The sequence below is a fragment of the Nocardia exalbida NBRC 100660 genome, assembly GCF_000308575.1.
Classification (GTDB): Bacteria; Actinomycetota; Actinomycetes; order Mycobacteriales; family Mycobacteriaceae; genus Nocardia; species Nocardia exalbida.
The window spans coordinates 1-57,671 of the sequence record NZ_BAFZ01000083.1 but is presented as its reverse complement, the minus strand read 5'-3'; the positions used below and the strand labels follow the sequence as shown (position 1 = coordinate 57,671).

The 57,671-nt window shown below is 69.8% G+C and carries 50 protein-coding genes, 1 pseudogene and 1 riboswitch (1 of these 52 running past the window's edge); of the genes and pseudogenes, 30 read left to right on the top strand and 21 right to left on the bottom strand.

The genetic code is table 11. From position 1 onward, the window contains the following. From ON29_RS20145 to cofC, 3 genes are all read right to left on the bottom strand, one after another. On the bottom strand, positions 1 to 145 hold the 5' end (the start) of the coding sequence (locus ON29_RS20145) for an NUDIX hydrolase (RefSeq protein WP_245549033.1). 764 nt of this gene lie to the left of the window's left edge; only the first 145 of its 909 coding nucleotides appear in the window; the start codon lies at positions 143 to 145; the stop codon falls past the left edge of the window. A gap of 50 nt (positions 146 to 195) precedes the next feature. Next, positions 196 to 2,367 (bottom strand): RNA degradosome polyphosphate kinase, encoded by a 2,172-nt coding sequence (locus ON29_RS20140; protein ID WP_040868410.1) that lies wholly within the window; start codon positions 2,365 to 2,367, stop codon positions 196 to 198. A gap of 71 nt (positions 2,368 to 2,438) precedes the next feature. Then, a complete protein-coding gene (gene cofC / locus ON29_RS20135; RefSeq protein ID WP_040868409.1) occupies positions 2,439 to 3,122 on the bottom strand; it encodes a 2-phospho-L-lactate guanylyltransferase in 684 nt (227 codons plus the stop codon). Between the two features lie 31 nt (positions 3,123 to 3,153). Between cofC and ON29_RS20130 the strand changes: the two genes are divergently transcribed. Beyond that, on the top strand, positions 3,154 to 4,149 hold the full coding sequence (locus tag ON29_RS20130; protein WP_040868407.1) for an NAD(P)H-dependent glycerol-3-phosphate dehydrogenase: 996 nt from the start codon (positions 3,154 to 3,156) through the stop codon (positions 4,147 to 4,149). A gap of 88 nt (positions 4,150 to 4,237) precedes the next feature. Then, positions 4,238 to 5,341 carry a D-alanine--D-alanine ligase family protein gene (locus tag ON29_RS20125; protein ID WP_040868404.1) on the top strand — a complete coding sequence of 368 codons (1,104 nt, stop codon included), beginning with the start codon at positions 4,238 to 4,240 and terminating at the stop codon, positions 5,339 to 5,341. A gap of 129 nt (positions 5,342 to 5,470) precedes the next feature. Here ON29_RS20125 and ON29_RS20120 read toward each other — a convergent pair whose 3' ends face one another. After that, a complete protein-coding gene (locus tag ON29_RS20120; RefSeq protein WP_373283894.1) occupies positions 5,471 to 6,148 on the bottom strand; it encodes a DUF3515 domain-containing protein in 678 nt (225 codons plus the stop codon). Positions 6,149 to 6,408: 260 nt separating this feature from the next. Between ON29_RS20120 and thiL the strand changes: the two genes are divergently transcribed. Genes thiL through ON29_RS20100 form a run of 4 tightly spaced genes read left to right on the top strand, consistent with a single transcriptional unit; the run spans position 6,409 to position 9,484 of the window. Then, the gene (gene thiL / locus ON29_RS20115; protein ID WP_040868402.1) at positions 6,409 to 7,575 is read left to right on the top strand and encodes a thiamine-phosphate kinase; all 1,167 of its coding nucleotides are present in this window, start codon (positions 6,409 to 6,411) and stop codon (positions 7,573 to 7,575) included. Between the two features lie 11 nt (positions 7,576 to 7,586). Then, positions 7,587 to 8,270, top strand: coding sequence for a uracil-DNA glycosylase (locus tag ON29_RS20110; protein ID WP_040868400.1), 684 nt, complete (start codon positions 7,587 to 7,589; stop codon positions 8,268 to 8,270). A gap of 52 nt (positions 8,271 to 8,322) precedes the next feature. After that, entirely contained in the window at positions 8,323 to 8,562 is a 240-nt protein-coding gene (locus ON29_RS20105) for a hypothetical protein (protein WP_040868399.1), read from the top strand. 58 nt (positions 8,563 to 8,620) lie between these two features. After that, the gene (locus tag ON29_RS20100; protein WP_040868398.1) at positions 8,621 to 9,484 is read left to right on the top strand and encodes an alpha/beta fold hydrolase; all 864 of its coding nucleotides are present in this window, start codon (positions 8,621 to 8,623) and stop codon (positions 9,482 to 9,484) included. Between the two features lie 7 nt (positions 9,485 to 9,491). Here ON29_RS20100 and ON29_RS20095 read toward each other — a convergent pair whose 3' ends face one another. From ON29_RS20095 to rpmB, 3 genes are all read right to left on the bottom strand, one after another. Next, positions 9,492 to 10,280: an enoyl-CoA hydratase/isomerase family protein gene (locus ON29_RS20095; RefSeq protein WP_040868461.1), complete on the bottom strand. Its 789-nt coding sequence runs from the start codon at positions 10,278 to 10,280 to the stop codon at positions 9,492 to 9,494. A gap of 10 nt (positions 10,281 to 10,290) precedes the next feature. Continuing rightward, positions 10,291 to 10,827: a GNAT family N-acetyltransferase gene (locus ON29_RS20090; RefSeq protein WP_051175405.1), complete on the bottom strand. Its 537-nt coding sequence runs from the start codon at positions 10,825 to 10,827 to the stop codon at positions 10,291 to 10,293. 103 nt (positions 10,828 to 10,930) lie between these two features. After that, positions 10,931 to 11,122, bottom strand: coding sequence for a 50S ribosomal protein L28 (rpmB, locus tag ON29_RS20085; protein ID WP_011210730.1), 192 nt, complete (start codon positions 11,120 to 11,122; stop codon positions 10,931 to 10,933). 287 nt (positions 11,123 to 11,409) lie between these two features. On the opposite strand from rpmB, the gene fakA reads away from it, so the two are divergent. Both fakA and recG read left to right on the top strand, forming a co-directional pair. Beyond that, positions 11,410 to 13,197: a DAK2 domain-containing protein gene (gene fakA, locus ON29_RS20080; RefSeq protein WP_245549032.1), complete on the top strand. Its 1,788-nt coding sequence runs from the start codon at positions 11,410 to 11,412 to the stop codon at positions 13,195 to 13,197. Between the two features lie 3 nt (positions 13,198 to 13,200). Next, a complete protein-coding gene (gene recG, locus ON29_RS20075; RefSeq protein WP_040868397.1) occupies positions 13,201 to 15,483 on the top strand; it encodes an ATP-dependent DNA helicase RecG in 2,283 nt (760 codons plus the stop codon). Positions 15,484 to 15,502: 19 nt separating this feature from the next. On the opposite strand, the gene ON29_RS20070 is transcribed toward recG, so the two are convergent. Continuing rightward, positions 15,503 to 16,924 (bottom strand): short-chain fatty acyl-CoA regulator family protein, encoded by a 1,422-nt coding sequence (locus ON29_RS20070; protein ID WP_040868396.1) that lies wholly within the window; start codon positions 16,922 to 16,924, stop codon positions 15,503 to 15,505. Between the two features lie 246 nt (positions 16,925 to 17,170). Here ON29_RS20070 and ON29_RS20065 point away from each other — a divergent pair, with 246 nt between their 5' ends. After that, entirely contained in the window at positions 17,171 to 17,542 is a 372-nt protein-coding gene (locus ON29_RS20065) for a nuclear transport factor 2 family protein (protein WP_040868395.1), read from the top strand. Positions 17,543 to 17,923: 381 nt separating this feature from the next. Here the strand turns inward: ON29_RS20065 and metE are convergent, their stop codons facing one another. Continuing rightward, positions 17,924 to 20,194, bottom strand: a complete 2,271-nt coding sequence (gene metE, locus ON29_RS20060; protein WP_040868456.1) for a 5-methyltetrahydropteroyltriglutamate--homocysteine S-methyltransferase — start codon at positions 20,192 to 20,194, stop codon at positions 17,924 to 17,926. Between the two features lie 146 nt (positions 20,195 to 20,340). Beyond that, a riboswitch (cobalamin riboswitch) is annotated at positions 20,341 to 20,559 on the bottom strand. A 669-nt stretch (positions 20,560 to 21,228) separates the two neighbouring features. Between metE and ON29_RS20055 the strand changes: the two genes are divergently transcribed. Genes ON29_RS20055 through coaD form a run of 3 tightly spaced genes read left to right on the top strand, consistent with a single transcriptional unit; the run spans position 21,229 to position 25,732 of the window. Next, positions 21,229 to 24,633 (top strand): pyruvate carboxylase, encoded by a 3,405-nt coding sequence (locus ON29_RS20055; protein ID WP_040868393.1) that lies wholly within the window; start codon positions 21,229 to 21,231, stop codon positions 24,631 to 24,633. Next, positions 24,630 to 25,193, top strand: coding sequence for a 16S rRNA (guanine(966)-N(2))-methyltransferase RsmD (rsmD, locus tag ON29_RS20050; RefSeq protein WP_040868391.1), 564 nt, complete (start codon positions 24,630 to 24,632; stop codon positions 25,191 to 25,193). Before ON29_RS20055 ends, rsmD begins: the two co-directional genes overlap by 4 nt. Before the next feature lie 53 nt (positions 25,194 to 25,246). After that, the gene (gene coaD, locus ON29_RS20045) at positions 25,247 to 25,732 is read left to right on the top strand and encodes a pantetheine-phosphate adenylyltransferase (RefSeq protein WP_040868389.1); all 486 of its coding nucleotides are present in this window, start codon (positions 25,247 to 25,249) and stop codon (positions 25,730 to 25,732) included. 77 nt (positions 25,733 to 25,809) lie between these two features. Here coaD and ON29_RS20040 read toward each other — a convergent pair whose 3' ends face one another. After that, positions 25,810 to 26,328 carry a GtrA family protein gene (locus tag ON29_RS20040; protein ID WP_040868382.1) on the bottom strand — a complete coding sequence of 173 codons (519 nt, stop codon included), beginning with the start codon at positions 26,326 to 26,328 and terminating at the stop codon, positions 25,810 to 25,812. Between the two features lie 384 nt (positions 26,329 to 26,712). Between ON29_RS20040 and ON29_RS20035 the strand changes: the two are divergent. From ON29_RS20035 to ON29_RS19980, 12 genes and pseudogenes are all read left to right on the top strand, one after another. Next, positions 26,713 to 27,458, top strand: a pseudogene (locus tag ON29_RS20035) (DivIVA domain-containing protein). A 96-nt stretch (positions 27,459 to 27,554) separates the two neighbouring features. After that, a complete protein-coding gene (locus ON29_RS20030) occupies positions 27,555 to 28,184 on the top strand; it encodes a YceD family protein (protein WP_083863860.1) in 630 nt (209 codons plus the stop codon). A 52-nt stretch (positions 28,185 to 28,236) separates the two neighbouring features. Next, on the top strand, positions 28,237 to 28,419 hold the full coding sequence (gene rpmF / locus ON29_RS20025; RefSeq protein ID WP_014987105.1) for a 50S ribosomal protein L32: 183 nt from the start codon (positions 28,237 to 28,239) through the stop codon (positions 28,417 to 28,419). A 22-nt stretch (positions 28,420 to 28,441) separates the two neighbouring features. Continuing rightward, on the top strand, positions 28,442 to 29,155 hold the full coding sequence (rnc, locus tag ON29_RS20020) for a ribonuclease III (protein ID WP_040868381.1): 714 nt from the start codon (positions 28,442 to 28,444) through the stop codon (positions 29,153 to 29,155). Between the two features lies 1 nt (position 29,156). Then, positions 29,157 to 30,017 (top strand): bifunctional DNA-formamidopyrimidine glycosylase/DNA-(apurinic or apyrimidinic site) lyase, encoded by an 861-nt coding sequence (mutM, locus tag ON29_RS20015; protein WP_040868379.1) that lies wholly within the window; start codon positions 29,157 to 29,159, stop codon positions 30,015 to 30,017. 64 nt (positions 30,018 to 30,081) lie between these two features. Then, the gene (locus tag ON29_RS20010; protein ID WP_040868378.1) at positions 30,082 to 30,663 is read left to right on the top strand and encodes a dihydrofolate reductase family protein; all 582 of its coding nucleotides are present in this window, start codon (positions 30,082 to 30,084) and stop codon (positions 30,661 to 30,663) included. Between the two features lie 28 nt (positions 30,664 to 30,691). Then, positions 30,692 to 31,729 (top strand): PHP domain-containing protein, encoded by a 1,038-nt coding sequence (locus tag ON29_RS20005; RefSeq protein ID WP_051175404.1) that lies wholly within the window; start codon positions 30,692 to 30,694, stop codon positions 31,727 to 31,729. A gap of 100 nt (positions 31,730 to 31,829) precedes the next feature. Next, complete coding sequence (locus tag ON29_RS20000; protein ID WP_040868377.1) at positions 31,830 to 33,356, top strand: PstS family phosphate ABC transporter substrate-binding protein; 1,527 nt, start codon at positions 31,830 to 31,832, stop codon at positions 33,354 to 33,356. A 90-nt stretch (positions 33,357 to 33,446) separates the two neighbouring features. Further along, positions 33,447 to 34,556 carry a winged helix DNA-binding domain-containing protein gene (locus ON29_RS19995; RefSeq protein WP_040868376.1) on the top strand — a complete coding sequence of 370 codons (1,110 nt, stop codon included), beginning with the start codon at positions 33,447 to 33,449 and terminating at the stop codon, positions 34,554 to 34,556. Between the two features lie 350 nt (positions 34,557 to 34,906). Next, positions 34,907 to 36,103, top strand: coding sequence for a glycosyltransferase family 4 protein (locus ON29_RS19990; RefSeq protein ID WP_083863869.1), 1,197 nt, complete (start codon positions 34,907 to 34,909; stop codon positions 36,101 to 36,103). Between the two features lie 8 nt (positions 36,104 to 36,111). Beyond that, the gene (locus ON29_RS19985; protein ID WP_040868448.1) at positions 36,112 to 38,229 is read left to right on the top strand and encodes an amylo-alpha-1,6-glucosidase; all 2,118 of its coding nucleotides are present in this window, start codon (positions 36,112 to 36,114) and stop codon (positions 38,227 to 38,229) included. A gap of 95 nt (positions 38,230 to 38,324) precedes the next feature. Next, positions 38,325 to 38,510: a hypothetical protein gene (locus ON29_RS19980; protein ID WP_040868375.1), complete on the top strand. Its 186-nt coding sequence runs from the start codon at positions 38,325 to 38,327 to the stop codon at positions 38,508 to 38,510. Between the two features lie 72 nt (positions 38,511 to 38,582). Here ON29_RS19980 and ON29_RS19975 read toward each other — a convergent pair whose 3' ends face one another. The 8 genes from ON29_RS19975 to ON29_RS35975 form a co-directional block, all read right to left on the bottom strand. Continuing rightward, positions 38,583 to 39,038 (bottom strand): DUF350 domain-containing protein, encoded by a 456-nt coding sequence (locus ON29_RS19975; RefSeq protein ID WP_040868373.1) that lies wholly within the window; start codon positions 39,036 to 39,038, stop codon positions 38,583 to 38,585. 64 nt (positions 39,039 to 39,102) lie between these two features. After that, positions 39,103 to 40,266, bottom strand: coding sequence for a glutathionylspermidine synthase family protein (locus tag ON29_RS19970; RefSeq protein WP_040868371.1), 1,164 nt, complete (start codon positions 40,264 to 40,266; stop codon positions 39,103 to 39,105). After that, positions 40,267 to 41,079: a hypothetical protein gene (locus ON29_RS36700; RefSeq protein WP_051175400.1), complete on the bottom strand. Its 813-nt coding sequence runs from the start codon at positions 41,077 to 41,079 to the stop codon at positions 40,267 to 40,269. A gap of 31 nt (positions 41,080 to 41,110) precedes the next feature. Then, a complete protein-coding gene (locus tag ON29_RS19960; protein WP_040868369.1) occupies positions 41,111 to 41,389 on the bottom strand; it encodes an acylphosphatase in 279 nt (92 codons plus the stop codon). After that, the gene (locus ON29_RS19955; RefSeq protein ID WP_040868367.1) at positions 41,389 to 41,856 is read right to left on the bottom strand and encodes an OsmC family protein; all 468 of its coding nucleotides are present in this window, start codon (positions 41,854 to 41,856) and stop codon (positions 41,389 to 41,391) included. Before ON29_RS19955 ends, ON29_RS19960 begins: the two co-directional genes overlap by 1 nt. Positions 41,857 to 41,954: 98 nt before the next feature. Continuing rightward, positions 41,955 to 42,638, bottom strand: coding sequence for a response regulator (locus ON29_RS19950; protein WP_040868444.1), 684 nt, complete (start codon positions 42,636 to 42,638; stop codon positions 41,955 to 41,957). Positions 42,639 to 42,692: 54 nt separating this feature from the next. Continuing rightward, entirely contained in the window at positions 42,693 to 45,239 is a 2,547-nt protein-coding gene (locus ON29_RS19945) for an ATP-binding protein (RefSeq protein ID WP_051175403.1), read from the bottom strand. A gap of 102 nt (positions 45,240 to 45,341) precedes the next feature. After that, a complete protein-coding gene (locus tag ON29_RS35975; RefSeq protein WP_157172838.1) occupies positions 45,342 to 45,596 on the bottom strand; it encodes a hypothetical protein in 255 nt (84 codons plus the stop codon). Positions 45,597 to 45,726: 130 nt separating this feature from the next. On the opposite strand from ON29_RS35975, the gene kdpF reads away from it, so the two are divergent. The 4 genes from kdpF to ON29_RS19925 are packed head-to-tail and all read left to right on the top strand — an operon-like array spanning position 45,727 to position 50,630. Further along, positions 45,727 to 45,933, top strand: coding sequence for a K(+)-transporting ATPase subunit F (gene kdpF / locus ON29_RS37800; RefSeq protein ID WP_083863857.1), 207 nt, complete (start codon positions 45,727 to 45,729; stop codon positions 45,931 to 45,933). After that, complete coding sequence (gene kdpA, locus ON29_RS19935; RefSeq protein ID WP_040868366.1) at positions 45,934 to 47,604, top strand: potassium-transporting ATPase subunit KdpA; 1,671 nt, start codon at positions 45,934 to 45,936, stop codon at positions 47,602 to 47,604. A gap of 16 nt (positions 47,605 to 47,620) precedes the next feature. After that, positions 47,621 to 49,759, top strand: coding sequence for a potassium-transporting ATPase subunit KdpB (gene kdpB, locus ON29_RS19930; protein WP_373283893.1), 2,139 nt, complete (start codon positions 47,621 to 47,623; stop codon positions 49,757 to 49,759). Position 49,760: 1 nt separating this feature from the next. Further along, complete coding sequence (locus ON29_RS19925; protein WP_040868363.1) at positions 49,761 to 50,630, top strand: potassium-transporting ATPase subunit C; 870 nt, start codon at positions 49,761 to 49,763, stop codon at positions 50,628 to 50,630. Positions 50,631 to 50,678: 48 nt separating this feature from the next. Here the strand turns inward: ON29_RS19925 and ON29_RS19920 are convergent, their stop codons facing one another. Both ON29_RS19920 and ON29_RS19915 read right to left on the bottom strand, forming a co-directional pair. Then, positions 50,679 to 51,308, bottom strand: coding sequence for an MBL fold metallo-hydrolase (locus tag ON29_RS19920; protein ID WP_217999230.1), 630 nt, complete (start codon positions 51,306 to 51,308; stop codon positions 50,679 to 50,681). Continuing rightward, on the bottom strand, positions 51,302 to 52,387 hold the full coding sequence (locus ON29_RS19915; protein WP_040868440.1) for an S-(hydroxymethyl)mycothiol dehydrogenase: 1,086 nt from the start codon (positions 52,385 to 52,387) through the stop codon (positions 51,302 to 51,304). Before ON29_RS19915 ends, ON29_RS19920 begins: the two co-directional genes overlap by 7 nt. A gap of 228 nt (positions 52,388 to 52,615) precedes the next feature. On the opposite strand from ON29_RS19915, the gene ON29_RS19910 reads away from it, so the two are divergent. Then, the gene (locus ON29_RS19910) at positions 52,616 to 53,041 is read left to right on the top strand and encodes a DUF1707 SHOCT-like domain-containing protein (protein WP_040868359.1); all 426 of its coding nucleotides are present in this window, start codon (positions 52,616 to 52,618) and stop codon (positions 53,039 to 53,041) included. 57 nt (positions 53,042 to 53,098) lie between these two features. On the opposite strand, the gene ON29_RS19905 is transcribed toward ON29_RS19910, so the two are convergent. After that, positions 53,099 to 54,733: a hypothetical protein gene (locus tag ON29_RS19905; protein ID WP_157172837.1), complete on the bottom strand. Its 1,635-nt coding sequence runs from the start codon at positions 54,731 to 54,733 to the stop codon at positions 53,099 to 53,101. A gap of 441 nt (positions 54,734 to 55,174) precedes the next feature. Here ON29_RS19905 and smc point away from each other — a divergent pair. Further along, positions 55,175 to 57,671: chromosome segregation protein SMC (gene smc, locus ON29_RS19895; protein ID WP_040868438.1), on the top strand; the 2,497-nt coding region annotated here is incomplete at its 3' end.

Below are 57,671 nucleotides of genomic sequence, written 5' to 3'. Positions count from 1 at the left end.
GCACCGGGGTCTCACCCGGATCGAGTTTGCCCTTCGGCAGCGACCAATCCTCGTACTTGGGTCGGTGGACGAGCGCGATCTCGATCGTCCCCGCCGACGATTCACGCCACAGCACCGCCCCTGCGGCGTAGATATTGGCAGTCACCCGGGGATCCCAGATCGGGCCCCCCTCCTGCTCGAACCCCGTTTTGGCGTTCACTGTTGTTCTGGCCTCCGCAGCCGCATCAAGAACTCCTGATGATCTCTGATCTTGTCCCCGTCGCCCGTCGTGCCCGGCGATGCCCGCCAGGTGCCGTCCGGTTGCAACACCCAGCAGCGCGTGGTCGGCGACAGCGCGGAGTCGAACACCCCGTGCAGCTGCTCGGTCAACCGCGGATCCTTCACCTGCGCCATCACCTCGACCCGCCGATCCAGGTTGCGGTGCATCATGTCGGCGCTGCCGATCCAGTACTCGTCCTGCGCCTGGAAGTGCAGGATGCGGGAATGCTCCAAGAACCGGCCGAGGATGGAGCGGACTTCGATGTTCTCGCTCATACCGGCCACGCCGGGGCGCAGCCCGCAGATGCCGCGCACCACGATCCGCACCGGCACGCCCGCCTGCGAGGCCCGGTACAGCGCGTCGATGATCTCCTCGTCGACGATCGCGTTGGCCTTGATCAGGATCCGGGCGTCCTCGCCCTGACTCGCCAGCTCGGTCTCGCGCTGGATGCGCTCGATGATGCCGGAGCGCACGCCGTGCGGGGCGACCAGCAGATTGCGGTAATTCTCTTTTCGCGAGTAACCGGTCAGCGAATTGAACAGGTCGGTCAGGTCGGCGCCGATTTCCGGTGCCGCGGTGAGTAATCCGACGTCCTCGTAGAGGCGCGCGGTCTTCGGGTTGTAGTTGCCGGTCCCGATGTGGCAGTAGCGGCGGATGGTCGCGCCCTCTCGTCGCACCACCAGGCAGGTCTTGCAGTGCGTCTTCAGGCCGATCAGGCCGTACACCACATGCACGCCGGCCTGTTCCAGCGCGCGGGCCCATTTGATGTTGGCCTGCTCGTCGAAGCGTGCCTTGATCTCCACCAGGGCGACCACCTGCTTGCCCGCCTCGGCCGCGTCGATGAGCGCGTTGACGATCGGGGAGTCGCCGGAGGTGCGGTAGAGCGTCTGCTTGATGGCCAGCACCTGCGGGTCGGCGGCGGCCTGTTCGATGAAGCGCTGCACGCTGGTGGAGAACGAGTCGTACGGATGGTGCACGAGCACGTCGCCTTCGCGCAGCGCGGCGAAGACGTTGCGCGGCGTCTCGCGCTCGCCGAACGCTGGCGGTGTCGCGGGGACGTAGGGGGTGTCCTTCAGATTCGGCCGGTCCACGCCGTACACCTGCCAGAGGCAGGACAGGTCGAGCAGGCCGGGCACCTCGATGACGTCGCCGGGGTCCACGTCCAACTCCCGCAGGAGCAGATCGAGCATGTGCTCGGTCATGTCGTCGGACACCTCTAGTCGCACCGGCGAACCGAACCGCCGCCGGGCCAGCTCGCGCTCCAGCGCCTGCAGCAGGTCCTCGTCGCGATCCTCGTCGACCTCGAAGTCCGCGTTGCGGGTGATCCGGAACGAGTGGTGCTCGACCACCTCCATGCCGGGGAACAGCAGATCCAGGTGCGCGGCGATGAGCGCTTCCATCGGCAGGAAAGCGGCGATCGGGGAGCCGGATTCGGTGCGGCGCACGCGGACGAACCGGTCGACGTTGTCGGGCACCTTGACGCGGGCGAAGTGCTCGCCGCCGGTCGAGTAGTCCTTCACCGTCACCGCGAGGTTGAGACTCAGCCCGCTGATATAGGGGAAGGGATGGGCCGGGTCCACCGCGAGCGGGGTGAGGACCGGGAACACCTGATCCTGGAAGTAACCCGAGAGGCGCTGGCGCTCGCCCTCGTCCAAGTCGTTCCAGTCGATGATCGCGATGCCCTCGGCCGTCAGCGCGGGCAGCACGCTGTCGAGGAAGACGCGGGCATGCCGCACCGCGATCTCCTGCGTACGCGCGGCGATCAGTTCCAGCTGCTCGCCGGGAGACCGGCCGTCGGCCGAACGCACCAGCAGACCGGTCTCGGCGCGGCGTTTCAGTCCCGCGACCCGCACCATGTAGAACTCGTCGAGATTCGACGCGAAGATCGCCAAGAACTTCGCACGCTCCAGCAACGGAAGCGACTCGTCCTCGGCGAGGGCGAGCACGCGGGCGTTGAAGTCCAGCCAGCTCAATTCACGATTGAGGTAGCGATCGCGTGGCAACCGCGCAGCCGACTCGTCGGCGGACAAGGGTGTCGCCGCCGGGGGTGGCGTGGGAAGCAACGGCTGCTGCTTGACGGTTTCCGTATCGCTCACGTCAACGATCATCCCCTACCGGAGAGCACCCGCGCACCCCGCGAGCGCGATCGACGTGTGTCTCACACCACCATGGCGACCGGCTAGCACACGTGTGGAACGGGTTCGTGAACGCCGCCCGGCCAGCCGATGTCGTGCAGGACAGCACGGGTCGCGTTTCCGGCCCCGAGCGCCACCGCGCGGTCCAAGTCGGCGGCGGTGTCGACGTCCAGGCGCAGCCCCGGCCAGTCCCCGGTGAGATCGACCGCCCCCGCCTCGATGTGGCTGCGCGCCGAACCGGGGCCGAAGCGGGGGTCGAGCGCCGCGACCGGGTCGCGAACCACGAGCGCGGAGGTGCCGCTGCCCTCGTGGTCGACCACGATCGAGCGCAGTCCGCGCGGGGCAGCGGCGAGCATGTCCGAGAGCTCTTCCGGGCGCAGCGCGGGCAGATCGGCTTGCAGCGCGAGCAGATCGATCGGCCCGTGCGCACCGCGCAACGCGGCGGCGGTCGCGGCCAGCGCGGTGTTCAGCCCGTCGGCGTGTGGTTCGCGCGGTTCCGGATGGACGTCGGCGCCCAGCGCGCGGGCCAGGTCCGCCACCTCGGGATCCGGCGTGACCACGGTGACCGACACGACCTCCCCGACCGCCGCGGTGGCGGTCACGGTATCGGCGAGCATGGCCAGCACAAGGCGTGCCCGGTGCTCCGGGCGCAGCCGGTCGGCCAGTCGGCTCTTGGCCTGATCGAGGCTCTTGACCGCGATCACGGCATGCACGGCGTGCGGGCGCATGCGAGCAATCCTTCCATGGCATATTGGGCTGATGACGAGGGTGGCAGTGCTGGGCGCGGGATCGTGGGGCACCGCGTTCGCGAAGGTGTTGGCGGACGCGGGAACCGATGTCACGATCTGGGCCAGGCGCCCCGAGGTCGCCGCGGCGCTGGCCTCCGAACATCGCAATCCCGATTACCTGTCGGATATTCCGCTGCCGCCGATCGCGGCGACCCACGACCCGGCGGTGGCGCTGGACGGAGCCGACATCGTCGTGCTGGCGGTGCCGTCGCAGTCGCTGCGCGCGAACCTCGCGGCGTGGAAGGGACTGATCGGGGCCGACGCCACCCTGCTGAGCCTGGCGAAAGGGATCGAGACCGGCACGCTGCTGCGGATGAGCCAGGTGATCGAGGAGGTCACCGAGGCGGATCCGAGCCGGATCGCGGTGCTGTCCGGGCCGAACCTGGCGCGCGAGATCGCGGTGGGCCAGCCCGCCGCGACCGTGATCGCCTGCTCGGACAACGACCGCGCCGTGGCGGTGCAGCACGCCAGCGCGACCGGATACTTCCGGCCCTACACCAACACCGACGTGGTCGGTTGCGAGATCGGCGGCGCCTGCAAGAACGTCATCGCGCTGGCCTGCGGGATCGCGTCGGGAATGGGCCTGGGCGACAACTCGATCGCCAGCCTGATCACCCGCGGTCTGGCCGAGATCATCCGGCTCGGGGTGGCCCTCGGCGCCGAGCCGGTGACGCTGGCGGGCCTGGCCGGAGTCGGTGATCTGGTCGCCACCTGCACCTCCCCGCTGTCGCGCAACCGGTCGTTCGGTCATGTGCTCGGCGCGGGCGGGTCCATGGAGGCCGCGCAGTCGGCCACTCATGGCCAAGTCGCCGAGGGTGTGAAGTCCTGCACATCGGTGCGCGCGCTGGCCGAGCGGCAGGGCGTGGAGATGCCGCTCACCACCGCCGTGCATCAGGTCTGCCATGAAGGACTCTCCGTGCGCGAAGCGGTCGGCAACCTGCTCGGGCGGCGGATGAAGCCGGAGTGATTCCGGCTCCGCGCCGCGTGCACGGAGGCCGGAGTGTCCGGGACGGTCAGCGGTGGGAGCGCGCACCGAAACGGGTACGGTTCGGAGCATGACGAACCGGATCAGGGTGGCAGTGGTCTTCGGCGGGCGCAGCAACGAGCACGCCGTGTCCTGCGTATCGGCCGGTAGCGTGCTGCGTCATCTGGATCCGGAGAAGTACGAGGCCGTGCCGATCGGCATCACCACCGAGGGCCGCTGGGTGCTCGGCGGTGCGGAGGTGGCCGCGCTCGGCATCCACGATCGCGCCCTGCCCTCGGTGGACGCCGCGGGCACGGCACTCACCCTGGCCGCGGACCCGAGCCGCCCGGGGGCGCTGATCGCACTCGATGATCCGAGCGCCGCGCTCGGCGCGGTCGACGTGGTCTTCCCGATCCTGCACGGACCGTTCGGTGAGGACGGCACATTGCAAGGAATGCTGGAACTCGCCGGAGTCCCCTATGTCGGCCCCGGTGTGCTGGCCAGCGCGGCGGGCATGGACAAAGAGTTCACCAAGAAACTGCTCGCGGCCGAAGGACTGCCGGTCGGTATCCAGGTGGTGCTGCGGCCCGGCACCGCGACGGTCGCCGAGGAGGACCGGCTGCGCCTCGGCCTGCCGGTGTTCGTCAAGCCCGCCCGCGGCGGTTCGTCGATCGGCATCACCCGGGTCGGCGACTGGAACGACCTGGATGCCGCCATCGCGGCGGCGCGCGCGCACGACCCGAAGGTGATCGTCGAAGCGGGCATCGTCGGACGCGAAGTGGAATGCGGGGTCCTGGAATTCCCGGACGGCCGGGTCGCGGCGAGCGTGGTCGCGGAGATCCGGATGCCGGAGACCGGCACCATCGCCGACGCGCCCGCCTTCTACGACTTCGACACCAAGTACCTCGACGACGTCTGCGAATTCGACGTCCCCGCCAAGCTGGACGACGAGGTCTCCGACCAGATCCGGGAACTGGCCGTGCGAGCCTTCCGCGCCCTCGACTGCCAGGGCCTGGCGCGGGTCGATTTCTTCGTCACCGAGCAGGGACCGGTGATCAACGAGATCAACACGATGCCGGGATTCACCGCCATCTCCATGTACCCGCGCATGTGGGAGGCCACCGGCGTCGACTTCGCCGCACTGATCTCCTCGCTCATCGACACCGCGCTCGCCCGCGGCATCGGCCTGCGTTGAGCCCGCTCCTCCCGGAACTCGGTCCCACTCTGGTTCGCGTTCGGCTCTGATCGCCTGTAAGGCCGGGTGCCACGGGACGAGTGGTCCGGCCCAGGCTTTCGCGGGCGGATAGGCGCACGTTGCTCGCCGTCAGTTGGGCAGCGGTCCCGGGTCGACGGGCTGCGCCGGGAGGTGGGCGGTGATGGTGTCGGAGACTTCTTGCAGCGGCGTGGGGCCCGAGCCGTCGGGGACGGTGAGAGCGACGTAGGTCCCCCGGTCGACGGCGAACCAGGTGCTCGCCGCGGCGGCCCGGTCGCGGACCTCGAACCACTGCACGCCGTTGACGATCTGCAGCGGCGAGGCGCGGTTGAATTCCAGCGGGCGGTCCAACCCGCAGCGCAGCACGATGGCGTCGCCGCCTTCGGTGCGCTGCCAGGCGCGGGTGGCGGGCGGCGCGGGCTCGACCAGGGTCGATTTGGTGAACTCACCCAGGTTCGCGGGCAGGGCGGGCAGCAGTTCGGCGCAGGCCGGACCCTCCGCCGCCGGGGCCGGGACGGGCCCGAGCACCAGCGGTTCACGCTCGACGGGCGCGCGGCGCGCGAGCACGGCGGCCACGATCACGGCGACGACCAGCACGACCGGAAGCGCCACGGCGGTGGCGATGAGTGCGGGCGAGTACTGGTGCGCGGAGGCCTGCGCGGGCGGGTTGTCCGGTTCACCCGCTGCTGCGGAGTCTTCGGTGTCGCTCTCGTCTACTGGGGCGGGCGAGTCCTCGGCGTCGCTGTCCCCGGTGCCGTTGTCCCGTGTCGCGGCGTCGGCGCTACCCACCGCATCGTCCGTGTGCCCGGACTCGCGGGATTCGGTAGCGGCTTCCGGGTGTTCGTCCCGCTGCTCCGAATCGCGGTCCGGCGAATCCGCCGCCATGGTCACCGATCCTTTCTGATGCGCGTCGCCCTGGTCGGCAGCCGCGCAGCGGCGGACCGGGCCGGAAGTACTCGAATGCCTCCGAAAGGGTACCGTCGGGCTCGTTCCAGCAAGCACCGCGCCGGAGAGGATCGGTCATCAGCGCCAGCAGGGCCCCGAGGACAGTGCGTGAACTGGGGGAGTTCGCGCTGATCGACCGCATCAACGCGGGCCGGGTGCAGGCGCCGGGCGTGCTGCTCGGCCCCGGCGACGACGCGGCGCTGATCGCGGCTCCCGACGGCCGGTTCGTGGTGACCACCGACATGCTCGTGCAGGACCGCCATTTCCGGCTGGACTGGTCCAGTCCCGAGGACGTGGGCCGCAAAGCGATCGCGCAGAACGCCGCCGACGTGGTCGCCATGGGCGCCACGCCGACCGCGTTCGTCGTCGCGCTCGGCTGCCCCGCCGATACCCCGCTCGAGGTGGTCGACGGACTCGCCGACGGCATGTGGGCCGAGGCGGCCAGGGCGGGGGCGTCCATCGCGGGCGGCGACCTGGTCCGCAGCAGGGAACTGGTCGTCTCCGTCACCGCCTTCGGCGATCCGGGTGGTGGCGCGCCGATCACCAGAGCGGGTGCGCGCGTGGGGGATGTCGTCGCGGTGGCGGGCCGGCTCGGCTGGTCGGCCGCGGGCCTGGCCGCCTTCACCGCCGGGGTGACCGGCCCCGATGTCGCCGAAGCGCTTGCCGCGCACCGGGTCCCGCAGCCGCCGTATGCCCTCGTCCTGGACGCACTGCGCGGTGGTCCTCCCGGAGGATCGGAACTCGGTGCGGCTGAGCCGTTTTCGGGTGGCGTCGCATCCGGTGTGGCCGCGCAGGATTCCGAGTCTGTCTCGCTCGAAACCCGAGACCCGGCATCGTCGTCCCGGCCCGAGCCGCTCGGTGCCGAACCGGAAACGCGCACCGCGTCCGAAGGTCCGGCGCCGGGAGCGCCCGGCCTCGGGCTGCACGCGCTGACCGACGTGTCCGACGGGTTGCTCGCGGATCTGGGGCACATCGCATCGGCCTCTGGCGTGGCCATCGACCTGGATTCGGCCGCACTGCACGACCCGGCGCTGGAGCTTGTCGCCGCTCGGCTGGACGCCGATGCGGCGCAATGGATCCTGACCGGCGGCGAGGACCATGCCTTCGCGGGCGCGTGGGCGCCGGGCCGCGCGCTCCCACCCGGATGGGTCGTGATCGGGCGGGTTGTGGCCGGTCGCGGGCTTACCGTCGACGGCGTCGCGCAGACGGGCGGCGGTGGGTGGGAATCGTTCCGTGGGGCGGAATCGCCGTCCGACGGCGAGCCACGCTAAGTTGTGCGGTCATGGGCGCGAAACCACTGTCGGAAATCATGGATCCGGGCTGGGCGAAGGCACTCGAGCCGGTGGCGGATCGGATTTCCGCCATGGGCGAATTCCTTCGTGCCGAGAACGCCGCGGGCCGTGGCTACCTACCGTCCGGTGAGAACGTGCTGCGCGCCTTCCAGCGTCCGTTCGACGCGGTGCGCGTGCTCGTGGTCGGTCAGGATCCCTACCCGACGCCCGGCCACCCGATGGGGCTGAGTTTCTCCGTGGCGCCGGATGTTTCGCCGATCCCGCGCAGCCTGGCCAATATCTTCGCCGAATACAGCAAGGATCTCGGCCACCCCACGCCCTCCTGCGGCGATCTGAGCCCATGGTCGGACCAAGGTGTGCTGATGCTCAACCGCGTGCTCACCGTGTCGCCGGGTAAGCCCGCTTCGCACCGGGGCAAGGGCTGGGAGGAGGTCACCGATCAGGCGATCCGCTCCCTGGTCGCCAGGGACGAGCCGTTGGTGGCGATCCTGTGGGGCCGCGACGCGGCGACGCTGAAGCCGCTGCTGGCCGAAGCCGAGGTCCCGTATATCGAGTCCGCGCATCCGTCGCCGCTGTCGGCGTCTCGTGGGTTCTTCGGTTCCCGCCCCTTCTCTCGAGTGAACGAACTACTCGACGAACTGGGTGCCGAACCGGTTGACTGGCGCCTGCCCTGATTCGGGCGTCTGTGTGTGATCGACCGAGAGTTAACGAGTGAGGAGCTGTTCCATGCACAACACCACCGTTCGCGGCGCGCTGCGCGGCACCACCGCGACCTTGGCCTTCTGTGCCGCTTTGACCAGCGGCGCGGCCGTCGCGGGAGCGGCCCCCCTGCGGCTCGAGCCCGCCGCGGAGACCACGACGGCTCCGGTCGCCGAGGAATACACCTCCAGCGGCTCCTCCACCCTGTCCGCGTCGGTGAACGCCAAGATCGCGTGCCTGTTCTTCGTGGGCAATCTCGGCTGCTGAACCCTCGATTCGCCGGGTTCGCGCCGGCGCGGAACAGCGTTGTGCGATCCTACAGATCGTGAGTAATGCGAACAATCTTCTCGAACCGTCCCGGCTCCGGCTGCGCGGTTCGGGCGGAATCGAGCTGGCCGCCGATCAGTTCGGCCCGGTCGACGGCCCGCTCGTCGTCTTCTTGCACGGTGGCGGGCAAACCCGGCATTCGTGGAAGAAGACCGGCGCCCGGCTGGGCGCGTCGGGGATGCGGGTCGTCACGGTCGATGCCCGCGGGCACGGCGACAGCCAGTGGGCGCCGGATCGCGACTACCGGCGCCAGACCATGGTCGACGACCTGTTGCTGGTGCTGGAACAGCTGGGCGCCCCCGCGGTGGTCGTAGGGGCCAGCATGGGCGGAATCACCGGGCTGCTCACCACCGCGCGGCCCGGCGGAGCGGCGATCAGCGCCCTGGTGCTCGTCGACATCGTGACCCGGCCCGAGCCGGAAGGGGTCGCCCGGGTGATCGACTTCCTCGGCAAGCATCGCGATGGCTTCGACAGCATCGAACAGGCGGCCGACGCGGTCGCCGAGTACCTGCCGCACCGTCCGCGGCCGAAGAGCACCGAAGGCCTGTTGCGCAACCTGCGCGAGCGCGACGGTCGCTGGTACTGGCACTGGGATCCCGAGATGCTCGGTGACCGGCCGGAGGACCCGTCCGCGATGATCGAGCCGATGGAGGACGCGGCGCGGGCGCTGCGCATCCCGGTGCTGCTGGTCCGCGGCATGCGCTCGGACGTGGTGAGCGCCGAAGGAGCCGAGGCGTTCCAGCGGCTGGTGCCGCACGCCCAGCTCGTGGAGATCGGCGGCGCCGCGCACACCGCGGCCGGTGACGACAACGACTCGTTCACCGACGCGGTGGCGAAATTCGTCCTCTCGACCCTCGAGTGACGACCGATCAGGCCGTTGCGGCGTAGTCGGGCTTGCGCTTGGCGACGAAAGCGTCGACGCCCTCCCGTCCGGCGGGGGAACTCGCGGCCGCGGCGATTCTGTCGCGCTCGCTGTCGAGCTGATCGCTCAGCGTCGCGGTATCCGACTGCCGCAGCAGCGTTTTGATGCTCGCGTGGGTGGAACGCGGTCCGGCGGCGATGGTGCGTGCGAGGCGTTGCGCCTCCTCGGCGATCTCGCCGTCGGGGACCAGCCTGCTCAGCACGCCGAGGCGTACCGCCTCGTCGGCGTCCAAGACGGCGTCGGTGAGCAGGATCTCGCGGGCGCGCGCCCGCCCGACGACGCGCGGCAGCGTCCAGGACATGCCGCCGTCGGGGCTCAGGCCGATCCCCGGATACGCCGGGCGCAGCTTGGTGCCGGGTCCGCCGAGGGCTATGTCGGCCAGGCAGACCAGGCTCATGCCCGCCCCGGCCGCCCAACCCTGGACCGCGGCCACCACCGGGACCGTGACCGCGTCGAGCGCGCGGACGAATTCGTGCAGGTCGGTGGCCAGACCGTGGATGTGCGCCGAGCGATCCCGCGCGGCGGCGAAGCCGCGCACGTCGCCGCCCGCGCAGAAGTTGGCGCCGGTGCCCCGCAGCAGCACCGCGCCCACCTCGGAACCGAGCGAGTGCAGTGCGGCGGTGCCCGCGTTGATGCCCGCGAAGTCCATGGACGTGCCGTTGGCGGAGGTGGCGATGGTGATCTGGAGGACGCCGTCGACGGTTGTCACGTACCCTGCTTGCTCGCTGGAGGTCATGATCTGCACCTTAACGGGCACGGTAGGACACGTCCGCGGGTGGCCGACGCCGAGATGGGGTGCGCACCATGCGCACTTCCATCGCGGCGGTGAACGGCTCGACCTTGCGCGTGCCGTCGAGCACGAAACCGTGCTTGCGGTAGAACGCCCGGGCCCGCGCATTCCGCTCGAACACCCACAGCGAGCACGGGGCGGCCGGATCGAGGGCGGCGCGGATCAGATCGTCGGCGACTCCGCTGCCGTGCCAGCGGGACCGCACATAGAGGGCGTGCAGCTCGAGCGGGGTCATCGCGTCCGCGTCGCCGGGCGGGCCCGCGCTGGAGAATCCGATGACCAGGTCCTCGGCGACCGCGACGTGTGTGCGGCCCGGATAGCGCACCCGGTCGCGCTCCCACAGCTCGGCCCGGCGCTCGATGTCGAACGCGTCGAGTACGTGCGCGGGCACCAGCCCCTGATACGCCTCGCGCCAACAGTCGATATGGCATTCGGCCAGGCTGTAGACGTATTCGGCGGTCAGCGGCCGGACTCGCCACGGATGCTCGGTCACCGCTGCCACGCTCGTCGGCACACCGCAGTCACGACAACGCCCCGGACCACCCGATATGGGTGCCGGGGCGTGTGCCGACGGTAGCGGTCAGCCGGGAAGCGGATCAGCCGCGGACGACCTTGCCCGCCTTCAGGCAGGAGGTGCACACGTTCATGCGGCGGGTGTTGCCCGGAGCGACCTGTGCACGCACGGTCTGGATGTTCGGGTTCCAACGACGGTTGGTGCGCCGGTGCGAGTGCGAGACCGACTTCCCGAAGCCGGGGCCCTTGGCGCAGACGTCGCAGACGGCAGCCATAGTCGCGAACTCCTTCATGTCAATGGTGGGGACCGCCGCCTTCGCGGTGCGACGCGTCCCCGTTGCAATGTCGAGTGTGCCCTGCCGACGGAGAGCCGACCAGCGCAGACCGGCGACGGCCACGCGAGGCAACCCTGCAAGGGTAGCTGTGCAGGCGCCGATCCACCAAACCGGTCCTCACGGACGAGTGCCGGATTCGTTGCCGGGCATCCCCAGTGTAGGAGCACGGTCTTACCGGTCGCCTGTCGGGACCGCCCGCTAACCTGGCGGGCGGCGAGGGTGGGCAGGTGGCCGAAGGGAGTGAGGTGACGGTGTCCGGAGTGCGGGATGTAGTGGACGGCACGGCATTGCTGCGCTGGGGCCGCGCCTGTCTCGCCGGCCTGGAACACCGGCGTGAGGAGATCAACGCACTCAATGTCTTTCCCGTCCCGGACGCGGATACCGGTACGAATCTGCTGGCGACCATGCGCGCCGCGGTGGAGGCGGGGGAGGCGGCGGCGAACGCGGACGGGAGCGCGGCCCGCGCCGTAGCCGTCGCGATGGCGCACGGCGCGACGGTCGGTGCCAGGGGCAACTCCGGGATCATCTTGTCCCAGGTGCTGCGCGGCGTCGCGGACGCGGTGGACGGTGGCCCGTTCACGGCCGACAGCCTGCGCGCCGCGCTGGCGAGGGCCTCCGAACTGGTCCGCGAAGCGCTGAGCGTGCCGATCGAAGGGACCATTCTCACCGTGCTCGACCGCGCGGCCGCGGCGGCCGCGCAGTGCCCGGACCAGGAGCTGGCGAACGTTGCGCTGGCGGCGGCCGACGGCGCGGCCAAGGCGCTCGGCGACACGCCGTTCCAATTGGGTGTGCTGCGTCGGGCCGGTGTCGTCGACGCGGGAGCCCGCGGATTGGTGGTGCTGCTGGACAGCTTGGTCACCGTGACCCGGGGTGAGGCGCCCGCGCGGCCGGAGTACCCACGGCCCGCGGCGGCGCGATCGGCGCCCGCCGACGACGCCGAGCCGCAGTACGAGGTGATGTACCTGCTGGCAGGCTCCGACGAGCGGAAGGTGGCCGCGCTGCGCGCCCGGCTCGGCGAACTCGGCGACTCGGTCGTGGTGGTCGGTGACGGCGGCGGGTCCTGGTCGGCGCATGTGCACTGCGCCGACGCCGGAGCGGCGGTGGAGGCGGGCATCGCGGCGGGCGAACTCAGCCGGATCCGCATCGAGAATGTTGTCCGCACGCCGCACCGAGACGCCCCGGCCGGGTCCGGCGAACGCGTGGAAGCGGCGAATCCCCTCGTCGGTGACGGTATCTCCGACGCGCGGCCCCGGCCCGTCCGAACCGGGGGCATCGCGTCGTCCGCACCGGCTGCCGATTCGACCCAGGTGGTGGTCGGTGGGCTCGGCTCGAGCGCGGGGGCGACGCCCGAACTTCCGGCCGATCGCGGGATTCTGGCGGTGGTCGCCGGTGCCGGCGCCGCGACGCTGTTCGAGGACGCGGGCGCCGTGGTGCTGGCGGGCGACGAGCCGGTCACCGCGACGACGCTGCTGACCGCGATCCGGCGGATGCCGAACCGCGAGGTACTGGTGCTGCCCAACGGCGCCCTGCCCGCGCACGAACTGGTCGCGGTCGGCGTCGCCGCGCGCGACGCCCATCGGGACGTGCTGCTGCTGCCGAGTGCGTCGATGGTGCAGGGTCTGGCCGCCCTGGCCGTGCACGACCGAGGACGATTCGCGGTGGACGACGCCTTCGCCATGTCGGAAGCGGCCGCCACGACGCGGTGGGGCTCGCTGCGCCCGGCGACCGAGCGCGCGCTCACCATGGTCGGCACCTGCGAGCCGGGCGACGGTCTCGGACTGGCCGGGCACGATGTCGTCGTGATCGAGCCCGACGTGCGCGCGGCGGGGCGGACGCTGCTGGACCGCCTGCTCGCCTTCGGCGGCGAGCTGGTCACCCTGCTGATGGGAGCGGCGGCGCCGGACGGTCTCGGCGACGAACTCGCCGCCCATATCGCGCAGAACTTTCCCGGGGTCGAGGTGATCGTGTATTCCGGTGGGCAGCAAGGCGATTCGGTGCAGATCGGAGTGGAGTAGCTTATGGCGGCACTGAGCGATCGGCTCGACCACATTCTCGGCGCGAAGGCGGCGGACTCGCTGGCGGACGCGTTCGACATGCGGACCGTCGAGGATCTGCTGCGGCACTACCCCCTGCGGTACGCGACGCAGGGTCAGCCGCTCACCGAGGAGGCGCCCGAGGACGGTTCGCACATCACCGTCATCGGGCGGATCACCAAGGCCGAACTGCGGCCGATGCGCAACCGCCGCGGATCGCTGCTGAAGGTGGTTCTCGACACCGGTTCCGGGCGCGGCGTCGACGTCACCTTCTTCAATGGCGACAAGGTGAAATACGTGGTCCGCGAAGGTCTGCGCGCGATGATGTCGGGCACGGTGAACTACTGGCGCCCCGGCCAGTGGAACCTCAGTCATCCCGGCTACCTGATCCTGCCGGAGGCCGAGGGCGACGACGATTCGGTCGGCGCGCTGACGAAGGTGCGCGGCGGCGGAGACCTGCGGGGTCTCGCGCAGAGCGCCGCGGGCGCGGGGGGAGTGGACACGTCGTTCATGGAACGCGAGTTCATCCCGGTCTACCCGGCGACCGCCAAGGTGCAGAGCTGGGACGTGCTCGCGTGCGTGCGGCAGGTGCTCGACCAGCTCGATCCGCTCGATGATCCGCTGCCGGAGGACGTGCGCGCCGAACGGGCGCTGCCGAACCTCTCCGACGCGCTGCGCCTGATCCACCTGCCCGAACGCAAGACCGATATCGATCAGGCCAAGGATCGGCTGCGCTTCGACGAGGCGCTGGCCCTGCAATTGGTGCTGGCCGAGCGCAGGCACGAGGTGTCCGGCCGCCGGGCGCGCGCCTGCGCGCCGCGCACCGACGGCATCGCCGCCGCGTTCGACCAGCGGCTGCCTTTCGAGCTCACGGCGGGGCAGAAACAGGTCGTGGCGGAGATCTCCGCCGATCTGGGTCGCGAGCAACCGATGCACCGCTTGCTGCAAGGCGAGGTGGGCTCCGGCAAGACGATCGTCGCCCTGCACGCCATGTTGCAGGTGGTGGACGCGGGATTGCAGTGTGCGCTGCTCGCCCCGACGGAGGTGCTCGCCGCGCAGCACTACCGGTCGCTGCGCGGCATGCTCGGTGAACTGGGGGCCGCGGGCGAACTGGGCGCGTCCGACCACGCCACCCGCGTGGTGCTGGTGACCGGGTCGATGTCGGCCGCGGCCAAGAAGGCCGCGCTGCTGGAAGCGGTGACCGGCGAGGCGGGCATCGTGATCGGCACGCACGCCCTGATCCAGGACAACGTCGAGTTCTTCGATCTCGGCATGGTGGTGGTCGACGAGCAGCATCGTTTCGGCGTGGAGCAGCGAGACGCCCTGCGCGCCAAGGCCAAAACCGGTGTCAGCCCGCATCTGCTGGTGATGACCGCGACGCCGATCCCGCGCACCATCGCCATGACCACGCTCGGCGATCTGGAGACCTCCACGCTGACCGAACTGCCGAAAGGACGCTCGCCGATCGTCTCCAAGGTGGTGCCGCGCAGGCAGCATCCGAACTGGGTGGATCGCGCGTGGGAACGGATCGTGGAGGAGGTCGCCGCCGGGCGCCAGGCGTACGTGGTGTGTTCGCGCATCGGCGACGACGAGGAGACGGCGGGCAAGTCCCGCAACGGGCGTTCGAAGTCCGGCGACGGCGAGAAGGAGGGCCCGACCACCCAGGCCGCGCTCGACGTCTTCGAGATGCTGCGCGGCGGACCACTGGCAGGCGTCCGGGTCGGCCTGTTGCACGGCAGGCTGCCCGCCGACGAAAAAGACCAGGTGATGCGCGCGTTCAACGACGGATCGGTGGACGTACTGGTGTGCACCACCGTGGTCGAGGTCGGCGTGGACGTGCCCAACGCGACGGTGATGGTCATCGTCGACGCCGACCGGTTCGGCGTCAGTCAGTTGCATCAGCTGCGCGGCCGGATCGGCCGGGGCCGGCACCCCGGGTTGTGCCTGCTGGTCACCGATGCCGCGCCGGGCGGGTCGGCGATGGCGCGGCTGGACGCCGTCGCCGCCACCACCGACGGCTTCGAACTCGCGGTGCTCGACCTGCGTACCCGCCGCGAGGGCGACGTGCTCGGCGCCGCCCAGTCCGGCACGGCCCGCTCGTTGCGCCTGCTGTCGCTGCTGGACGACCTCGAGGTCATCACCGCCGCCCAGGAATTCGCCCGCGCCGTGGTGGCGTCCGACCCGGGCTTGCGCAAACATCCCGGCCTGGCGGGAATGATGCACGCGGCCGTCGATTCCGAGCGGCTGGAGTACCTGGCCAAGTCCTGATGCCCCGGCCCCGGCGAGGTCAGCGCCCCAGCCGCGGATAGGGCAGGTCGGTGCTGGTGTGCTCGGCGACCGCCAATGGACTGCCGATGTGCGGGAAGGCGCGCTGCGGGCACGCGGGGCGCTCGCACACTTTGCAGCCCGCGCCGATCGGCACCGATGCCGCCGGGTCGTCCAGCTGCAACCCGGCCGAATACACCAGGCGGTCGGCGTATTCGACATCGCAGCCGAGGCCGATCGCGAAATTCTTCGCCGCGGTACCGAACCCGTGCGGGGCGATCGCGGCGGTGCGCGCGACCCAAAGATAGCGGCGGCCGTCGGGCATCTCGGCCACCTGGGTCAGGATGCGGCCGGGGTTGGAGAAGGCCTCGTGCACCACCCACAGCGGGCAACTGCCGCCCACCCGGGAGAAATGGAAGGCGGTGGCGGACTGCCGTTTGGAGATGTTGCCCGCCCGGTCGGTGCGCACGAAGAAGAACGGGACGCCACGCTGGCCCTGCCGTTGCAGGGTGCTGAGCCGATGGCAGATGGTCTCGAAGCCGACCTCGAACCGCAGACCGAGCAGATCGATGTCGTAGTGCAGTTCCTCGGCCGACCGCAGGAATCGGCCGTACGGGAGCACCAGCGCGCCCGCGAAATAATTGGCCAGCCCGATCCGCGCCAGGGTGCGGGATTCGCCGTTGAGCGCCGGACTCTCGGCCAAGACGGCGTCCAGCTCGGCTCCGTAGAGCAGAAGGCCGAGCGTGGTGGCGATCTGGAAGGCGCGCTGGCCGGGCCGCAACCGGCGAGCCAGCGTTAGCGTCCGGGTCTCCGGGTCGTAGTGGCGCTTGGGGACGGTGGGGTCGGCGCCGTCGCCGCGTACCAGAACGGTGACTCCGGCGCGTTCCTCGGCGATGCGGGCGAGCTGACGATCGAGCGAGCCGATGGTGAGCCCGGAGTTCTCGAACAGCTGCTCGGCGGCGATGTCGAGCTGCGCGATGTGGTTGTGATGGTCGTAGAAGAAGTCCCGCACGTCCTCGTAGGGCATGGGCACGCCCGGCGCGCCCGCGGGCGCGGACACCCGCGCGGAGAGCAGGTCCAGCTGATCGGTGGCGGCGCGTAGTCGGCGATGCATCGCGACGACGATCCTGGCGACCTCCGGCTGGCGGGTTGCCAGTTCCTCCACCTCGGTCAGCGGCGCGGTGTGCCCGCCCGCGGCGTCGATGAGCACCTCGTGCAGGTCCGACACGAGTCGCGCGTCGGAATCGGCGGCGAAGAACTGGACGTCGAGATCGAAGGTGGAATTGAGTTTCAGCAGTACGGGAATGGTGAGTGGGCGCTGGTCGCGCTCGAGCTGATTGAGATAACTCGGCGACAGGTCCAGCGATTTCGCCAGAGCCGCCTGAGTCATCCTCCGCTCTTCGCGCAATCGCCGAAGCCGGGCGCCCGCATACATCTTGCGCACGTGCACGATGGTAGCTGCGATGATTCGCAATCATCGCAAGAACGCGCGTTCTTACCCGCAGGAATATGCTTTTGCGAGGTATCCAGCAATGCCTTCGATCTGCGTAGCGTGCGAAGAGAGGTTTGCCGTCGCATTGAGGATCGGGCATGAAAATGCTTATCGATCCCCTTCCCTACCGAGCAATTGCTTGGTTGAATCGAGAGGCCCGGCACCCGCCTTCCGGCAGCAGGAAAGTGAGCAGAACCAATGCCCGACCCCGACGAACTCGTGCGTGCGATGTGCCGAAGCTGGTCCGACCCAGATCCGGATCGGATCAGCGCGTATTTCGCCGAGGACGCCGTCTACCACAACATCCCGATGGAACCCATCGTCGGCCGCACCGCCATCCGCGACTTCATCGCCGGTTTCCTGACCACCTTCGAGGCCATCGATTTCGACATCCATCACCAGGTCGCCTCCGGCAACGTGGTGATGAACGAGCGCACCGACACCCTCCGCTCCGCTGGACGCGAGACCCCGCTGCCGGTCATGGGCTTCTTCGAGGTCGCCGACGGCGAAATCACCACGTGGCGAGACTACTTCGACATGGCCGCCATCAACCGGGCCTTCGGACTGTAGAGCGGGACCAGGTCGAACAGGTCGTCCTCGATTCCGCTGTTCGACCGGCCTCGGTGGTGGCGATGACTTCCGGATCGGATGGAACCGAATCGGGGGGTGGGCACGTCGAAGTAGGTAAGAGGGGAACGATTGTCCGGTGGTCGACATGCGAGGAGGGGTAGCCGATGGAGCGTTGTTCCGGGTGTCATACGGCGTGGCGGCGGGGGATGCGGGCGCGGGCGCGGGAGTTGCCGGTGACGCGGCGGGAGGAACCGTGCGATCGGTACACGCTGCGCCGCAGGCAACCACCGCGGCCGGAGCCGGAAACGGACTGCGGCTCTTGACGGTTCGGTGCCCCCTTCAAGCGGGAAGGGGGCACCGAACGCCGATGGGCGGGAAGGGTTACCGGACGGCGGCCGCCGCGGCGACCATGTTGCGCAGTGAGGCTTCCACCTCGGCGCGCCCCCTGGTCTTCAGCCCGCAGTCCGGATTAACCCAGAGTCTCTCGGCCGGAACAGCTTTCAGCGCCGCGCGCAGCGAGGTGGTGATCTCGTCCACGCTGGGCACCCGCGGAGAGTGGATGTCGTACACGCCGGGGCCGACGCCGAGGTCGAATCCCGCCGCGTTCAAATCGTCGAGCACCTCCATGCGGGAGCGCGCCGCCTCGATCGACGTGACGTCGGCGTCCAGCCCGGCGATCGCATCGATCACCTCACCGAATTCCGAGTAGCACAGGTGCGTGTGGATCTGTGTCGCATCGGACACTCCTGAGGTCGCGATCCGGAACGATCGCACCGACCACTCCAGGTACCCGGGCTGGTCGGCCGCGCGCAGCGGAAGCAGTTCACGCAGGGCGGGCTCGTCGACCTGGATGATCCGGATGCCCGCCGACTCGAGGTCGACGGTCTCGTCGCGGATCGCCAGCGCCACCTGGCGGGCGGAGTCGCCCAACGGCTGGTCGTCGCGCACGAACGACCACGCCAGAATGGTGACCGGTCCGGTCAGCATGCCTTTCACGGGCTTGTCGGTGAGCGACTGCGCGTACGCGATCCACTCGACGGTCATCGGCTCCCGCCGCGCGACGTCACCGAACAGGATCGGCGGCCGCACGCAGCGGGTCCCGTAGGACTGCACCCATCCCTGCTCGGTCGCCGCGAACCCGTCGAGTTGCTCGGCGAAGTACTGCACCATGTCGTTGCGCTCCGGCTCGCCGTGCACCAGCACGTCCAGCCCCAATCGCTCCTGTAGCGCGATGACCTCCGCGATCTCGTCGCGCATCCGGCGGACGTACTCCGCCCGGTCGATCTCGCCCTTGCGCAGCGCGGCGCGCGCAAGCCGGATGGCCGAGGTCTGCGGGTAGGAACCGATCGTCGTGGTCGGCAGTTCGGGCAGCCGCAAACGGTCCCGTTGCAGGTCCCGGCGTTGTTCGGCGGGTGCGCGGCGGACGGCGTCGGGCCCGAGCGCGGCCAGCCGGGCCCGCACCCGCGGATCGTTCAGCCGCGGATCAGACCTCCGCGACGCCAGCGCCGCACGCACCTCGGCCAACTCGGCCTCGATCGCTTGCGCACCGTCACTCAGCGCGGTCGCGAGCAGGCGGACCTCGGTCACCTTCTCCGCGCCGAACGCCAGCCAGGAGCGCAGCCGCTCGTCCAACCCCGTCTCCGCGGCCAGCGTGTAGGGCACGTGCAGCAGCGAGCACGAACTCGAAACCGCCACCTGCGCAGCGGATCCCCGCAACGTACCCAGGGTGGCCACAGCGCGGTCGAGATCGGTGCGCCAGACGTTGCGCCCGTCCACGACCCCCGCGACGATCAGCTTCCCGGTCAGCGCGGGCACGTCGGCCACCGCGGCGACATCGGCGCCGGAGGTGAAGTCGAGGGCCACTCCTTCTATGCCGGTGCTCGCCAGCGCTGGCAGCGAGGCGTCCGGCTGCCCGAAATAGGTCGCGACGAGGATCGCCGGACGCTCGGCGGCGTCGGCGAGTTCGGCGTAGGTGACCCGCACCAGGCCGATCTCCTCCGCCGTGAGGTCGGTGACCAGCACCGGCTCGTCGATCTGCACCCACTGGGCACCGGCGACGGCGAGCCTGCGCAGCAGTTCCCGATACAGCGGCAGCAGTTCGATCAGCCGGGACAGGGCCGGGCCGCCGCTCGCCTTGGCCAGCTTCAGGAAGGTGATCGGGCCGATCACCACCGGTCGCGCAGGCACGCCCAGCTCGAGCGCCTCCCGCAGTTGCGCCAGCAGCTTCTCCGGGTGCAGCGAGAACGCGGTCTCGGGGCCGATTTCCGGCACCAGGTAGTGGTAGTTCGTGTCGAACCACTTGGTCATCTCCAAGGGCTCCACCGTTTCGGTGCCGCGCGCGGCGGCGAAATACCGATCCAGCGGGTCGGCGATCCCGGCGACCCGGGGCGGCAGCGCGCCCAGCAGTTCGGCGGTGTCGAGCATCTGGTCGTAGTAGGAAAAGGTGCCGACCGGAATCGAGTCGAGGCCCGCGGCTCGCAAATCGGTGAGCTGGGCCCGCCGCAGGTCGCGCGCCACGGCGTGCAACCGGCCTGCGTCGATCTCGCCTGCCCAATAGGCTTCGGTGGCCCGCTTCAGTTCCCGCCGGGGCCCCACTCGCGGAAGCCCGAGAACCGTCGCGGTGAACGGGTTCTGCTGTGCAACAGTCACGATGTTTCTCCATTGCTGTGGACGAAAGCCATCGCCGTACGGGCAGGCGGAGAACCTTGTGACATGCCGGTGAAATCCCGGCCGAGGAGCCCGGCACGTCAGCTGGTGATCCGCGCGCCCAATCCACGAGGCGGTGGCCGCCGGGTACGGCGTACCCGGCACGACTGGCAGGTCTTCGGACTCGCGGGCACCGGCCGTGCGGGCGGAGTGCTCCCGATGGCCGACCTACTGGCCGTCGCTTCCCGGGTCGCGGAGCCTTACGGCTCGGTGAACCCAGTGCCTGGTGACGGCGGTCGTTCCTGCATACCGCTGCGGGACAGTCCCGGATTCCCACCGGGTTCCCTCTCGCCCGCCGTAACGTCGCCGCACGGGCGGGCTCGACTCCGTCGCGCGACGTCGGGGCTCCATCTCGTCGTGCTGCGGTGAACCAGCTGCACTCTCAGCATAGGACGCGGCGCGGCCGCCAGGAACGACCGACCCGAGATCGAAAGCTGCTGCCGCGGCCACCTGCGATCGGCTGGGAGCCGCACGGCATGGCCGCACTGGTCGGCCGCGGACGCGAAAGTTGCCGCGAGCGACATCACATCGAATATTTGCCCGAGCCGATCGCCGCGTACCGATTCGGTGCCGGCTTGCGTTCCGGCTATCGGCAGGACCGCGAACGCCGATCGTATCGACTTTCCCGGAATTCCCCGTGTCGTGCGCGGAATCGGATCGGCTTTTCGCCCATACCCGGCGGCGGCTACCGGAGATCCGCACCCCCGAACTCCTCGTGCGCGTGGTTCGCCTCGTGTGCGGCCGCGGCCGCGTGTCGAGGTATCGAGGCCGAGCCCGGCCGCCGGTCGACCGCGCGACGGCCACCGGCATCCCACCTCGGACCGGCCCCGGCCGCCGGGCAGCACACCGGTTGCTGCGGCGCCGCCCATGTGTCGGCGCTGTGAACGCAACTTCGCAACGGTGCTAGGCGGTCTTGTGAAGAGGTTTGCGAAGGGGGATTCCATGTCGGTGCGGTTCACGCGGCCGGGTACCTTAGGTCAATGTTCTCGAAAGTCTTGGTTGCCAACCGTGGCGAGATCGCCATCCGAGCCTTCCGCGCGGCTTACGAACTCGGCATCGGGACGGTCGCCGTGTTTCCCCACGAGGACCGCAATTCGGTCCATCGGTTGAAGGCGGCGGAGTCGTACCAGATCGGCGAGCCCGGTCATCCGGTGCGGGCCTACCTGTCGATCGAGGCGATCATCGAGGCGGCCAAGTCGGCGGGCGCGGACGCGATCTACCCGGGATACGGGTTCTTGTCGGAGAACCCCGATCTGGCGGCGGCGTGCGCCCGCGAGGGCATCACGTTCATCGGCCCGTCGGCCGAAGTGCTCGAACTCGCTGGTAACAAGGCGCGCGCCATCGAGGCGGCCAAGGCGGCCGGTCTGCCGGTGCTGCGTTCGAGCGCACCGTCGTCGGACGTGGACGAGTTGCTGGCCGCGTCGCGCGAGCTGGAGTACCCGATCTTCGTCAAGGCGGTCGCCGGTGGTGGCGGTCGCGGGATGCGCCGGGTCGCCGCGCCGGAGCAGTTGCGCGAGTCGATCGAGGCGGCCTCCAGGGAGGCGGAGTCGGCGTTCGGTGACCCGACGGTGTTCCTCGAGCAGGCGGTGGTGAACCCTCGCCATATCGAGGTGCAGATCCTGGCCGATCAGCACGGCAATGTGATGCACCTGTTCGAGCGGGACTGCTCGGTGCAGCGCAGGCATCAGAAGGTGATCGAGCTGGCGCCCGCGCCGAATCTGGACCCCGCGCTGCGTGAACGGATCTGCGCCGACGCGGTCGCCTTCGCCAGGCAGATCGGTTACTCGTGTGCGGGCACCGTGGAGTTCCTGCTGGACGAGCGCGGCAACCACGTCTTCATCGAGATGAACCCGCGCATCCAGGTGGAGCACACGGTGACCGAGGAGATCACCGACGTGGACCTGGTGCAGTCGCAGCTGCGCATCGCGGGCGGGGAGACGCTCGAGCAGTTGGGCTTGAGCCAGGACGCGGTGACGATCAGGGGCGCGGCCTTGCAGTGCCGGATCACCACCGAGGACCCGGCCAACGGGTTCCGTCCCGACACCGGCCGCATCACCGCCTACCGCACCCCCGGCGGCGCGGGCATCCGCCTGGACGGCGGTGCGAACCTGGGCGCCGAGATCGGCGCCTACTTCGACTCGATGCTGGTCAAGCTCACCTGCCGCGGTCGCGACTTCGGCGCGGCGGTGGCGCGGGCGAGCCGGGCGCTGGCGGAATTCCGCATCCGCGGTGTGGCCACCAACATCCCGTTCCTGCTCGCGGTGCTGGACGATCCCGACTTCCAGGCGGGCCGGGTCACCACCTCGTTCATCGAGGAGCGTCCGCAGCTGCTGACCCTGCGTCAATCCGCCGACCGGGGCACCAAGATCCTCGACTACCTGGCCGACGTCACGGTGAACAAGCCGCACGGCGAGCGGCCGACCACGGTGTACCCGCACGACAAGCTGCCCGCGATCGATCTGAGCGTGCCACCGCCGGACGGCTCGCGCCAGCGGCTGCTGCGGCTGGGGCCGGAGGGCTTCGCGCAGGCGCTGCGTGCGCAGAAGGCGGTCGGCGTCACCGACACCACCTTCCGCGACGCGCACCAGTCGCTGCTGGCCACCCGCGTGCGCACCAACGGCCTGCTGGGAGTGGCGGGGCATGTGGCGCGGTTGACGCCGGAGCTGCTGTCGGTGGAGTGCTGGGGTGGCGCGACCTACGACGTGGGACTGCGATTCCTGTACGAGGATCCGTGGGAGCGGCTGGCGGCATTGCGGGAAGCGATCCCGAATATCTGCTTGCAGATGCTGCTGCGTGGCCGCAACACCGTCGGCTACACCCCGTATCCGGAAGCGGTGACCCGCGCGTTCGTCTCCGAGGCGACCGCCACCGGCATCGACATCTTCCGTATCTTCGACGCCCTCAACAACGTCGACCAGATGCGCCCGGCCATCGACGCGGTCCGCGAGACCGGCACCGCGGTCGCCGAAGTCGCGATCAGCTACACCGGCGATCTGGCGAATCCGGACGAGACGCTCTACACCCTGGACTACTACCTGAAGCTGGCCGAGCAGATCGTGGATGCGGGCGCGCACGTGCTCGCGATCAAGGACATGGCCGGACTGTTGCGCGCTCCGGCCGCGACCAAGCTGGTCACCGCGTTGCGCAGCAATTTCGATCTGCCGGTGCACGTGCACACCCACGACACCCCCGGCGGGCAGTTGGCCACCTACCTGGCCGCCTGGCAGGCCGGCGCCGACGCCGTCGACGGTGCGAGTGCCGCGATGGCAGGCACTACGAGCCAGCCCGCGCTCTCGGCGATCGTCGCCGCGGCGGCGCACAGCGAGTACGACACCGGGTTGAACCTGCAAAACGTCTGCGACATGGAACCGTACTGGGAGGCGCTGCGGAAGGTGTACGCGCCGTTCGAGTCCGGGCTGCCCGCGCCGACGGGTCGCGTCTACACCCACGAGATCCCCGGCGGGCAGTTGTCGAACCTGCGTCAGCAGGCCATCGCGCTCGGGTTGGGTGACCGGTTCGAGGAGGTCGAGGCGAAATACGCCGCCGCCGACCGGCTGCTCGGGCGTCTGGTGAAGGTCACCCCGTCCTCGAAGGTCGTCGGTGACCTGGCGCTGGCGCTGGTCGGCACCGGCGTGGAGGTCGAGGACTTCGCCGCCGACCCCGGCCGCTACGACATCCCGGACTCGGTGATCGGGTTCCTGCGCGGCGAACTGGGCACCCCCGCCGGTGGCTGGCCCGAACCGTTCCGCAGCAAGGCACTCGCCGGGCGGGGCGCGGCCAAACCCGAGACACCGTTGACGCCCGCGGAGGAGAAGGCCCTGGCCGGTAGCTCCGAGGAGCGCCGGGCGACGTTGAACCGGCTGCTGTTCCCCGGCCCCACCGCCGAATTCCTCGCCCACCGCGAGAAGTACGGCGACACCTCCGGGTTGTCGGCCAACCAGTTCTTCTACGGCCTGCGTCGCGGCGAGGAACACCGGGTGCAGCTGGAGAAGGGCGTCACCCTGCTCATCGGCCTGGAAGCCATCTCCGAACCCGACGAGCGCGGCATGCGCACGGTGATGTGCATCCTCAACGGGCAGTTGCGGCCCATCTCGGTGCGCGACCGGTCGATCGCCAGCGAGATCCCTGCGGCGGAGAAGGCCGACAAGACCAATCCCGGCCATGTCGCGGCGCCGTTCGCCGGTGTCGTCACTCTCGCGGTGTCCGAAGGCGATTCGGTGGCGGCGGGTGACACCATCGGCACCATCGAGGCCATGAAGATGGAAGCCGCGATCACCGCGCCCCGCGCGGGCACCGTCGGCCGCGTCGCCATCGGCGCCGTGCAACAGGTCGAAGGCGGTGACCTGCTCATCGAACTGGCGGTCCGGGAGTCGTCCGCCGGATGACGCGGATCGTCGCGGGAACGGCGGGTGGGCGGCGCCTGCGGGTGCCGCCGTCGGGCACCCGCCCGACCTCCGACCGCGTGCGGGAGGCGCTGTTCAGCGCGCTGGACGCCCGGTTGGATTTCGCGGGCGCGCGCGTGCTGGACCTGTACGCGGGTTCCGGCGCGCTCGGGCTGGAGGCGCTGTCGCGCGGCGCCGAGCACGCGCTGCTCGTCGAGGCCGACCGCAAGGCCGCGGCCGTGGTCCGCGGCAACATCGCCGACCTCGGGCTGCCCGGCGCCGAACTGCGGGTCGCGACGGTGGCCGGCGTGCTGCGACAGGGCGGGGCGGGCCGCTTCGACGTGGTCTTCTCCGACCCGCCCTACGCGGTGGACAACGCCGCGGTGCTGGCCGATCTGCGGGCGCTGACCGAGCACGGTTGGCTGCGTCCCGGGGCGTCGGTGGTGCTGGAGCGTTCGGCGCGTTCGCCCGAAACAGCCTGGCCCGCAGGCTTCGTCCCGGCCAAATCGCGACGGTACGGCGAAACACGCATCGATCTCGCGGAGTTCGAGCCGGACGGGTAGGCGCGGATCCGGCCGCGCGTGCCCGCGGGCGGTCGCCCTGCTAGCGTCGCCTCATGGCAGGAGCACTGTGCCCCGGGTCGTTCGACCCCGTGACCTACGGACACCTCGACGTCTTCACCCGGGCCGCGGCCCAGTTCGACGAGGTCGTCGTCACCGTCTTGATCAACCCGAAGAAGCAGGGCATGTTCACCGTCGAGGAGCGCATCGAGCTGCTGCGCGAGTCGACCGCGCACCTGGGCAACGTGCGGGTGGAGTCGTGGCAGGGCCTGCTGGTCGACTTCGCCCGCGAGCAGGGCGTCACCGCGATCGTGAAGGGCCTGCGCGACGCGGGCGACTTCGGCTACGAACTGCAGATGGCGCAGATGAACAAGAAGCTCTCCGGGGTGGACACCTTCTTCATCGCCACCAACCCGTCACTCAGTTTCCTGTCCAGCTCACTGGTCAAGGAGGTCGCGGCGTACGGCGGCGACGTCGCCGACATGCTGCCGCCTTCGGTGCACAAGCGCCTCCTCGACCGCCTGGCCGAGCGCGAGAACTGACGGAGAAACAAGCCCTGAACGCGGCCGGGGCCCGCCGCACCGGTACGTCCTGAGTGCTGCGAAGAGTCGGAACCGGCTCAGAACACCAGGCCGCGCAGGGCCAGGAAGCGCATGCCGCCGACGGCGGCGGTGATGGCGAGGATCGCGGCGGCCTGCGCGGTGTCCCCGAGGCCGGGGGCCCACACGCCGAGTGCGGCAAGCGCGGCGGTCGTGACGCCGAGGCCGACCATCGCCAGCCCGCCGCCCTCCCACTGCGCGGTGAACCAGCCGACCCGTCCCGCCGCGTGGAAGGTGAGCTGACGGTGCAGCTCGTTGGCGATCATGGTGCTGACGACGGAGCCGACGACATTGGCGAGCAGCGGCCCGGCGCCGTGCATGGCGAAGAACAGCAGGACATAGGCGATATTGCTGGACCCGCCGACCAGCGCGAACCGGATCAGCTGAGCGAAGGCGCGATCGCCGCGCAGATATTGGGCGAGCTGTCCGAACTTGCTCGTGACCGCGGTGGCCGGCAACGCCGGGTAGGGGCCGCCCCACGGCACGAAGAAGCTGGTGGCGCTCACTCCCGCCGGTCGCGGTAGTTCCAGAACAGTCATCGTCTTTCCGATCGAACACAAGCCATCGGCGGGGACAACGGCGATGGTGATCGCTCACCTCTTCCGTCGACTCTGGACAGGTTCCGTTCGTAGCCCATGGTCAGGAATCGCTGACGCATCGGAGCCTGTCGACATTCGACGGCGGGTTGCCCATACCTCCGGCTTTTTCGTCCGCGATCCGGGGGGAACGCGGTAGGTGTCGAAGGTCTTGGTCGACCTTCCAGAAAAATGTAACACGAAGCGGAGAGGAGGTCTCCACTTGATTACTGTGGCGTGCGAGACACTGGCACGACACACCGGAAAGTGACTCGGCACGAGCCGTGACGAGGGGCACACTGGGCTGGGCGGAGAGTTTCGCCGTGAGTCCGCAGGAGGGTAGTGAGCATGTATCGCGTATTCGAAGCGCTCGACGAACTTGTCGCCATCGTCGAAGAGGCGCGCGGCATCCCCCGACCCGAAGCTGCATCGTGCCGCGTGGCGACGTGCTCGAACTACTCGACGACGTCCGGGACGCGCTGCCCGGCGAACTCGACGACGCCCAAGACGTGCTCGACCATCGGGACAAGATCGTGTCCGATGCCAGGACCGCGGCCGAGGCCGCCGTGAGCGGAGCGAACGAGCAGGCCGAGCACACCATCACCTCGGCGCGCGAGGAAGCCGATCGCATCCTGGCCGATGCCAAGGCGCACGCCGACCGGATGGTCGCCGAGGCGAGTGCGCACGCCGATCACCTGGTCGCCTCCGCTCAGGAGGAGGCCGATCGGGTGGTGGCCGACGGCAACGCCGAATACGAGGCGGTGACCGGCCGGGCGCGCGTCGAGTCGGACCGGATGATCGAGGCGGGCAAGGCCGCCTACGACCGCTCCGTCGCCGAAGGTCTCGCCGAGCAGGAGCGGCTGGTCACGCAGACCGAGGTGGTCCGGGCCGCGCACGCCGAGTCGGCCAGGGTGATCGACGCCGCGCACGCCGAAGCCGATCGCCTGCGCGAGGAATGCGATCACTACGTCGACTCCCGGCTGGCCGACTTCGAGGAGACGCTGACCAGCACGCTGCGGACGGTCGGGCGGGGACGTCATCAGCTGCGCAGTGGCACGGGCGTACCCGACTACGCCAGCGAATTCCGCAGGTAGCGGCCCCGGGCGCGCGGGGCTGCGTTTGGGAGCGCACCTCCTGATCGCGTATTGTGGAGTGGTTGCCCATACCCCTCGAGCGTGAGTGAGTCCGTGATGTCCGCCGGTTACGGTTCCGCGTCGCGTCCCAAGTCGGCCAAGCGCCGGTTGCCGGACGCCGGTTTCGTGCTGGACGCCCGCAGCCTCGGCCGCAGGCCGGGGACCATGCGCGAGCTGCGCCGCACCGTCACCACCGAGAATCGGATCGGTCTGGATCTGATCGCCGTCCCCGTGGGCGCGCAGGTGGAACTCGACCTGCAGTTGCAGGCGGTATCCGAAGGTGTGCTGGTGACCGGCACGGTCACCGCGCCGATCGAAGGGGAGTGCTCGCGCTGCCTGGAGCCGTTCGGCGACGAGGTCACCCTGCGGGTGACCGAGCTGTTCGCCTACCCGGACAGCGCCACCGAGCAGACCACCGAGGACGACGAGGTGCACCGCCTGGTCGACGACACCATCGATCTGGAGCCCGTGGTGATCGACGCCGTCGGTCTCGAGCTGCCGCTGCAGCCGTTGTGCTCGCCGGATTGCGCGGGACTGTGCCCGGAATGCGGCGTACGGATGGCGATTGCGGGATCCGACCACGGGCATGAGATACTTGACCCTCGCTGGGCCGGACTGGCTAACTTCGCCTCCGGATCGCCCGGCACAGGCAGCCCCGACGAGGGTGCGGCCGACCGAGACCACTGAGCAAGACCGATCAGCCGAACCGGCAGAGCAATTAGACAGAGGAGAAGTAGTCGTGGCCGTTCCCAAGCGCCGGATGTCCCGTTCCAACACCAGGTCGCGGCGCAGCCAGTGGAAGGCCACCGCGCCGACCCTGATCACCTGCCCGAACCGCGCCTGCGGCGAGAAGACCCTGCCGCACATCGCCTGCCCGTCCTGCGGCACCTACAAGGGCCGCCAGGTCACCGCCGCGGTCTGATCGTTAGACCTGTCGTAGCGACGTGACCGACGAATCCGACTCGTCCGGTGAACACGCGAGCCTGCTCGCCGCCCTAGGCGTCGATCTGCAGCCGGATCTTCTGCGTCTCGCGCTGACCCATCGGTCGTACGCGTACGAGAACGGCGGTCTGCCGACGAACGAGCGTCTCGAGTTCCTCGGCGACTCCGTACTCGGGCTGAGCATCACCGAACGGCTGTATCACGAGCATCCCTCGAAGTCCGAGGGTGAACTGGCCAAGCTGCGCGCGAGCGTGGTGAACATGCGCGCGCTCGCGGAGGTAGCCCGTGGGCTCGGCGATGGCGGCCTCGGTGTGCACCTGTTACTGGGCAAAGGCGAAGAACTCACCGGCGGCCGGGACAAGGAGAGCATCCTCGCCGACGGCATGGAGTCACTGCTCGGCGCCGTGCACCTGGAGCACGGCATCGAGGTGGCTCGTGCCGTGGTGTTGCGGCTGTTCGCCGAACTGCTCGAGCGCGGACCGCGCATGGGCGCCGGACTGGACTGGAAGACGAGCCTGCAGGAACTCACCGCCGAGCGTGGTCTCGGCGTGCCCAGCTACGAGATCACCTCGACCGGGCCCGACCACGACAAGGAATTCACCGCCACCACGGTGGTCGGTGGACGGGCCTACGGGCAGGGTGTCGGCCGGTCCAAGAAGGAAGCCGAGCAGAAGGCCGCGGGGGCCGCCTACGAGGCGCTGACCGCCGAAACCTGACGTGCCCGAACTACCCGAGGTCGAGGTCGTGCGACGCGGCCTCGCCGAGCATGTGGTCGGCCGGGTCGTGGAATCGGTGGCGATCACCCATCCTCGCTCGGTGCGCCGCCATCTCGAAGGCGCCGCCGATCTCGCCGCGCGGTTGACCGGCCTGCGGGTCGAGTCGGCCGAGCGGCGCGGCAAATTCCTCTGGCTCACCTTCGACGACCCGGAAGCCGCCTTGGTCGTGCATCTGGGCATGAGCGGTCAGATGCTGGTCCAGCCCGCCGACGCGCCGCTGGAGAAGCACGCCCACATCCGCGCCACCTTCGGCGACGGTACCCAGCTGCGTTTCGTCGACCAGCGCACCTTCGGTGGCTGGGCGCTCGCGCCGCTGGTCGAAGTGGATGGCACCCTGGTGCCGCAGCCGGTCGCGCACATCGCCCGCGACCCGCTGGATCCGCGTTTCGACCCCGAGTCCGTGGTCGCCGTCGTCCGGGGCAAGCAGAGTGAGATCAAGCGCGTCCTGCTCGATCAGGGCGTCGTCTCCGGGATCGGCAACATCTACGCCGACGAGGCGCTGTGGCGGGCGAAGATCCACGGTGGCCGGCTCGCCTCGGGATTGTCCAGGCCCGCGGTGCGCGGATTGCTCGCTGATGTGGCCACGGTGATGGGCGAAGCGCTCGCCGCGGGCGGTACCTCGTTCGACGCGCTCTATGTGAACGTCAACGGCCAGTCGGGCTACTTCGAACGCGCCCTGGCCGTATACGGTCGGGAGAACGAGCCGTGTCGCCGGTGTGGTGCCCCGATCACCCGGGAGCGGTTCATGAACCGCTCGTCCTACTCCTGCCCGCGCTGCCAGCCGAAGCCTCGCCGTCGCTAGCGCGGGCGGGCTACCGTTTCCTCAGGGCGGTTCGGAATGTCAGCCGGCCGTGAGGAAGGGAAGCATGCGCAAGCTCACCTATTACGTCGCGTCGACGATCGATGGATTCATCGCCACCGAGGATGGCTCGGTCGACTTCTTCCCGGTCGGCGGCGACCACGGTCCGTCGATCAACGCGCAGTACCCCGAGACGCTGCCCACCAAGGTCCGCGAGGCGCTCGGGGTGGAGGAGCACAATCGCTATTTCGACACCGTGCTGATGGGGCGCAAGACGCACGACTTCGGCGTCCGCACCGGCACCTCAACGCCGTACGCGCACCTGCGGCAGTTCGTGGTCTCGACCACGCTGCCCGAGAGCCCTGATCCGGCCGTCGAGCTGATCTCGGAGAACCCGGTCGAGAAGGTCCGTGAACTCAAACGGGAGAGCGGGCTGGGCATCTGGCTGTGCGGTGGCGGCGAACTGGCGCAGGTGCTGCTGCCGGAGATCGACCAGATCTTCCTCAAGCTCTACCCGATCGTGCTCGGCCGCGGCCGCCCGCTGTTCGGCGCCGGTTCGCGGCTGCCCGAACCCGCCAAGTTCCGGGTGATCACCAGCACCGTGTTCGAGGACGGCGTGGCCTTCGTCAAATACAGCCGGGTGCGCTAGCACGGTGCCCGACCAGGATCCGAGCGGGATGCCGGACCGGGCCGCGGCGCCCGGTCCGGAGGCGGCGCTGCGGGAGATCGGCTTCTGGCTGGAGCGCTCCCGGGCGGAGACCCACCGCGTGAAGGCCTACCGGCGCGCCGCCGACGTCGTCGCGGGATTGCCCGCCGACGAGCGCGCGGCGCGCCGAGCGGCCGGCAGCTGGACCGAACTGGCAGGCATCGGGCCCAAGACCGCCGCCGTCATCGAGCAGGCGTACGCCGGTGTGGTGCCGCGATACCTGGCCGAGTTGCGCGCGGCCGCCCAGCCGATCGGGGCGCCGGGCAAACCGTTGCGGGAACAGTTGCGCGGCGATCTGCACACGCACTCGAACTGGTCCGACGGTGGCAGCCCGATCGAGGAGATGATGCGCGTCGCGGCGGCGCTCGGGCACGAATACTGCGCCCTGACCGACCATTCGCCGCGCCTGACCGTGGCCAACGGCCTGTCGGCCGACCGGCTGCGCAAGCAACTCGACGTGGTCGCCGAACTCAACGACCGGATGGCGCCGTTCCGTATCCTCACCGGCATCGAAGTGGACATCCTCGATGACGGCACGCTCGACCAGCAGGCGGATCTGCTCGCCCGCCTGGACATCGTCGTGGCCAGCGTGCATTCGCACCTGCGCGACGACAGCGCGACGATGACCAAGCGCATGGCGTACGCGGTCGCCGACCCCAACGTCGACGTGCTCGGCCACTGCACCGGCCGCTTGGTCGCGGGTGGACGCGGCACCAGGCCGGAGTCGACGTTCGACGCCGAGGTGGTGTTCGAGGCGTGCCGCACCTACGGCACCGCCGTGGAGATCAACAGCAGGCCCGAAAGACTCGATCCGCCTTCGCGATTGCTACGACTGGCCGCCGAGATGGGGTGCTATTTCTCGATCGACACCGACGCGCACGCCCCGGGACAGCTCGACTGGCAGGGCTACGGTTGCGAACGCGCGGTCGCGAACGGTGTCGCGCCGGAACGGGTGATCAACACCTGGCCGCTGGCGGATCTCTCGGCCTGGACTCGCGCGGGAGCGTGACCGCCGGGTTAACTGTTGCCGAATACTTCGACTTCGCCTGGGTCGGTAGGCGATCGCCGCCGAGAATGAGGGCCACACGGATTGCTGGGGGGATCGACTGGTGGGCGACTTTCCGCTCGAAATCGTACTGGCGCTCATCGGTATCGCGGTGCCGATCGGCGCGTTCCTGTGGGAGTTCGTTTTCGCAGGCCGCAGGCGGCTCGGCTATCGAGTACAGATGGACACGCCGGTCACCGGCGAGATCGAGTCGGTGTTCCCCGGTGTGCTTCCGCAACTGCGCCCCTCGGCCGACGGCGCCAGCCCGGACCTGAAGGACATCTCGGTCGTGCTGGTGCGCATCGAGAACAGCGGCGTCACGACCATCGACAGTCATGACTACAAGGCGCCGGAAGCCGCGCGGATCGGTCTGCACCTGCGCTTTCCGCAGCGCCGCGTGATCGGCATGGCGGTCAACGAACTCAGCGATCCCGCGTTGGCCGACAACCTCGACGCCGACTCCGGCATCGCGGTACGCGAGGACACCGGCGGGCACATCGGTGTGATCGACCTGCCGAAGGTGCCACTCGGCCCCGGCGATCACTACAAGATCCTGGCGATCCTGCAGCGTTCCGAAGGTGTGGGCGAGTACCCGCAACCGGTGCTGCGCGGCGGCATCAAAGCCGGCCGGATCACCGAGACCCGCAGCCGCACCGGAATTCCGCTGATGATGGTCGCGCTCACGATATTCCTGGTGCTGGTGATCGTCGTCCAACTGGTGGTGGCCGCGCTGGAGCCGTCGCCGACGCCACTGGAGTGCGTGTCGGGCAAGCTGACCGTGACCGGGTCGTCGGCGTTCGGCCCGGTGGTCAGGGAAGCCGCCGAGCAGTATCGGAAGCGCTGCACCGGTGCGGAATTCGCGTTCGGTTTCGAGGGCACCGAGCGCGGACTGGACCGGCTCGCCGAGGAGGGCGCGGGCAACTCCGGATTGCTCGCCTTCACCGACGGTGCGAAGGGCAGCGGTTACCCGGCGTTGGTGCACCGTCCGCTCGCCCTGTCGTTGTTCACCATGGTCGTGCATCCCGGCGTCGGCGTCCGGGATCTCACCGTCGCCCAGATCCGGGATCTGTACCGGGGCGGCATCGGCAACTGGCGCGAGGTGGGCGGACCCGACCTGCCGGTGGTGCTGGTCAACCGCACCCCGGGTTCCGGTTCGCGCAACACCTTCGAACGCAGGCTGCTCGACGGCACTCAGCCGGATCGCCCGCACGTGAGCTGCACGGCGCTGAAGGGCACCGTCACCACCGCGCCCGCGCACTGCGAGGTCCAGGTCACGGCCGATATGCGCAAGGCGGTGGCCGAGATCCCCGGAGCCATCGGCTATACGGAGTTCTCCGAGGCCGTCGACGCGGGCCTGCCGACCCTGGTGATCGACGGCGTCGGCGCAGGCCGCGACGCCGCGGTGCGCCGCGCCTACCCTTTCTGGGGAGTCGAGTACGCCTACAGCAATGGCGAGTTGCCCGGCGACTCGCTCGCCGCGAGCTTTCTGCACTTCCTGACCGATCAGACCGGCAAGGAGGTGCTGCGCGCGCACGGCAACGCGCCGTGCGCCGACTTGCCCGATCCCGGCCGCTGCCTACCGGATCAGTGAACCCCGGACGCCGTCGCGGGCACCCGTGGCTCGGCGCATACGCCGCGCGGGGAGCATCGAGATGTCGGTGGGCTCGGCGAAGATGGGCGCATGACGGAACTATCACTGCGCGAGCTGAATCGGACGCTGCTGGTGCGCCAGAAGCTGGTGGAGCGGGTGGCGCTGCCCCCGCTCGAACTGGTCCGGCATCTGGTCGCGGTGCAGGGCCAGGAGCCGAACTGGCCCTATGTGGGGCTGTGGTCGCGCCTCGCGGAGTTCCGGCACGACGATTTGGCCGCGCTGCTGCGCGACCGCAGGCTGGTGCGCTCCACCATGATCCGCCGGACCGTCCACCTGGCAGACGCCGCGGACTACCGCTGGCTGCGGCCGACGGTGCAACCGGTGGTCGACGCCGCGCTGAAAGCGCCGTATTTTCGCGACGAGATCGACGGCGTCGACCTGGGAGCACTCGCGGCCGCCGGACGTGAACTGCTGGCCGGACAGCGGCTGCGCCGCCGCGAACTGGGTGACCTGCTCGCCCCGCGTTTCCCGGAACGGCACACCCGCAGGCTCGCCGAAACCGTCGAGTTGCTGGTCCCGTTGACGCACGGCCCCGAGGCCGGCGCGTGGGGGCGGTGGCGCAATCGGCAGGTCACGGTCGGTCTGGCCGAGGAATGGACGGGCGTTCCCATGGCCGAGGTGGCCCAGCCCGAGACGCTGGTCCTGCGGTATCTCGCCGCGTTCGGTCCGGCCACGGTGGCGGACATGCAGGCGTGGGCGGGTATCACCCGGCTGGCCGAGGTCGTCGACAATTTGCGCACCCGGCTGCGCGTGTTCACCGACGACCAGCACCGCGTGTTGTTCGATCTGCCGGACGCGCCGTTGGCCGAGCCGGATCTGCCCGTGCCCGTACGCTTTCTGCCCGCCTTCGACAACGCGTTGCTGGGCCACAAGGACCGCCGCAGGATCATCAGCGAGGAAGACCGGAAGCGCACCGCCAGGGAGGCTTCCGCGGGCGTGCCCATGTATCTGGTCGACGGTTTCGTGCACGGCCGCTGGTCGCTGGACGGCGCCACGCTGCGCATCATGCCCTGGCATCCGCTGTCCGCGACCGAGGAGGCGGCGGTGCGCGCGGAAGCGGAAGATTTGCTGTCGTTCATCGTGGCGGGTGGCGACGCCACCGCGGCCGGCTGCGATCCGCAGGTCGTCCTCGAAGGGTGAGACGCGCGGCGACCGGTTGTCGGAGAAGGCGGGGCCACCGGACTACCCATCGGTAGCTGAACAATCGCTGGACGTCGGGATTTTTCCCCAACTGTGGTTTGAACCACACCGCCTGAGGTACCTCCCACTCGGCCCCCCTGATCATGCCGAAAGCGTGACCAGGCCAACCAAGCCCCATGGACGGCGGTGCAGCTCGGTCTTCACCTCCGCCGCGGGGGCCACTTAGTTCAGTTCGGCGCCCGGTACTCCGAGTGCTGGGTGAATGCGAGTGCTACTTGGTTGTCCCTGGAAGGAGGGTCATGAGCGCGCTTTCCGTGCCGATTTCCGCGCAGGCGTCGTCCGATCTGGAGATGCCGTCGTGCGACTACGTGTCGACAGATCGCTCCAGCGGTCCGTTCCGGATCGCGATGGTCGTGCCGCCGTACTTCGACGTCCCGCCCAAGGCATACGGCGGTGTCGAGGCCGTGGTGGCCGATCTGGTCGACGCACTGGTGGCCCGTGGCCACGACGTGACTCTGCTTGGCGCGGGGGAACCGGGGACGAAGGCCAAGTTCGTGCCGGTGTGGGATCGGGCGCTGCCCGAGCGCCTCGGGGAGCCGTTTCCCGAGGTCGTGCACGCGTTGCGGGTGCGCCGCGCCATCGAGAAGCTCGTGGCCACATCGGGTGTCGACCTGGTGCACGACCACACCTTCGCGGGCCCGCTCAACGCGTCCGTCTTCCAGAGCATGGGCCTGCCGACGGTACTGACCGTGCACGGGCCGGTGGAGGACGACATCTACCGCTACTACCAGGATCTGGGCGACGAGGTGGCGCTGGTCGCGATCAGCGACCGCCAGCGCGAGCTGGCGCCGGGCCTGAATTGGTCCGGGCGCGTGCACAATGCGCTGCACGTCGACGACTGGCCGTTCCGTGTCGAGAAGGACGACTACGCGCTGTTCCTCGGCCGGTTCAACGAGTGCAAGGCCCCGCACTTGGCGCTGGAGGCCGCGCACGCGGCGGGCATCCCGCTGGTGCTGGCCGGTAAGTGCAGCGAACGTCCGGAACAGGCGTACTTCGAGGAGAAGGTGCGGCCGATGTTGACGGACAACGATCACGTGTTCGGACTCGCCGACGCGGCGGCCAAGCGTAAGCTGCTTGCCAATGCGCGTTGCCTGTTGTTCCCAATCCGCTGGGAGGAACCGTTCGGCATGGTGATGATCGAATCCATGGTGTGTGGCACGCCGGTGGTCGCGTTGCGCGGCGGGGCGGTGTCCGAGGTGATCGTCGACGGCGTGACCGGCCGGATCTGTGAGGATCCCGCCGAATTGCCCGCGGCCATCGAAGAGGTCCGCGGCATCGACCCGTATGCCTGCCGAGCCCACGTGCAGGCCAATTTCGGGTCCGACACGCTCGGCTTCGGGTACGAGCAGGTGTATCGCCGTCTGCTGCGTTCCAAGCAGCGGTTCGGCGCCGCGCCGCTCGACATCGCGGCGCCCGCGGCCGCGCCGCTCGACGCCACGGCGACCGGCTCGGCGCCCGTCCGGATCGCGGCGAGCGGATTGGCGTGACCGGTTCCATCCCGTTGAGCCCAGCCCCCCTGAACTCCGGTGAGCCCACCGGGTTCGGGGGGTGCGGTTCGGTGACCCTGGTCGAAGGCGGCACGTTCTGCCTGTCCAATCGGCTCGGTGACGTCGAACCGGGCAAGCCGCACGGCTTGTTTTTCCGGGACGCGCGCGTGCTGTCCCGCTGGGAATTGCTGGTGAACGGCAAACCCGCCGAGTCCCTTTCGGTGCTCAGTCCGGAGGCGTTCGCCGCCAGGTTCGTGTTGCGCAGGCCCCCGCAGGCGGGCCTGGCCGACAGCACGCTGCTGGTGGTGCGCGAACGGATCGTGGCCGACGGCATGCACGAGCTGATCACGCTGGAGAACATGGGCCGCGAGCCCACCGCGGTGCTGCTGGAACTGCACGTGGACGCCGACTTCGTCGACCTCTTCGCGGTGAAGGAAGGCCGGGCGGGGCACGCGCGGGCCGACGTGACGGTCGCCGACGGCGAACTGGTGCTGCACGACCACGCCGACCGCAGCCGGGGAATATCGATCTCCGCCACGGTGGAACCCGAGGTTCTTCCGGGTTCGCTGCTGTGGCGGGTGATCGTGCCGGTCGGCGAATGCTGGCAGACCGAGATCATCGCCCAGCCGACGGTGGGAAATCAGCGATTCCAAGCCGTGTCGCCGGGGGAGCACTACGGCGTCAGCGCGCCGGGTCGCAAGATCGAGGCGTGGCGCGACACCGCCACCGACATCGCCGCGTCCGACCCGGCGCTCACCCGCGTGCTGCGCCGCACCGAGAGCGACTTGGGCGCGTTGCAGATGCACGACGAATCCGGCGACGCCCGGCCGTTCGTCGCCGCGGGCGCGCCGTGGTTCATGACCCTGTTCGGCCGCGACAGCCTGCTCACCGCGTGGATGGCGCTGCCGCTGGAGGTCGATCTGGCGCTGGGCACGCTCCAGCAGCTGGCGGAACTGCAAGGCCAGGACGTGAACCCGCTCACCGAGGAGGAGCCCGGGCGCATCATGCACGAGATGCGCCGCGGCCCGGCGGGCGGGCAGGTGTTCGGCGGCAACATCTACTACGGAACCGCCGACGCCACACCGCTGTTCGTGATGCTGCTGGCCGAATGTCATCGCTGGGGCGCCGACTGCGAGGCGATCCGGCAACTGCTGCCCGCCGCCGACGCGGCGCTGCGCTGGATCACCGACTACGGCGACCGGGACGGCGACGGCTTCGTCGAGTACCGCCGCGCCACCGACCGCGGCTTGATCAATCAGGGGTGGAAGGACAGCTTCGACGGAATCAACGACGCCACCGGCCATATCGCCGAGGCGCCGATCGCGCTGTGCGAGGTGCAGGGTTACGTGCACGCGGCGATGCTGGCCAGGGCCGAGCTGGCCGAGGCTTTCGACGACCCTCGGCTGGCAGGCCTGCTGCGCGAACGCGCCGCGGAGTTGCGCGTCAAGTTCGCCGAACAGTTCTGGCTGCCCGACCGCGGCTGGTACGCCGTGGCGCTGGACGGCGGCAAACGTCAGGTCGACGCGTTGACCAGTAATGTCGCCCACTGCCTCTGGTCGGGTATCGCCACCGACGAGCACGCGGCCGAGCTGGTGTCGCGTATCGCGTCCCCGGAGATGGACTCCGGCTTCGGTCTGCGCACCTTGGCCTCGAACATGGGCGCCTACAACCCGATGAGCTATCACTGCGGCTCGGTCTGGCCGCACGACACGGCGATCGCGGTGGCTGGCTTGCTGCGCTATCGGCACGTGCCCGGCGCGGTCGAGCTGGCGACCCGGCTGGCCACCGGTCTCCTGGACGCGGCGGCGGTGTTCGACGGCCGATTGCCGGAGTTGTTCTGCGGTTTTCCCCGCTCCCGATTCGCCACGCCCGTGCCGTATCCGACGTCCTGCTCGCCGCAGGCGTGGGCGAGCGCGGCGCCGCTGTTGCTGGTGCGCTCGTTCCTCGGACTCGACCCGGACACGCCGAGCAGGACGCTCACCGTCCGGCCGCAGCTACCGGCGCGGTGGGGCAAGGTCTCGCTGCGCGCGCTGCGGCTCGGTGCGACCACCGTCGACCTGGAGGCCGAGGGCGCGCAGATCACCGCGGCACGCCTGCCCGACGACTGGCGGCTGGTAACCCGGTGAGCCACACCGGTTGCCGAGAGGCCCGAGCGGGTATGCCTCCGGCGTAAGGACATTGCAAGCCTTCTCGCACTGATACGCAGCACGGGAGGTGCACGATGCAGACATCGCTGGATACGCAGGACCTCTGGCGGAGCCGATACCGGGACTGTTCCGCGGACCCGACGGATCTCGACCTCGATCGCGCGCTGTTCGTCCGCGGCGTGCACGCCGGTCACGGTCCGGAGTGCCGCCAGTACCTCGCCGCGGCGGCGTACTGTCTCGACCACGGAGACGAGCACTGACCAGCAGCCGCGCCGCTGCGAGGGCCGCAGGGCCGGTGCCGGACGTTGCGCCCGATGAGTTCGCGGCTGCGCCTAGAGGATCGCGAAGGCGACGACCAAGCCGAGCGCGAAATGCGCGGCCGCCACCACGAGTACCTCGGTGGTGTAGGTGTCGGCGTGCAGCGCGGTGCCGATGTCGATGCCGAGCGCCCGCTCGAGCACGCGCACCGAGATGACCTGGGCGACAATGCCGACCAGGCCGAACACCAGCGCGGCGATCAGTCCCTCGGACAGCTTGCCGCCGCCGCCGACGGCGAAGATGGCGAGCACGACGATGAACGCCATGCTGATCATGCCCGCGGCCGTGACGATGACGGCGTTCGGCTTGCCCGCCACCACCAGTTTGCGCAGCTTGCCCGGCGTGGTCAGGTCGATGGCGTAGAAGCCGACGAGCATGAGCACCAAGCCGACGAGGGCGTAGAGGATGATCGCTCCCACACCCTCGCCCAGCGAACTCCAGTACCCCGATTCCAGGGCGACTGCGGTCATCTTGATCCTTCCGAGAGGGATTGGCGGGCGGCCGAGATTATTTCGTGCTTGCCGGTGACGAGGCTCAATCGGTGATGCGGTGCGGGACGAAAGCGGAGCCGTCGTCGGTGATCAGTCCCGCGGTCTCGCGGATGCCGAGGCCCGCCGCGGCGTCGCCGACGATCCACGCGCCGAGCACCGGACGCATGTCGTCGAATTCCGGCAGCGGATCCAGCAACTGGTACACGTAACCTTCCTCGCCGTAGACGCCACCGGTCGCGGTCTCCAAACCGGCGCCGACGATCGTCATATTGGCGCCCTCGCGTCCCAGCTTCGGTTTACGGATGTACTCGGTGAGCTCGTTGGGCTGGTCGAGATAGGCGGGCAGCAGATTCGGGTGGCCCGGGTACATCTCCCACAGCACCGCCAGGATCGCCTTGTTGCTCAGCAGCGTCTTCCACAGCGGCTCGATCCACATGGTCTCCGGCAGGCTGTCCACGACGCGCTTGCCGAAATCGTCGTCGAGCGCCCACTCCCACGGGTAGAGCTTGAAGATCGCCTCGATCGGAGCCTCCGCCAGATCGACGAAACGTTCCAGCACGGAATCGAAGCCGATCTCCTCGATCGGCAGCGCGATGGTGTCGAACCCGGCCTCGGCCGCGGTCTCCTGCATGTAGGCGGTGGTGACGTTGTCCTCACCGGTGGCGTCCGCGCCGGACCAGGTGAAATGCAACTGCGCGCTGGGAAGTACGTCGCGCAGCTCGCCCCACCGTTCGACCAGCTTCTCGTGCAAAGAGTTCCACTGGTCGCCGCCGGGGTAGCGGTCGGTCAGCCAGTGCCACTGCACGATCGCCGCCTCCAGCAGCGAGGTCGGCGTGTCCGCGTTGTACTCCAGCAGTTTCGCCGGGCGCCGCGCGTCGTAACGCAGGTCGAAGCGCCCGTACACGTGCGGGTCGGAGCGCCGCCAGGATTCGGCGATCGGGCTCCAGCTCCATTCGGGCAGGCCGAAATCGGCGTACCGCTCGGTCAACACGATGTGCTCCACCGCGTTCAGGCACATCGAGTGCAGCAGTTCGACGTCGGCCTCCAAGGCGAGGATCTCCGGCATCTCGAACTCGTAGTGCACCGACTCGTCCCAGTACGGCCGCGGCTGACCGCTCGCGTCCCGTCCCGGCGAACCGTAGACCAGGCCCTGGCCCTCGATGATCTGCTGCCAGCCCGCCCGGGGCGTATCCCGCACGCGCCGCATCTACGACCCTCCGCCGGTGCTCTTGCTGCCCAGGCCGCCGCGCTGGATCGTGGTGCCGCTCTTGGTCTTGATCTCGGCGCCTTTCGGTTTGATGGTGGTGCCGCCGGTCGGCGGTCTGCCGACGGTGCCGGTGCCGCCGTAGTAGTAGCGGTACTGCGGGCCGCCGCCGAGGATGATCAAACCGGGACCGACACCGGTGTCGCCGATGAAACCGGGACGACCGTCGCCGCAGTGGGAGTCGTCCACCACGATCTCTTGGCCGTTCTCGACTTTCACGCACTGAGCGGTGACCCGGTCCGGCGCGGTCAGGGCGCGATAGGTCAGGTAGCCGCCGCCGACCAGCGCGGCGACGCCGACAATGGCGGCACCGCCGATCATGACGCGCTTGCGGGTGCGCTTCTTGGCCTCCTCGGCCGCCGCGGCCGCGCGCTGCGCTTCCTCGGCGCGCTTGCGGGCCTTGTCCCTCGCCCGTAGCTCGGCCACCGTGGGCGGGCGGGGCTGGGTCACGCCGGCTTCTTGCCGCTGGATACTGCCGGGACGCGGCGGGTGCTCGGCGGGTGGTTGCTGCTCGGCCGGACCGCTCGGGCTGCCGGGCGGCACCGAAGTGGGCGTCGACCAGTCGATCTCGGACTGCTCGGGGCCACCCGGTGTGGAAGCGGGTCCCGTGCCACCGGAGACGGGCGTCGACCAGTCCTGTCCGTCGCCGGACCCGGGTGTGGCCGCGGTCGGTTCGTTCTCGTCGGGGCGTGGCGTCCCGGACGGCCGCTGGGGATCGTCCCGGCGCTCGTCGTCACCCGGATTCAGCGTGCTCACCGCTGTGCCCCCCTCGTCGCCCGAACCACCACTACCGCTCCTCGAAACCGGTCAAATCACCCCGCGCGGGCTCCCAGCTTTCCACAACCAACCTGACCTGACCAGGAGTATCGCCGGAACGTAGCTGTGCGAGCAACCGCTCGCAGGCCGGTCGCGGTCCCTCGGCGATCACGTGCACCCGGCCGTCCCTGGCATTCCTCGCCTGCCCGACCAGCCCCAGTTCCAGCGCCCGCGACCGAGTCCACCAGCGGAAACCCACGCCCTGGACCAGGCCGTGCACCCAGGCGCTCAACCGAACGGCCTCGTCCATCAGGCCTCGATGTCGAACGACAGCGTCACCTTCGATCCCGCCTTCAGCGTCCGTCCCACCGTGCAGACCTTGTCGATCGCACGCTGCACGGTGACCAGCAACCGCTCGCGGGCCTCGTCGTCGAGCTCGCTGAGATCGAGTTCGAACACTTCGTCCAGCTGCGGGTAGACCTCGTTCTCCCGGTCGGCGTCGCCGGAGACGCGGATGGTCGCGTCGAAGTTGTCGCCGAGTTTGCGCGACAGCGGGAAGTCCGCGCTCAGGCCGGAGCAGGCGGCCAGCGCGATCTTCAGCAGCTCGCCGGGGGTGAACACACCGGGAACGCCCTGCGAACCGATCAGGACCTCGGCGCCACGGGAGCTGCGTCCGGTGTAGGCCCTGGGTCCGGTGCGCTCGACCCACAGCGTGGTGGGCTCCGGCGCGCTCGGCGCCGCGGTGGCGGTGACGGGTGTAGCGGTGTGTTCAGCCATGGGTTCGATCCTGCCATTGTCGTCGCAATCAACTCGCGCGCCTGGCAACGCCGTGCCCCGTCGCGCCATTCCGCGCCGTCGGCGGCCCGTGGCCGGGATTACTCCTGGAACCGGTAACCCATGCCCGCCTCGGTGAGCAGATGCTTCGGGTGCGACGGATCGTCCTCCAGTTTGCGGCGCAATTGCGCCAGATAGACCCGCAGGTAGTGGGTCTCGGTGGCGTAGGACGGGCCCCAGACCTCGCGCAGCAGTTCGCGCCGCCCGACCAGCTTGCCGCGATTGCGGACCAGCATCTCGAGCATGCCCCACTCGGTGGGCGTGAGGTGCACGGTATGGCCTCGCTTGGTGACCCTCTTGGCGGCCAGGTCGACGGTGAACGAGTCGGTGGTCACCACGGGCGCCGAGGCGTCGGAATCGGTGGCGCCGCGCCGGACGGCGGCCCGTAGCCGGGCCAGCAGCTCGTCCATGCCGAACGGTTTGGTCACGTAGTCGTCGGCGCCCGCATCCAGCGCTTCGACCTTGTCGGCGGAATCCGTCCGCGCCGACAGCACGATCACCGGCGCCGAGGTCCAGCCGCGCAATCCCGCGAGCACCTCGATGCCGTCCATGTCCGGCAGGCCGAGGTCGAGGATCACGACGTCCGGGTGCCGGTCGGCGGCCGCGCGCAGACCCGCGCCACCGGTCGCGGCGGTGATCACCTCGTAGCCACGGACCGACAGGTTGATCCGCAGCGCGCGCACGATCTGCGGTTCGTCGTCGACCACGAGCACCTTCGTCGCCATCGCCTCGGGCGTCTTCGTCACAACCGCCGCCTCCTGTGTCGTCACCCGGACACCTCACTCACCCGCGCGCGTCGTTTCGTGCGCTGCGCCGTCGCCCGTGCCGTCCACGTCCGGCGGCTCGCCGCCGGGCAAGTCGACCAGCATGGTCAATCCTCCGCCGGGGGTGGGCTCGGCGTGCACGGTGCCGCCCATCGCTTCGACGAACCCGCGCACCACCGACAGGCCGAGCCCGACTCCGGTGGTGTTGTCCCGGTCCCCGAGGCGCTGGAACGGTTCGAACAGCTGCTCCTCGGTACCTTGCGGCACGCCGGGACCGGTGTCGACGACGGCGATCGAGACCCGCTCGCCCGCCCGTTCCGCGGTGACCCGGACCGTGCCCGCGCGTGGCGCGTGCCGCAGCGCGTTGTCGATCAGGTTGGCCAGTACGCGTTCCAGCAGACCGCTGTCGGCGCGCACCGACACGTCGCCGACCTCGATGCGGACCCGGTCCATCGCGGCGCGGCGCAGTCCGCGCGCACCCATCCCGACGCTCACCAGCGCGCGGTGCACCGCCTCGTCCAGGTAGACCCGCCGCAGTCGCGGGGTGACGACGCCGACCGCGAGCCGGGAAGAATCCAGCAGATTGCCGACCAGCGCGGTGAGCTGGTCCACCGATTCCTCGATCGTCTCCAGCAGTTCGGCGGTGTCCTGCGGGGAGAACTCGATGTCGTCGCTGCGCAGGCTGGACACCGCCGCTTTGGCGCCGGCCAGCGGAGTGCGCAGGTCGTGACCGACCGCCGAGAGCAACGCCCGCCGCAGGCGATCGGCCTCCAGCAGGGCCGCGGCGGCGCCGGCCTCCTCGGCCAGGCGCGCCTGCCGCACCAGGGCGACGGCCTGGTTGGTGACCGCGTTGAGCACCGGCCGGTCCGCCGCCGCCAGCGGTCGGCCCGCCAGCAGCAGCCGGTGACCCCCATCGCCGGCCTCGACCACGGTGTCCGCGTCCGAGGGGCTCCGCGGCGGGTCGGCACCCACTTCGGCGAGCATCCGGTCACCCGACACCAGGCAGACCGCGCGCTGCGCGAAGACCTCTCTGATCTGTTCGAGCAGCCGGGGCAGATCCGCGCCGTGCAGGATGGCGCCGGAGAACATGGTGAGCAGTTCGGCTTGCCGGGATGCCTTGCGCGCCTGGCCGGTTCGTTTCGCGGCCAGATCGACCAGCGCCGCCACCGCGACGGCGACGATGAGCAGCACCACCACGGTGATGAAGCTGTTCGGCTCGGCGATGGTCAGGCTGTAGCGCGGCGGCGCGAAGAACCAGTTCAACAGCAGGCCGGACAGCAGGGCCGAGAACGACGCGGGCACCACGCCGCCGAGCAATGCCACCGCGACCACACCCACGACGAACACGGCGCTGATGCCGCCGAGATCCAGCACGTCGTCGAGGTACGCGGCGCCCAGCGCGCAGACCAGCGCGGGCACCAGCACGGCCGCGAGCCAGGCGGCCACGGGGCGGCGCGGGTGCAGCGCCGAGTACCGCAGCCCGCAGTGGGCCTGCTCGTGCGTCACCATGTGCACGTCGATCTTGCCAGAGCGCTGCACGACGGCGGAGCCGATGCCCTCGTCGAAGATCCGTGCCCAACGGGAGCGGCGTGACGTGCCGAGCACGAGCTGGGTCGCGTTCGCCTCGTGGGCGAACTCGAGCAACGCGGTGGGCACGTCCTCGCCGGTGACGGTGTGCAGCGAGGCGCCCAGACCGGCCGCCAGTTCACGCAGCCGCGCCAGCCGCTCGGTGGACACCCCGGCCAAGCCGTCGCCGCGTACCACATGCACGACCACGAGGTCGGCACTGGATTTGGCGGCGATCCGGCCGGCCCGGCGCACGATGGTCTCCGATTCCGGACCACCGGTCACCGCCACCACGACCCGCTCGCGTGCCTCCCACAGCTCGGTGATGTGGTGGTCGGTGCGGTAGGCCGCCAGTGCGGCGTCCACCTGGTCGGCCAGCCAGAGCAACGCCAATTCACGCAGCGCCGTGAGGTTTCCCGCGCGGAAATAGTTGCGCAACGCCGCGTCGATCTTCTCGGCGGCGTACACGTTGCCGTGCGAAAGTCTGCGCCGCAGCGCTTCCGGGGTGATATCGACCAGCTCGACCTGGTCCGCCCCGCGTACCACCGCGTCCGGCACGGTTTCGCGCTGCTGGATGCCGGTGATCCGCTCCACGACGTCGTTGAGGCTGTCCAGATGCTGCACGTTGACCGTGGAAATCACGTCGATGCCCGCGTCGAGCAGTTCCGCCACGTCCTGCCAGCGCTTCTCGTGGATGCTTCCGGGGGCGTTGGTGTGCGCCAGCTCGTCGACCAGCACCACCGCGGGCGCACGCCGTAGTACCGCCTCGACGTCGAGTTCCGCGAACGTGCTGCCGCGGTACTCGATCGACTTCGGCGGTATTCGTTCGATGCCGTCGAGCATCCTCGCGGTCTTCTCCCTGCCGTGGGTTTCGACCACCCCGGCCACCACATCGCGGCCGCGTTCCAGTCGCCGGTGCGCCTCGCCGAGCATGGCGTAGGTCTTGCCGACTCCCGGCGCGGCGCCGAGGTAGATACGCAGCTGACCGCGTTTCACGTGTTCATCATCGCGCGTCGCGCTGCCGGGGCCGCACAAGGCTCGATCACCACGGCGTGCTGCCACGGGCACGGTGCTGCCGCGCCGCGTCGCCGGTCCACGTCACCGGCGCGCATCGTCCGCCTCGATCATGACCGGTAGGGGCCGCCGCGTCTGTTCACGAGTGCCGAGCGCGCGGATGGCCAGCGCGCAGCAGACGAATGTGGCGACGAGGACGACTACCGACATTGCGATCCCTCTCTTCTCTCCCGGCCGTTCGGCGCCGGTCGCGCTGGAGTGGTCCGCGTGGGCCGGCTCTCCACTTCTACCGCCGCCGGACCCACCGACCTCGATCTTTACGGTGTGCTGACGGTTCACCGGGATTCCTTGACGGGTTACTTGCGGGCCGTCGCGCGGCCGTCAACGAAGCGCAAATGCCCGGCGGCGGAGCATCAAGAAGTCGTCAGGAACCGGCCGGCGGGGCCGGACGGGCGGTTCACTCGCTCTGATGCGCCGCGTCCCGGCGCGCAGAGGGAGGTTGTGGAGTCGTGTCGGTCGTCGTGTTCACCGCGCTCACCGTGGCAGCGTTCGCGCTGCTGGGGTTGGTCCAGCGCGGGGTGGAGAAATTGTGACCGCGAATTGGATCGGCCTGGTTCTGGCTGTCGGCGTGGCGATCTACCTGATCGCGGCGCTGCTGTTTCCCGAGAGGTTCTGAGTGAGCACGACCACCGCCGGGGCCGTTTTCGTGGCGGCCCTGATCCTGGCGCTCGCGCTGGTGCACGTGCCGCTGGGGGATTACATGTACCGGGTGTACGAGGGGCGAAGACACTCTCGGGCCGAACGCCTCGTCTACCGCGCGATCGGCGCGCAACCGGAAGTCGAGCAGCCGTGGCCGGTGTACGCACGCAGTGTGCTGGCCTTCTCGGCGGTCGGCATTCTCTTCCTGTTCTTCTTCCAACTCCTGCAAGGCCGATTGCCGCTGCACCTGAACGATCCGAGCACCACGATGACGCCCGCGCTGGCCTGGAACACCGCGGTCAGTTTCGTGACGAACACCAACTGGCAGAACTACTCCGGTGAATCCACCCAGGGGCACCTGGTGCAGATGGCCGGGCTCGCCGTGCAGAACTTCGTCTCGGCGGCGGTCGGCATGGCCGTGGCGGTTGCGCTGGTGCGCGGTTTCGCCCGCAGGCACACCGGAGACCTCGGGAACTTCTGGGTGGATCTGGTGCGCGGCACGCTGCGCATCCTGCTGCCGATCGCGTTCGTGTTCGCGGTCGTGCTGGTGGCGGGCGGTGTGATCCAGAACTTCCACCTGCACGATCAGGTGGCGCAGACCCTGAACGGCACCGAGCAGACGATCACCGGTGGGCCGGTCGCCAGCCAAGAGGTGATCAAGGAACTGGGCACCAACGGCGGCGGATTCTACAACGCCAACTCCGCGCACCCCTTCGAGAACCCGGCTGCCTGGACCAACTGGATGGAGATCTTCCTGCTGCTGGTGATCAGCTTTTCGCTGCCGCGCACCTTCGGCCGGATGGTGGGCAGCCGCAAGCAGGGCTACGCGATCGTCGCGGTGATGGGGACGATCGCACTGATCAGTGTCGCGTCGACCAATCTTTTCCAGCTCCAGCACCACGGCACTGTGCCGACCGCGATCGGCGCGTCCATGGAGGGCGCCGAACAGCGCTTCGGCGTGGCGAATTCGGCGACCTTCGCCGCCTCGACGACACTGACCTCCACCGGAGCCGTCGACTCGTTCCACGACTCCTACACCAGCCTCGGCGGATTGATGACGATGTTCGATATGCAGCTGGGGGAGGTCGCGCCGGGCGGCACCGGATCGGGTCTGTACGGCATGCTGATACTCGCGGTGATCACCGTGTTCGTCGCGGGTCTCATGGTCGGGCGCACCCCGGAGTACTTGGGCAAGAAGATCACGCCGCGCGAGATCAAGCTCGCGGCATCCTATTTCCTGATCAGCCCGCTGATCGTGCTGGTCGGCACCGCCGCCGCCATGGCGATGCCGGGCCCGCGCGCGAGCATGCTGAATACCGGGCCGCACGGTCTGTCGGAGGTGTTGTACGCGTTCACCTCAGCCGCCAACAACAACGGCTCCGCTTTCGCGGGCCTGACCGGCAACACCGAGTGGTACAACACCGCACTCGGTCTCGCCATGCTCTTCGGCCGCTTTCTGCCGATCATCTTCGTGCTCGCGCTGGCCGGTTCACTGGCCCGGCAGGGCACCACCCCCGCGTCGATCGGCACGCTGCCGACGCACCGGCCGCAGTTCGTCGGCATGGTCGTCGGCGTGACGGTGATCCTGGTCGCGCTCACCTTCCTGCCCGCGCTGGCGCTCGGGCCGCTCGCCGAAGGAATCCACTGACATGTCCAGTTCTGTGATGGATGAGAAGGTTTCGGCGCATGCCGAGCCCGAGCGGCGGCGGGGCGAGAGCGTCCCCGGGGGAGTGCTCGATCCGAGGACGCTGCTGACCTCGTTGCCGGACGCGCTCCGCAAGCTCGATCCGCGCACCCTGTGGCGCAACCCGGTGATGCTCATCGTCGAGCTGGGCGCGGTGTGGTCGACCGTGCTCACACTGACGGATCCGTCCTTTTTCGCCTGGGCGATCGTCGTGTGGCTGTGGCTCACGGTGATCTTCGCGAATCTGGCCGAGGCGGTCGCGGAGGGGCGCGGCAAGGCGCAAGCCGACACACTGCGCAAGGCGAAGACCGACACCGTCGCACGGCGGCTGGTCGAGTGGTCGCCGGGCGCGCGGGTGGTCGAGGAGCGCGTCGCCGCTGCGGGACTGCGCCGCGGCGATCACGTCCTGGTCGAGGCCGGGCAGGTGATCCCGGGCGATGGCGACGTCGTGGAAGGCATCGCCTCGGTCGACGAGTCGGCGATCACCGGTGAATCCGCGCCGGTGATCCGGGAATCCGGCGGTGACCGGTCGGCGGTGACCGGCGGCACCACCGTGCTGTCGGACCGGATCGTCGTGCGGATAACCCAGGAGCCGGGGCGCAGCTTCATCGACAAGATGATCGCGCTGGTGGAGGGCGCGAGCAGGCAGAAGACCCCGAACGAGATCGCGCTGAACATCCTGCTGGCGGCGCTGACGATCATCTTCGTCTTCGCGGTCGTCACCCTGCAGCCGATGGCGATCTTCAGCAAGTCGAACAATCCGGGGGCGCCGGACAGCACGGCGCTGGACACGCACGGCGTCACCGGCATCGTGCTGGTCTCGCTGCTGGTGTGCCTGATACCCACGACCATCGGCGCGCTGCTCTCGGCGATCGGCATCGCGGGCATGGATCGCCTGGTGCAGCGCAACGTGCTCGCCATGTCCGGTCGTGCCGTCGAGGCCGCGGGCGATGTGAACACGCTGCTGCTGGACAAGACCGGCACCATCACCCTCGGCAATCGACAGGCCACGAACTTCGTCCCGGTGCCCGGCGTGAGCGAGGACGAATTGGCCGACGCCGCACAGCTTTCCAGCCTGGCCGACGAGACGCCGGAAGGCCGCTCCATCGTCGTCCACGCCAAGCAGACCCATGGGCTGCGGGAGCGGACGGCAGGCGAGTTGGCCCACGCGCGGTGGGTCGAGTTCACCGCGCAGACCCGGATGTCGGGCGTCGACCTGGACGGCCGCCGGTTGCGCAAGGGCGCGGCGGGCGCGGTCACCGACTGGGTGCGGGCCCAGGGCGGTGCGGTGCCCGGCGAACTCGGCGCGACCGTCGACGGCATCTCCGCGGCCGGCGGTACGCCGCTGGTCGTGGGCCGGGTAGCCGACGGCGTCGCGCGCGTGCTGGGGGTGATCCAGCTCGAGGACGTGGTGAAGCAGGGGATGCGTGAACGGTTCGACGAGATGCGCCGGATGGGCATCCGGACCGTGATGATCACCGGTGACAATCCGTTGACGGCCCGGGCGATCGCCGACGCGGCCGGGGTCGACGACTTCCTCGCCGAGGCGACGCCGGAGGACAAGCTGGCGCTGATCAAGCGGGAACAGGAGGGCGGACGGCTGGTCGCGATGACCGGTGACGGCACCAACGACGCGCCCGCGCTGGCGCAGGCCGACGTGGGCGTCGCGATGAACACCGGCACCTCGGCCGCCAAGGAGGCGGGCAACATGGTCGATCTGGACTCCGATCCGACCAAGCTGATCGAGATCGTGGAGATCGGCAAGCAGTTGCTGATCACCCGCGGCGCACTGACCACGTTCTCCATCGCCAACGACATCGCCAAGTACTTCGCCATCATTCCGGCGCTGTTCGTGACGCTGTTCCCCGGTCTGGACCGGCTCAATGTGATGCGCCTGGCCAGTCCGCAGTCGGCGATCCTGTCGGCGGTGATCTTCAACGCCCTCGTCATCGTGGCGCTCATCCCGCTCGCGCTGCGCGGGGTGCGCTACCGGCCGTCCCACGCGTCGAAGTTGCTCAGCCGAAATCTCACCGTCTACGGGCTCGGCGGCGTCATCGCGCCGTTCCTCGGCATCAAACTCATCGACCTCGTTGTCCACTTCCTCCCCGGGATGTCCTGAGATGCGCCTTTCGACCTGGATCCGACAGCAGCTCGCCGCGTTGCGCGCCCTGCTCGTGCTCACGGCGATCACCGGAATCGGCTATCCCCTGGTGGTACTCGCGGCGGCGCAGCTACCCGGGCTGCACGACAAGGCGGACGGTTCACTGCTCGAGGCGAACGGATCGGTCGTTGGTTCCGCCCTCATCGGTCAATCGTTCACCGACGACGACGGCGCCGCCCTCGCGCAGTATTTCCAGAGCCGCCCGTCGGCCGCTGGTCACGGCTACGACCCGATGGCCACGGCGGCGAGCAATCTCGGACCGGAGGACATCGTGGACACCGCGTCGCGGCCGAGCTTGCTCACCACCGTGTGTGCGCGTAGCAAGGCGGTCGGCGACCGTGAGGGGGTCGACGGCAGCCGCCCGTTCTGCACGAAAGACGGTGTGGGCGCGGTCCTCTCGGTGATCGGTCCTCGTGGCGCCGACGGCGACGTGGCGCATCCGGTGCAGGTCGTCGGCGTCAACCAGGTCTGCCCCGCGCGGCCGTTCCTCGCCACCTATCGCGGAGTGCGTGTCGAATGTGCCGAACCCGGAAGGGACTACACCCTCGGCCGTATCGTGCCGATTCGCGGTGACGCCCCCGACGCCCCGGCGGTGCCCGCGGACGCCGTATCCGCGAGCGGCAGTGGGCTGGACCCCCATATCTCACCGGAGTACGCGACCATTCAGGTGGCACGCGTCGCGAAGGCACGCGGGATCACCGAGGGGCAGGTGCGGGCACTGGTCGACGAACACACCCGCGGCCGGACCCTGGGGTTCCTGGGTGAGGCGCGGGTCGACGTCCTGCGATTGAATCTGGATCTGGATCAGCGCTACCCCTACCGCGGCTGAGCGGGAGCGCGGGTGGCCGCACTCGATCCACCCGCGCTCCTCGAGGTCTCAGTGACCGCGGGCGATCCACTCGGCCAGGAACGGTTTCTCCGCGCCGATGGTGGTGGAATCGCCGTGCCCGGTGTGCACCGCGGTTTCCTCCGGCAGCGTCAGCAGGCGTTCGCGGATCGACTCGATGATCGTGCCGAAATCGGAGAATGAGCGGCCGGTCGCGCCGGGCCCGCCCGCGAACAGTGTGTCGCCCGTGAACACGGCTTTCGCGTCCGGCAGGTGCAGGGCGACCGATCCGGGGGAGTGCCCAGGCGTGTGCAGGACGTGGATCTCGGTGTCGGCTACCGCGATCCGATCGCCGTCCCCGAGCGGCTGGTAGCCGGCGTCCGGGTGGGTCGTCCGCCACAGCGGCTCGTCGCCGGGATGCAGCAGGACCGGTGCGTTCAAGCGTTCGGCGAGTTCGGGCGCCACCGTCACGTGATCGTTGTGCCCGTGGGTGCACACGATCGCGCGGACGGCGCGGCCCGCGACCGCCGCGACGATCGGGCCCGCGTCGTGGGCGGCATCGATGACGACCACCTCGTCGTCGTCACCCACCAGCCAGATGTTGTTGTCCACCGCCCAGGTGCCGCCGTCCAGGCAGAAGTCGCCGGAGGTGACGACGCGGTCGATGCGGGCGGTCACCAGACCACCACCGAGCGCAGCACATCGCCGGTGTGCATCTCGGCGAAGGCCCGCTCCACCTGGTCGAGCCCGATGCGTTCGGTGACGAAGCGGTCCAGCGGCAGCCGTCCCTGGCGGTGCAGGCCGATCAGGGTGGGGAAGTCGCGTTCCGGCAGGCAGTCGCCGTACCAGGAGGATTTCAGCGCGCCGCCGCGGGAGAACAGGTCCAGCAGCGGCATCTCGATGGTCATCTCCGGAGTCGGCACGCCGACGAGCACCACCGTGCCGGCCAGGTCGCGGCCGTAGAACGCCTGCTTCCAGGTCTCCGGTCGCCCGACGGCCTCGATGACGACGTCGGCGCCCCACCCGCCGGTGTATTCCCGGATCTTCTCGACCACGTCCTCGGTGGTGGCGTCGATCGTGTGGGTGGCGCCGAAGTCCGTGGCCCAGCGCAGTTTCCGGGCGTCGCGGTCCACCGCGATGATGGTTTCGGCCCCCGCCAGCCGGGCTCCGGCGATCGCCGCGTCCCCGACGCCGCCGCAGCCGATCACCGCGACGCTGTCGCCGATCGAGACGTTGCCGGTGTGCAGCGCCGCGCCGATGCCCGCCATCACGCCGCAGCCGAGCAGGCCTGCCACCGCGGGGTCGGCCGCCGGATCGACCTTGGTGCACTGGCCCTCGTGCACCAAGGTCTTGTCGGCGAACGCTCCGATGCCCAGCGCGGGGGTCAGCTCGGTCCCGTCGGCGAGCGTCATCTTCTTGCTCGCGTTGCGGCTGTCGAAGCAGTACCAGGGACGGCCCCGTTTGCACGCCCGGCACTCGCCGCAGACCGCGCGCCAGTTGAGGATCACGTAGTCCCCCTCCGCCACGTGGGTGACCGCGGCGCCCACGGTTTCCACCACGCCCGCCGCCTCGTGACCGAGCAGGAACGGGAAATCGTCGGTGATACCGCCTTCGCGATAGTGCAGGTCGGTGTGGCAGACGCCGCAAGCCTGCACCCGCACCACCACGTCGTGTGGTCCGGGGTCCGGGATCACCACCTCGACGATCTCGACCGGTGCGCCTTTGCTGCGGGCCACGACCCCGCGGACGGTTTCCGACACCTGTTCCTCCTCCAGCGAGTTGATCGGGACGCGGAGCCGGCCGTTCGGTGGGCCCGCGAGCCGAACACCTGTCCATACAGTTGTTCTCGTCCATCCGAACATTACCGCCGCCGGGTGGGAAGTCCGCGGTTTCGGACGCCGAACGCCCCGGGGTTGACATTCCACTTTGGAGGGTTATGCTGGATCTATATTCCACTATGGAGTGTGGAACCGTCGATAGGACCAGGCATGGAGATCTCCACCGGCACCCGCGCCTCGAATGCCGAACGCGACGCCGTGGTGCGCCTGCTCGGCAGGCATATGGCAGACGGGCGGCTCGATCTGGCCGAATACGACCAGCGCGTCGCTCAGGTGTACGCCACCACCGATCGTGAGGACCTGCGCTCGGTGCTGTCCGATCTGCCCGAACTCGGCAAGGATGCCGTCGCACCGGCTTCCGCGCGCCCGCGTATCCCGATCTGGCAGCGCATCGAGGGCAGCACCTGGCTCGCCGTGAGCCTGCTGGTGCTCGTGATCTGGGGTGCGGTTTCGCTGAGCGTCGGTGCCTTGACCTACTTCTGGCCGATCTGGGTGATCGGCCCGTGGGGCGCCGTCCTCGCCTTCCGTGTGGTGGCAGGCTTCGAGAACGGCCGGTTCACCCACCGCGCGAGCTGAGCTCCGCTCCTCGGCGCTGTCACCCGGAGCACCGGGTGACAGCGCCGATTTCGTGTCCTACCACCCGCGCCGCGAGGGAGATTCGTGCGAGGGGGACGGGGTTTCGCGCCGTGCGCGCTGATGGCGGCGGTCGGGTGGCGGTTGGTCGTAGGTCCGTTCCGGGGTTCGTTCGGACGGTATGGCCCGGTCCCGGCGGCCGGTCCTCGGCTCGAAGTCCGTAGGCGGCTGAAGGTTGCGCCCTGACTGCCGACCGGGTCGTGAACGAGGGGAATCGGTCTCGTCGGGGTAGCGATCCGGCTGCCTGGCGACGTGCTGGTCGTCGTCGGCGAGTTCGCGGTGTCGACGTCTCGGGAGGTCGGGACGGCCGGGGGTCGGCCGGGTGGGCACTTGCGGCTCTTCCGCACCGGGCCACCGATCGCCGCGCTGCGCCGATTCGGGTTCGCCGCGTCGACGGCGCGCCGGGGGCGTTCGCGCGCCCGAGCCGTGGTCGTCGGACCGGAGGTTCTGTTGCCCCACGTCGTCGCGTGATCGTCGATCGGCGCCGGAGCGGCGGGATGAGGGTCGGGCGGCGCTTGGTGTGGAGCGCTGCTCGGAGGGTCTCGGAGCGGCCGGAGGTCGTTCGCGACCGGACGAGAGTCGGGCATGGTCGTCGTCCGCAGCTTTGGCCGACCGGCGTGCGGTCCCGGTGCCGGACGCGTCATCGGGCAATTTGCGGAGGGACTTGCCCGCGCGCGGAGGTTGCGGTGGACGGCCCGGCTGGAGGACGGGTAGTTCGCGGGTGGTCTGCGCGGCGTTGACGCCCTTCTCCCGGTAGGTCGCGGGAATGGCGTGGGCGCGTAGCCATGCGCCGGGGTCTTCGCGGGCACCGGCGTCCAGCCAGGGAATGGTGTCCTCGAGCAGATCGAGGAGGTCGCCGGGCCCGTCGCCGAGGGCCCTGCGAATCGCGTGGAAGGCGTCGGGGTGGAACGTCCACTTCCATTCGGAGGGCGGATGCGCACCGCCGTGCCACCGGCCGTGCACGACGAGGTCGCCGGAGCGGCCGATCCTGGCTCGCACCGTTCGCCTGCTCGATTCGATGACGAGTTCGCCCGTCTCGGTGCGGGTGATCTGCTCTGTCTCGTCCTGGTCGTCGAGTTCGCCGGGGTCGGCTTCGTCGTCGGGGTCGACGCGGCGAATCCATTTCGTCATCGCGTTCAAGGCCGGCAGGGGAAGCCGTTCGCCCGAGGCGCCGAGGCGGGTGATCCGCAATGTCCGCGCAATCCCGGCGACGAGATCGGCGCGCCCAGCGGATTCCTCGGCTTCGAGCAGGTCGTCGTCTTCGAGGTCGGCCATGGGAGCAGGCCTCGCGGCCGCCTCCGGGCGACGCGCTCGCTCGCCCCTGCTGTACGCCGTGTCCGCCCCACGTCCGGTTCGACCGGGAAAATTCCCAGGACTGGGAGTTTCGTACTGCTCGGCGTCGTCCCACGGCGGATCGGCGTCCTGCTCCAGCCCCCGCAGTTTGATTTCGAACCACGCCGCGGCCAGGGCGGCCGCACCGAGAGCGACCGCGACCGCCACCTCCACCCGCACATCGCCGAGCAGCGCGCTCTTGCTGCGCTCGCAGGCGTGCAGGAACACCAGGCTGCCGAGTACCAGCCCCGTGATCCGGGCAAGGCGCAGCCGCGTGCTCGTCCCTGGTGAGGGGGCAGACATCGTGGTGCGCTCCCGAACGTTCCGCTGGCGAATCAGAGGGATCGTATGTGGCCGGAGCGCGCGGCGTCAGTGCCAGTTCGAGACCGCCCCGATTCGGCGGATCGACGAGCCCGGAAGCGGACCGGCGATCGAGCGAACACGCAGGGGCGTCGCACCGTCGCGGGCGAGGGCCCAATGGTTCGCGGTGCGCGCGCCACCGGTCTCGACCGGGTGCCACGAACAGTGCGACGCGCCGTCCGGGCAAACCCCGGGCACATCGAAATGCGCGCGAACCGGCGGCGAGTCGATAACCTACCGATATCGCCGAACCGCCACTCGGCCGCGCGCGCCGTCGGGACCGCGGAGCGCCCGGCACGCGACGGATACCATGACTGGTCGCCGGATGCGCTGCCTCGACCGCGCGGAACGCCGACCGGGCAGAACACGGAAAGGTCGTCGAACTTGCACCTGAAGAGTCTGACGTTGAAGGGCTTCAAATCCTTCGCGTCCGCGACGACCCTGCGGTTGGAGCCGGGCATCACGTGCGTGGTCGGTCCGAATGGATCGGGCAAGTCGAACGTCGTCGACGCGCTCACCTGGGTGATGGGCGAGCAGGGTGCGAAGGCGCTGCGCGGCGGCAAGATGCAGGACGTCATCTTCGCGGGCACGGCGGGGCGCGCGCCGCTCGGCCGCGCCGAGGTCACGCTGACCATCGACAATTCCGACGGCGCACTGCCGATCGACTACGCCGAGGTCTCCATCACCCGGCGCATGTTCCGCGACGGGGCGGGCGAATACGAGATCAACGGCAACTCCTGCCGCCTGATGGACGTGCAGGAACTGCTCAGCGACTCCGGTATCGGCCGCGAGATGCACGTCATCGTGGGGCAGGGGCAGCTGTCGGCGATCCTGGAGTCGCGCCCGGAGGACCGCCGCGCGTTCGTCGAAGAGGCCGCCGGTGTGCTCAAGCACCGCAAGCGCAAGGAGAAGGCGGTCCGCAAGCTGGAGGCCATGCAGGCCAATCTGGCCCGGCTCACCGACCTCACCACCGAACTGCGCAGGCAACTCAAACCGTTGGGCAGGCAGGCCGAGGTGGCCCGAAGGGCGCAGACCGTGCAGGCCGATCTGCGTGACGCGCGGCTGCGCCTGGCCGCCGACGACCTGGTCACCCGCCGCGCGGAGCTGGCAGGTCAGCAGAGCAAGGAGGCCTACGCGCGCGAGCAGCAGATCACCGTGCAGTCCGAGCTGGACGCCGCCAACGCGGCGCTGGCGCAGCAGGAATTCCAGCTGTCCCGGTTGACGCCGAGCGCCGAGGCTGCCGCCCAGATCTGGTTCCAGCTCTCCGCGCTGGCCGAGCGGGTCAACGCGACCATCCGCATCGCGGGCGACCGGGCGCGGCACCTGGACACCACAGCTCCGGTCGGCGCGGGCCGCGACCCCGAGCAGCTCGAGGCCGAGGCCGATCGTGTCGAGGCGGAGGAGGCCGAGTTGCGCGAGGCGGTCGAGATGGCCACCGAGACGCTGGAGGCGGCCAGAGACCAGCTGGCCGAACGTGAACACACCGCCAAGGCCGCCGAGCAGGCGCACCTGGCCGCGGTGCGGGCGATCGCCGACCGGCGCGAGGGCGTGGCCCGGTTGGCGGGCAAGGTGGACACCTTGCGGGCCAGGGCGCAGTCGGTGGACGCGGAGATCGCGCGCCTGTCGGTCGCCATCGCCGACGCCCGCCATCGCGGTGAGGCCGCCCAAGCCGAATTCGACACGGTGCAGACCGAACTCGACGAACTCGACGCGGGCGAGGCCGGTCTGGACGCCCAGCACGAGCACGCGGTACAAGCCCTGGAACTGGCCGATCAGCGCGTCACCGAACTGCGCGAACAGGACCGCGACGCGAGCAAGCGGGTCGCCTCGCTCGGCGCGCGCATCGAGGCGCTCGGGATGAACCTGGCGCGCCGCGACGGGGTGGCCTGGCTGGTGGAGCACCGCGAACAGGGCTTGCTCGGTCCGCTCTCGGCGTTGCTGCGCGTGCACGGTGGGTATGAGGCCGCCGTCGCCGCCGCGCTCGGCCCGCTGGCCGACGCCGTCGCCGCCGACACCGGCGAGTCCGCGCACGCCGCCATCCAGGCGCTCAAGGACGCCGACGGTGGTCGCGCCGCGGTCGTCTTCGGCACCGAGAGCGCCGAGGGGCCGCACCCGGGCGCATTGCCCGGCGGTGCCCGCTGGCTGGTCGACGTGGTGGAGTGCCCCGACACCGTGCGCGGCGCGATCGCGGCGCTGACCGCGGGAATCGCCGTGGCCGAGGATCTGCCCGCCGCCCGCGCGCTGGTCGCCTCCCGGCCCGGCCTGCGCGTGGTCACCCGCGACGGCGACCTCGCCGGAAACGGCTGGCTGCTCGGTGGTTCCGATCGGGCGCCCAGCCAGCTGGAGATCCAGGCCGACATCGATGCCGCCAAGGCCGAGCTGGTGTCCGCGCAGCGGCGCGCCGAGGAACTCGAGGCCGCGCTGTCCGGCGCGCTCGAGGAACAGGCCGACCGCAAGGACGCCGTCGATCAGGCACTGCTCGCCCTGCACGAATCCGATCAGGCGCTGGTGGCGATCTACGAGCGGCTGGGCAGGCTCGGCCAGACCGCCCGCACCGCGCACGCGGAGAGCGAACGGTTGCTCGGCCAGCGCGACGACGCCGAGGCCAACCGGGAAGAGGCGCTGGCCGCGCTGGCCGACCTGGAGGATCGCCTGCGGCACGCGGAACTCGAACAGTCCGAGGTGGATGCCGACGGCGTGGGCGCCGCGGGTACCGAAGCCGCGGGCCGCGCGCGCGAGGAGGCGGCGTCCGCCCTGGCCGAGGCGCGCGCGATGGAGGTGGAGGCCCGGCTCGCCGTGCGCACCGCCGAGGAACGCGCGGAATCGGTACGCGGCAAGGCGGAGTCGCTACGCCGCGCAGCCCGTGCCGAGCGGGAGAACC

What these genes read in the sequence shown, in the direction of transcription:
- ON29_RS20140 (WP_040868410.1), bottom strand. Translation starts at nt 2,367, where the DNA reads ATGATCGTTGACGTGAGCGATACGGAAACCGTCAAGCAGCAGCCGTTG.
- cofC (WP_040868409.1), bottom strand. Translation starts at nt 3,122, where the DNA reads ATGCGCCCGCACGCCGTGCATGCCGTGATCGCGGTCAAGAGCCTCGAT.
- ON29_RS20130 (WP_040868407.1), top strand. Translation starts at nt 3,154, where the DNA reads ATGACGAGGGTGGCAGTGCTGGGCGCGGGATCGTGGGGCACCGCGTTC.
- ON29_RS20125 (WP_040868404.1), top strand. Translation starts at nt 4,238, where the DNA reads ATGACGAACCGGATCAGGGTGGCAGTGGTCTTCGGCGGGCGCAGCAAC.
- ON29_RS20110 (WP_040868400.1), top strand. Translation starts at nt 7,587, where the DNA reads ATGGGCGCGAAACCACTGTCGGAAATCATGGATCCGGGCTGGGCGAAG.
- ON29_RS20105 (WP_040868399.1), top strand. Translation starts at nt 8,323, where the DNA reads ATGCACAACACCACCGTTCGCGGCGCGCTGCGCGGCACCACCGCGACC.
- ON29_RS20095 (WP_040868461.1), bottom strand. Translation starts at nt 10,280, where the DNA reads ATGACCTCCAGCGAGCAAGCAGGGTACGTGACAACCGTCGACGGCGTC.
- rpmB (WP_011210730.1), bottom strand. Translation starts at nt 11,122, where the DNA reads ATGGCTGCCGTCTGCGACGTCTGCGCCAAGGGCCCCGGCTTCGGGAAG.
- recG (WP_040868397.1), top strand. Translation starts at nt 13,201, where the DNA reads ATGGCGGCACTGAGCGATCGGCTCGACCACATTCTCGGCGCGAAGGCG.
- ON29_RS20065 (WP_040868395.1), top strand. Translation starts at nt 17,171, where the DNA reads ATGCCCGACCCCGACGAACTCGTGCGTGCGATGTGCCGAAGCTGGTCC.
- ON29_RS20055 (WP_040868393.1), top strand. Translation starts at nt 21,229, where the DNA reads ATGTTCTCGAAAGTCTTGGTTGCCAACCGTGGCGAGATCGCCATCCGA.
- rsmD (WP_040868391.1), top strand. Translation starts at nt 24,630, where the DNA reads ATGACGCGGATCGTCGCGGGAACGGCGGGTGGGCGGCGCCTGCGGGTG.
- coaD (WP_040868389.1), top strand. Translation starts at nt 25,247, where the DNA reads ATGGCAGGAGCACTGTGCCCCGGGTCGTTCGACCCCGTGACCTACGGA.
- ON29_RS20040 (WP_040868382.1), bottom strand. Translation starts at nt 26,328, where the DNA reads ATGACTGTTCTGGAACTACCGCGACCGGCGGGAGTGAGCGCCACCAGC.
- ON29_RS20030 (WP_083863860.1), top strand. Translation starts at nt 27,555, where the DNA reads ATGTCCGCCGGTTACGGTTCCGCGTCGCGTCCCAAGTCGGCCAAGCGC.
- ON29_RS20010 (WP_040868378.1), top strand. Translation starts at nt 30,082, where the DNA reads ATGCGCAAGCTCACCTATTACGTCGCGTCGACGATCGATGGATTCATC.
- ON29_RS20005 (WP_051175404.1), top strand. Translation starts at nt 30,692, where the DNA reads ATGCCGGACCGGGCCGCGGCGCCCGGTCCGGAGGCGGCGCTGCGGGAG.
- ON29_RS19995 (WP_040868376.1), top strand. Translation starts at nt 33,447, where the DNA reads ATGACGGAACTATCACTGCGCGAGCTGAATCGGACGCTGCTGGTGCGC.
- ON29_RS19990 (WP_083863869.1), top strand. Translation starts at nt 34,907, where the DNA reads ATGCCGTCGTGCGACTACGTGTCGACAGATCGCTCCAGCGGTCCGTTC.
- ON29_RS19980 (WP_040868375.1), top strand. Translation starts at nt 38,325, where the DNA reads ATGCAGACATCGCTGGATACGCAGGACCTCTGGCGGAGCCGATACCGG.
- ON29_RS19975 (WP_040868373.1), bottom strand. Translation starts at nt 39,038, where the DNA reads ATGACCGCAGTCGCCCTGGAATCGGGGTACTGGAGTTCGCTGGGCGAG.
- ON29_RS19970 (WP_040868371.1), bottom strand. Translation starts at nt 40,266, where the DNA reads ATGCGGCGCGTGCGGGATACGCCCCGGGCGGGCTGGCAGCAGATCATC.
- ON29_RS19960 (WP_040868369.1), bottom strand. Translation starts at nt 41,389, where the DNA reads ATGGACGAGGCCGTTCGGTTGAGCGCCTGGGTGCACGGCCTGGTCCAG.
- ON29_RS19955 (WP_040868367.1), bottom strand. Translation starts at nt 41,856, where the DNA reads ATGGCTGAACACACCGCTACACCCGTCACCGCCACCGCGGCGCCGAGC.
- ON29_RS19950 (WP_040868444.1), bottom strand. Translation starts at nt 42,638, where the DNA reads ATGGCGACGAAGGTGCTCGTGGTCGACGACGAACCGCAGATCGTGCGC.
- kdpF (WP_083863857.1), top strand. Translation starts at nt 45,727, where the DNA reads ATGCGCCGCGTCCCGGCGCGCAGAGGGAGGTTGTGGAGTCGTGTCGGT.
- kdpB (WP_373283893.1), top strand. Translation starts at nt 47,621, where the DNA reads ATGGATGAGAAGGTTTCGGCGCATGCCGAGCCCGAGCGGCGGCGGGGC.
- ON29_RS19925 (WP_040868363.1), top strand. Translation starts at nt 49,761, where the DNA reads ATGCGCCTTTCGACCTGGATCCGACAGCAGCTCGCCGCGTTGCGCGCC.
- ON29_RS19910 (WP_040868359.1), top strand. Translation starts at nt 52,616, where the DNA reads ATGGAGATCTCCACCGGCACCCGCGCCTCGAATGCCGAACGCGACGCC.
- ON29_RS19905 (WP_157172837.1), bottom strand. Translation starts at nt 54,733, where the DNA reads ATGTCTGCCCCCTCACCAGGGACGAGCACGCGGCTGCGCCTTGCCCGG.